Annotated in this window: 49 protein-coding genes, 1 other RNA gene and 1 pseudogene (1 of these 51 cut by a window edge); 9 read left to right on the forward strand and 42 right to left on the reverse strand. The window is 59.8% G+C overall.

Features of this window, described 5'->3' with window-relative positions; translation table 11 throughout:
- The 13 genes from HGHM_RS13070 to rnpB all read right to left on the reverse strand — a co-directional run.
- Positions 1 to 786: the 5' portion of a D-alanine--D-alanine ligase gene (locus HGHM_RS13070; protein ID WP_019141986.1), read on the reverse strand. Its footprint begins 201 nt before the window's first position; the window shows 786 of its 987 coding nt (coding positions 1-786); its start codon is at positions 784 to 786; its stop codon lies beyond the left edge, outside the window.
- A gap of 2 nt (positions 787 to 788) precedes the next feature.
- A complete protein-coding gene (gene murC / locus HGHM_RS13075) occupies positions 789 to 2,183 on the reverse strand; it encodes a UDP-N-acetylmuramate--L-alanine ligase (RefSeq protein WP_019141987.1) in 1,395 nt (464 codons plus the stop codon).
- Entirely contained in the window at positions 2,180 to 3,256 is a 1,077-nt protein-coding gene (murG, locus tag HGHM_RS13080) for an undecaprenyldiphospho-muramoylpentapeptide beta-N-acetylglucosaminyltransferase (RefSeq protein WP_019141988.1), read from the reverse strand. The genes murC and murG overlap by 4 nt, the downstream gene beginning before the upstream one ends.
- Positions 3,253 to 4,461, reverse strand: coding sequence for a putative lipid II flippase FtsW (ftsW, locus tag HGHM_RS13085; RefSeq protein ID WP_019141989.1), 1,209 nt, complete (start codon positions 4,459 to 4,461; stop codon positions 3,253 to 3,255). The genes murG and ftsW overlap by 4 nt, the downstream gene beginning before the upstream one ends.
- Positions 4,458 to 5,948: a UDP-N-acetylmuramoyl-L-alanine--D-glutamate ligase gene (murD, locus tag HGHM_RS13090; RefSeq protein ID WP_019141990.1), complete on the reverse strand. Its 1,491-nt coding sequence runs from the start codon at positions 5,946 to 5,948 to the stop codon at positions 4,458 to 4,460. The genes ftsW and murD overlap by 4 nt, the downstream gene beginning before the upstream one ends.
- Positions 5,948 to 7,117, reverse strand: coding sequence for a phospho-N-acetylmuramoyl-pentapeptide-transferase (mraY, locus tag HGHM_RS13095; RefSeq protein ID WP_019141991.1), 1,170 nt, complete (start codon positions 7,115 to 7,117; stop codon positions 5,948 to 5,950). Before mraY ends, murD begins: the two co-directional genes overlap by 1 nt.
- A 1-nt stretch (position 7,118) precedes the next feature.
- A complete protein-coding gene (locus HGHM_RS13100) occupies positions 7,119 to 8,513 on the reverse strand; it encodes a UDP-N-acetylmuramoyl-tripeptide--D-alanyl-D-alanine ligase (RefSeq protein ID WP_019141992.1) in 1,395 nt (464 codons plus the stop codon).
- Positions 8,510 to 10,048 carry a UDP-N-acetylmuramoyl-L-alanyl-D-glutamate--2,6-diaminopimelate ligase gene (locus HGHM_RS13105; protein ID WP_019141993.1) on the reverse strand — a complete coding sequence of 513 codons (1,539 nt, stop codon included), beginning with the start codon at positions 10,046 to 10,048 and terminating at the stop codon, positions 8,510 to 8,512. Before HGHM_RS13105 ends, HGHM_RS13100 begins: the two co-directional genes overlap by 4 nt.
- Positions 10,048 to 11,805: a peptidoglycan D,D-transpeptidase FtsI family protein gene (locus tag HGHM_RS13110; protein ID WP_026075995.1), complete on the reverse strand. Its 1,758-nt coding sequence runs from the start codon at positions 11,803 to 11,805 to the stop codon at positions 10,048 to 10,050. Before HGHM_RS13110 ends, HGHM_RS13105 begins: the two co-directional genes overlap by 1 nt.
- Positions 11,802 to 12,074 (reverse strand): cell division protein FtsL, encoded by a 273-nt coding sequence (ftsL, locus tag HGHM_RS13115; protein WP_019141995.1) that lies wholly within the window; start codon positions 12,072 to 12,074, stop codon positions 11,802 to 11,804. The genes HGHM_RS13110 and ftsL overlap by 4 nt, the downstream gene beginning before the upstream one ends.
- A complete protein-coding gene (gene rsmH, locus HGHM_RS13120; RefSeq protein ID WP_019141996.1) occupies positions 12,071 to 13,045 on the reverse strand; it encodes a 16S rRNA (cytosine(1402)-N(4))-methyltransferase RsmH in 975 nt (324 codons plus the stop codon). The genes ftsL and rsmH overlap by 4 nt, the downstream gene beginning before the upstream one ends.
- Positions 13,046 to 13,054: 9 nt before the next feature.
- On the reverse strand, positions 13,055 to 13,483 hold the full coding sequence (gene mraZ, locus HGHM_RS13125) for a division/cell wall cluster transcriptional repressor MraZ (RefSeq protein WP_026075996.1): 429 nt from the start codon (positions 13,481 to 13,483) through the stop codon (positions 13,055 to 13,057).
- Positions 13,484 to 14,351: 868 nt separating this feature from the next.
- Positions 14,352 to 14,708: RNase P RNA component class A (gene rnpB, locus HGHM_RS22360), an RNA gene on the reverse strand.
- Positions 14,709 to 14,800: 92 nt separating this feature from the next.
- Between rnpB and HGHM_RS13130 the strand changes: the two genes are divergently transcribed.
- Positions 14,801 to 16,510, forward strand: a complete 1,710-nt coding sequence (locus HGHM_RS13130) for a thiamine pyrophosphate-binding protein (RefSeq protein ID WP_245549215.1) — start codon at positions 14,801 to 14,803, stop codon at positions 16,508 to 16,510.
- A gap of 41 nt (positions 16,511 to 16,551) precedes the next feature.
- Here the strand turns inward: HGHM_RS13130 and HGHM_RS13135 are convergent, their stop codons facing one another.
- The 27 genes and pseudogenes from HGHM_RS13135 to HGHM_RS13270 all read right to left on the reverse strand — a co-directional run bounded on the left by HGHM_RS13135 (position 16,552) and on the right by HGHM_RS13270 (position 46,528).
- Positions 16,552 to 17,061 (reverse strand): outer membrane protein assembly factor BamE, encoded by a 510-nt coding sequence (locus HGHM_RS13135; RefSeq protein ID WP_019141999.1) that lies wholly within the window; start codon positions 17,059 to 17,061, stop codon positions 16,552 to 16,554.
- Between the two features lie 60 nt (positions 17,062 to 17,121).
- Positions 17,122 to 17,886, reverse strand: coding sequence for an enoyl-CoA hydratase (locus tag HGHM_RS13140; protein ID WP_019142000.1), 765 nt, complete (start codon positions 17,884 to 17,886; stop codon positions 17,122 to 17,124).
- A 148-nt stretch (positions 17,887 to 18,034) separates the two neighbouring features.
- A complete protein-coding gene (locus HGHM_RS13145; RefSeq protein WP_019142001.1) occupies positions 18,035 to 19,231 on the reverse strand; it encodes an acetyl-CoA C-acyltransferase in 1,197 nt (398 codons plus the stop codon).
- 18 nt (positions 19,232 to 19,249) lie between these two features.
- Positions 19,250 to 21,637: a 3-hydroxyacyl-CoA dehydrogenase/enoyl-CoA hydratase family protein gene (locus HGHM_RS13150; protein WP_019142002.1), complete on the reverse strand. Its 2,388-nt coding sequence runs from the start codon at positions 21,635 to 21,637 to the stop codon at positions 19,250 to 19,252.
- Positions 21,638 to 21,733: 96 nt separating this feature from the next.
- Positions 21,734 to 23,524, reverse strand: a complete 1,791-nt coding sequence (locus HGHM_RS13155; RefSeq protein WP_019142003.1) for an acyl-CoA dehydrogenase C-terminal domain-containing protein — start codon at positions 23,522 to 23,524, stop codon at positions 21,734 to 21,736.
- A 23-nt stretch (positions 23,525 to 23,547) separates the two neighbouring features.
- The gene (locus HGHM_RS13160; RefSeq protein WP_019142004.1) at positions 23,548 to 24,204 is read right to left on the reverse strand and encodes a TetR/AcrR family transcriptional regulator; all 657 of its coding nucleotides are present in this window, start codon (positions 24,202 to 24,204) and stop codon (positions 23,548 to 23,550) included.
- Positions 24,205 to 24,405: 201 nt separating this feature from the next.
- Positions 24,406 to 24,783, reverse strand: a complete 378-nt coding sequence (locus tag HGHM_RS13165; protein WP_026075998.1) for an RNA-binding S4 domain-containing protein — start codon at positions 24,781 to 24,783, stop codon at positions 24,406 to 24,408.
- Positions 24,784 to 25,002: 219 nt separating this feature from the next.
- Positions 25,003 to 25,776 carry a ferritin-like domain-containing protein gene (locus tag HGHM_RS13170; protein WP_075111722.1) on the reverse strand — a complete coding sequence of 258 codons (774 nt, stop codon included), beginning with the start codon at positions 25,774 to 25,776 and terminating at the stop codon, positions 25,003 to 25,005.
- Between the two features lie 34 nt (positions 25,777 to 25,810).
- Entirely contained in the window at positions 25,811 to 26,983 is a 1,173-nt protein-coding gene (locus tag HGHM_RS13175) for a hypothetical protein (protein WP_019142007.1), read from the reverse strand.
- A gap of 109 nt (positions 26,984 to 27,092) precedes the next feature.
- The gene (locus tag HGHM_RS13180) at positions 27,093 to 27,593 is read right to left on the reverse strand and encodes a pyridoxamine 5'-phosphate oxidase family protein (RefSeq protein ID WP_019142008.1); all 501 of its coding nucleotides are present in this window, start codon (positions 27,591 to 27,593) and stop codon (positions 27,093 to 27,095) included.
- A gap of 325 nt (positions 27,594 to 27,918) precedes the next feature.
- Complete coding sequence (locus HGHM_RS13190) at positions 27,919 to 28,800, reverse strand: DMT family transporter (protein ID WP_019142010.1); 882 nt, start codon at positions 28,798 to 28,800, stop codon at positions 27,919 to 27,921.
- A gap of 95 nt (positions 28,801 to 28,895) precedes the next feature.
- On the reverse strand, positions 28,896 to 30,062 hold the full coding sequence (locus tag HGHM_RS13195; protein WP_019142011.1) for a phospholipase D-like domain-containing protein: 1,167 nt from the start codon (positions 30,060 to 30,062) through the stop codon (positions 28,896 to 28,898).
- A 59-nt stretch (positions 30,063 to 30,121) separates the two neighbouring features.
- A complete protein-coding gene (locus tag HGHM_RS13200) occupies positions 30,122 to 30,916 on the reverse strand; it encodes an endonuclease/exonuclease/phosphatase family protein (protein ID WP_019142012.1) in 795 nt (264 codons plus the stop codon).
- Positions 30,917 to 31,006: 90 nt separating this feature from the next.
- Positions 31,007 to 31,498, reverse strand: coding sequence for a dihydroneopterin triphosphate diphosphatase (nudB, locus tag HGHM_RS13205; RefSeq protein WP_019142013.1), 492 nt, complete (start codon positions 31,496 to 31,498; stop codon positions 31,007 to 31,009).
- Between the two features lie 70 nt (positions 31,499 to 31,568).
- On the reverse strand, positions 31,569 to 33,374 hold the full coding sequence (gene aspS, locus HGHM_RS13210; protein ID WP_026075999.1) for an aspartate--tRNA ligase: 1,806 nt from the start codon (positions 33,372 to 33,374) through the stop codon (positions 31,569 to 31,571).
- A gap of 83 nt (positions 33,375 to 33,457) precedes the next feature.
- On the reverse strand, positions 33,458 to 34,093 hold the full coding sequence (locus HGHM_RS13215) for a DUF502 domain-containing protein (protein ID WP_026076000.1): 636 nt from the start codon (positions 34,091 to 34,093) through the stop codon (positions 33,458 to 33,460).
- Positions 34,094 to 34,140: 47 nt separating this feature from the next.
- Positions 34,141 to 34,425 carry an FmdB family zinc ribbon protein gene (locus HGHM_RS13220; protein WP_019142016.1) on the reverse strand — a complete coding sequence of 95 codons (285 nt, stop codon included), beginning with the start codon at positions 34,423 to 34,425 and terminating at the stop codon, positions 34,141 to 34,143.
- 226 nt (positions 34,426 to 34,651) lie between these two features.
- Positions 34,652 to 36,115 carry a sodium:solute symporter family protein gene (locus tag HGHM_RS13225; protein ID WP_019142017.1) on the reverse strand — a complete coding sequence of 488 codons (1,464 nt, stop codon included), beginning with the start codon at positions 36,113 to 36,115 and terminating at the stop codon, positions 34,652 to 34,654.
- Between the two features lie 238 nt (positions 36,116 to 36,353).
- A pseudogene (locus HGHM_RS21300) lies at positions 36,354 to 36,958 on the reverse strand (methyltransferase).
- 6 nt (positions 36,959 to 36,964) lie between these two features.
- Positions 36,965 to 38,539, reverse strand: a complete 1,575-nt coding sequence (ubiB, locus tag HGHM_RS13235; RefSeq protein ID WP_019142019.1) for a ubiquinone biosynthesis regulatory protein kinase UbiB — start codon at positions 38,537 to 38,539, stop codon at positions 36,965 to 36,967.
- The gene (locus HGHM_RS13240; protein WP_019142020.1) at positions 38,539 to 39,114 is read right to left on the reverse strand and encodes a ubiquinone biosynthesis accessory factor UbiJ; all 576 of its coding nucleotides are present in this window, start codon (positions 39,112 to 39,114) and stop codon (positions 38,539 to 38,541) included. The genes ubiB and HGHM_RS13240 overlap by 1 nt, the downstream gene beginning before the upstream one ends.
- 70 nt (positions 39,115 to 39,184) lie before the next feature.
- Entirely contained in the window at positions 39,185 to 40,108 is a 924-nt protein-coding gene (locus tag HGHM_RS13245) for a Tim44 domain-containing protein (RefSeq protein ID WP_026076001.1), read from the reverse strand.
- 23 nt (positions 40,109 to 40,131) lie between these two features.
- Positions 40,132 to 40,866: a bifunctional demethylmenaquinone methyltransferase/2-methoxy-6-polyprenyl-1,4-benzoquinol methylase UbiE gene (ubiE, locus tag HGHM_RS13250; protein ID WP_026076002.1), complete on the reverse strand. Its 735-nt coding sequence runs from the start codon at positions 40,864 to 40,866 to the stop codon at positions 40,132 to 40,134.
- 182 nt (positions 40,867 to 41,048) lie between these two features.
- On the reverse strand, positions 41,049 to 41,474 hold the full coding sequence (locus HGHM_RS13255; protein WP_019142023.1) for a gamma-butyrobetaine hydroxylase-like domain-containing protein: 426 nt from the start codon (positions 41,472 to 41,474) through the stop codon (positions 41,049 to 41,051).
- A gap of 34 nt (positions 41,475 to 41,508) precedes the next feature.
- Complete coding sequence (locus HGHM_RS13260) at positions 41,509 to 41,946, reverse strand: HIT family protein (RefSeq protein WP_019142024.1); 438 nt, start codon at positions 41,944 to 41,946, stop codon at positions 41,509 to 41,511.
- 6 nt (positions 41,947 to 41,952) lie between these two features.
- Positions 41,953 to 45,951, reverse strand: a complete 3,999-nt coding sequence (locus HGHM_RS13265; RefSeq protein ID WP_026076003.1) for a DUF3683 domain-containing protein — start codon at positions 45,949 to 45,951, stop codon at positions 41,953 to 41,955.
- An 88-nt stretch (positions 45,952 to 46,039) separates the two neighbouring features.
- Complete coding sequence (locus tag HGHM_RS13270) at positions 46,040 to 46,528, reverse strand: YqaA family protein (RefSeq protein ID WP_026076004.1); 489 nt, start codon at positions 46,526 to 46,528, stop codon at positions 46,040 to 46,042.
- 141 nt (positions 46,529 to 46,669) lie between these two features.
- Here HGHM_RS13270 and ilvA point away from each other — a divergent pair, with 141 nt between their 5' ends.
- The 8 genes from ilvA to HGHM_RS13310 all read left to right on the forward strand — a co-directional run bounded on the left by ilvA (position 46,670) and on the right by HGHM_RS13310 (position 54,524).
- Positions 46,670 to 48,193: a threonine ammonia-lyase, biosynthetic gene (gene ilvA / locus HGHM_RS13275; protein ID WP_019142027.1), complete on the forward strand. Its 1,524-nt coding sequence runs from the start codon at positions 46,670 to 46,672 to the stop codon at positions 48,191 to 48,193.
- Between the two features lie 60 nt (positions 48,194 to 48,253).
- Positions 48,254 to 48,976 (forward strand): queuosine precursor transporter, encoded by a 723-nt coding sequence (locus tag HGHM_RS13280; protein WP_026076005.1) that lies wholly within the window; start codon positions 48,254 to 48,256, stop codon positions 48,974 to 48,976.
- A gap of 99 nt (positions 48,977 to 49,075) precedes the next feature.
- Positions 49,076 to 49,915, forward strand: a complete 840-nt coding sequence (queF, locus tag HGHM_RS13285; RefSeq protein WP_019142029.1) for an NADPH-dependent 7-cyano-7-deazaguanine reductase QueF — start codon at positions 49,076 to 49,078, stop codon at positions 49,913 to 49,915.
- Positions 49,916 to 50,158: 243 nt separating this feature from the next.
- Positions 50,159 to 50,626 carry a PTS sugar transporter subunit IIA gene (locus HGHM_RS13290; RefSeq protein ID WP_019142030.1) on the forward strand — a complete coding sequence of 156 codons (468 nt, stop codon included), beginning with the start codon at positions 50,159 to 50,161 and terminating at the stop codon, positions 50,624 to 50,626.
- A 37-nt stretch (positions 50,627 to 50,663) separates the two neighbouring features.
- Entirely contained in the window at positions 50,664 to 51,602 is a 939-nt protein-coding gene (gene hprK / locus HGHM_RS13295) for an HPr(Ser) kinase/phosphatase (protein WP_019142031.1), read from the forward strand.
- Between the two features lie 104 nt (positions 51,603 to 51,706).
- On the forward strand, positions 51,707 to 52,570 hold the full coding sequence (gene rapZ / locus HGHM_RS13300; protein ID WP_019142032.1) for an RNase adapter RapZ: 864 nt from the start codon (positions 51,707 to 51,709) through the stop codon (positions 52,568 to 52,570).
- A gap of 53 nt (positions 52,571 to 52,623) precedes the next feature.
- Positions 52,624 to 53,250: an LON peptidase substrate-binding domain-containing protein gene (locus tag HGHM_RS13305; RefSeq protein WP_019142033.1), complete on the forward strand. Its 627-nt coding sequence runs from the start codon at positions 52,624 to 52,626 to the stop codon at positions 53,248 to 53,250.
- 137 nt (positions 53,251 to 53,387) lie between these two features.
- Entirely contained in the window at positions 53,388 to 54,524 is a 1,137-nt protein-coding gene (locus HGHM_RS13310) for a GGDEF domain-containing protein (protein ID WP_019142034.1), read from the forward strand.
- A 67-nt stretch (positions 54,525 to 54,591) separates the two neighbouring features.
- On the opposite strand, the gene mutY is transcribed toward HGHM_RS13310, so the two are convergent.
- Both mutY and HGHM_RS13320 read right to left on the reverse strand, forming a co-directional pair.
- The gene (mutY, locus tag HGHM_RS13315) at positions 54,592 to 55,710 is read right to left on the reverse strand and encodes an A/G-specific adenine glycosylase (protein WP_019142035.1); all 1,119 of its coding nucleotides are present in this window, start codon (positions 55,708 to 55,710) and stop codon (positions 54,592 to 54,594) included.
- Positions 55,711 to 55,717: 7 nt separating this feature from the next.
- The gene (locus HGHM_RS13320) at positions 55,718 to 57,655 is read right to left on the reverse strand and encodes a dynamin family protein (RefSeq protein WP_019142036.1); all 1,938 of its coding nucleotides are present in this window, start codon (positions 57,653 to 57,655) and stop codon (positions 55,718 to 55,720) included.
- Positions 57,656 to 57,671 lie beyond the last annotated feature (16 nt).

Consider the following 57,671-nt stretch of genomic DNA (forward strand, 5'->3'; position numbering starts at 1 on the left):
CCAGCCTGCACTGCCGAGTGCATTGAAAGCCCGTACGGCGAGGGACTGGATCTTCTGCGTCAGAGCCGCATCCAGCGGCGCCGGACAGAGATACTGCGTGTCGTCGCTGAAATATTTGTGCTCATAGTCGTAATTGCCCTGCGGCGCACGGATCTCGACGATGGGCAAGGCACGCGCCGTACGCCCGCTGCCGATCACCGGCACCGTCAGTTCACGGCCGGTGATGAAGGCCTCGGCCAGCACGAACTCGTCGTATTTCGCGCAGTAATCGAAGCTCGTGCGCATTTCCTCATGTGCGGAAACCTTGCGGATGCCGATGGTCGAGCCTTCATGCGGCGCCTTGAGCATCAGGGGCAGCCCGAAATCATTCGCCACCTTGCGCAATTCTTCGTCGCTTGCCGTCTTCCCATCAAGGACGGCGAACGCCGGCGTCGGCAAGCCGTGGCTCATCCAGATGCGCTTGGTCATGACTTTGTCCATCGCAATCGCCGATGCCATCACACCCGATCCGGTGTACGGAATGCCGAGCTGCTCCAGCGCGCCCTGCAGGCTTCCGTCTTCGCCATAGCGGCCGTGCAATGCAATGAACACCCGATCGAATTTTTCCGCCGCCAAGTCCGACAGACTGCGTTTCGCCGTGTCAAAGCCATGCGCGTCGACACCTTTGCTTTGCAGTGCCTTCAGCACGCCGGCGCCGGACATCAGGGACACTTCGCGTTCGGCCGAGCGCCCGCCATACAGCACACCAACCTTGCCCAATTCCTTAGCCAATTCTTTCGCATTCATAGTCAACCTTGCACTCCCAACTGGACGAGCTTTGCAGGCACGCTGCTGATCGAACCGGCACCCATGGTGATCACCACGTCACCGCTCCTTGCCATGTTCATGATCGTCGCGGGCATTTCCGCCACGTCTTTTACAAATACTGGCTCCACCTTGCCGACCACGCGAAGGGCATGGGCCAGCGCCCTTCCGTCTGCAGCAACGATCGGCTGTTCGCCGGCGGCGTACACTTCCGACAGGACCAGCGCATCCACCGTTGACAGCACCTTTACGAAATCTTCGAACAGATCGCGGGTGCGGGTGTAGCGATGCGGCTGGAAGGCCAGCACCAGGCGCCGCCCCGGATAGGCGCCGCGTGCCGCTGCAAGCGTTGCCGCCATCTCGACCGGGTGGTGCCCGTAGTCATCTACCAGAGTGAAGCTGCCGCCACCGGGCAGGCTGATATCGCCGTAGCGCGTGAAGCGGCGACCCACACCGTGGAATTCGCTCAATGCCTTCTGCGTTGCGCTGTCGGCTACGCCGAGTTCACGCGCGATCGCAATTGCGGCGCAGGCGTTCTGCACATTGTGCATGCCGGGCTGGTTCAGCCGAACCGTAAGCGGCGCATAGCCTTTCTGCAGCACGGTGAATTCCATGTGGCTGTTGACTGCCCTGGCGTCGACCGCGCGTACGTCCGCCTCCGGGTGAAAACCATAGGTCAGCACCGGTTTGGAAATGGCAGGCATGATCTCGCGCACGCTGGGGTCATCGAGGCACAGCACGGCGACGCCGTAGAACGGCAGCCGCTGCGTGAATTCGACGAAGGCCTGCTTCAGCTTGGCGAAGCTGTGGTCATACGTCTCCATGTGATCGGCGTCGATGTTGGTGATGACCTCGATTACCGGCGACAAATTGAGGAAAGAGGCGTCCGATTCATCCGCTTCGGCCACGATGAAATCGCCTTCTCCCAGCTTCGCATTGGCACCGGCGCTGTTGAGACGCCCGCCGATCACGAAAGTCGGGTCCAGTCCGCCCTGAGCAAGAATGCTCGCCACCAGACTGGTGGTTGTAGTTTTTCCATGCGTGCCCGCAATGGCGATGCCTCGCTTCAGGCGCATCAGCTCGGCCAGCATGATTGCGCGCGGCACGATGGGAATGTGGCGGGCCCGTCCGGCCACCACCTCCGGGTTGTCTTCCTTGACGGCAGTGGAAACGACGATTGCATCCGCGTTTTCAATGTTCTTCGCGTCGTGACCCTGGGCGACTTTGGCACCCAGTTCGCGCAGGCGCTGCGTGGCGGCATTGCTGCCGAGATCGGAACCGGACACGGTATAGCCGAGGTTGAGCAGCACCTCAGCGATGCCGCTCATGCCGGCGCCGCCGATGCCTACGAAGTGAATGTTTTTTACCTTGTGTTTCATCCCTGATTTGCCAATTCTTCCAATACTTGCGCAATAGCTTCGTTCGCCTGGCGCTGCCCGATCGCATATGCGGCCTGCGCCATGGCACGACACTCGTCGCGCGTCATTCCTGTCAATAGATTCGCCAGACGTTCCGGCGTCAATTCCTTTTGCGGCAGATGGATTGCCGCCTTTTGCTGCGCCATCCATTGCGCATTGTCACGCTGGTGCGAAGTGGTCGAGGCCACCAGCGGCACCAGCACACTTGCCACGCCGGCTGCTGTCAGCTCGGATACGGTGATCGCACCCGCACGGCAGATCACAAGGTCTGCCTCCGCATAGCGGCGCGGCATGTCATCGATAAAGTCCACCACTTCAGCCTGCACTTGGGCATTTGCATACGCAGTGCGCAGGACATCGATATGCTGCTTGCCGGATTGGTGCGTGACGATCGGCCGCGTATCGGCGGGAATGCGTGCCAGTGCCGCAGGCAGGCATTCGTTCAAAGCCTTTGCGCCGAGGCTGCCGCCCACCACCAGCAGGCGCAGCGGTCCGCTGCGTGCCAAATAGCGCTGGTCTGGCGCCGGCAGCGCCAGGATTTCCTTGCGCACCGGATTGCCGGTCACCAGCGCCTTGGAGGCGGCATTGCCGAAATCGGCCGGAAAGCCAAACAGCACGCGCCTGGCCAGCGGTGCCAATGTCTTGTTCGACAGCAGCAGAGCCGCATCCGCATTCACCAGCGCCAGAGGCAGGCCGCGCAGTTTCGCCGCCACGCCTCCAGGCACCGTCACGTAACCGCCCATGCCGAGCACCACATCCGGCTTGCGGCTACCGAGGATGCGCAGGCATGCCAGCAGGCCGGCGGCAAGCTTGAATACGCCGCGGGCAGTATGCATCGCGCCCTTGCCGCGCACGCCGGCAAAGTCGATGACGTCCATTTCCACCCGGTGCTTCGGTACGATGTCGCGCTCCATGCCGTGCGCAGTGCCGAGCCAAGTCACCTGCCAGCCGCGCGCCTGCATGGTCTGCGCGATGGCGAGTCCGGGGAAGATGTGGCCGCCAGTGCCGGCTGCCATGATCAACAGTTTCTTCACAGGTGTCCTCCCCGCATCAGGATGCGATTCTCGTAATCGATGCGCAGCAGGATCGCCAGGCCGATGCAATTGATCATCACGCCCGAGCCGCCGTAGCTCATCAGCGGCAGGGTCAGCCCCTTGGTCGGCAGCAGTCCGAGATTGACGCCCATGTTAATGAATGCCTGCACGCCGATCCAGATGCCGATGCCCTTCGCCGCCAGTCCTGCGAAGGTCCTGTCGATCGCAATAGCCTGACGGCCGATTTCGAAGGCGCGCTTGACGATCCAGTAAAACAGGACCACCACCACCAGCACGCCGGCAAAGCCGAGTTCTTCGCCGATCACCGCCAGCAGGAAATCGGTATGGGCTTCGGGCAGGTAATGCAACTTCTCCACGCTGCCGCCGAGCCCGACGCCGAACAATTCGCCGCGTCCAAAGGCGATCAGCGAATGCGACAACTGATAGGCCTTGCCCAATGCGTTTTCCTCGTCCCACGGATTGAGATAGGCGAAGATGCGCTCGCGCCGCCACGGCGACAGGATGATGACCAGGCTGAAGATGCCCACCAGGATGGCGCCGATGCCGCCGAACCAGATGCCATTGATGCCGCCCAGGAACAGAATGCCCATCGCGATGCAGACGATCACACCGAAGGCGCCGAGGTCCGGCTCCAGCAGCAGCAGCAGGCCGACGAAGCCGATCGCCACCGCCATCGGCAGGAATCCCTTGGTGAGCTTGTGCATGACTTGCTGCTTGCGCACCGTATAGTCGGCGGCATACAGCACGGCAAACAGCTTCATCAATTCTGATGGCTGCAGGTTGAAGACCTTGAACGATAACCAGCGCTTGGCGCCGTTGACGCCCTTTCCGATGCCAGGCACCAGCACCAGTAGCAGCAAGGCCAGCGTCGCCACGAAGAGATAAGGCGCAAGGCGTTGCCAGGTCTCCACCTTGACCCGGAATGCGAAGAAGCCGCACAGCAGCGACAACGCGATGAAGCCGGCTTGTCGCATCAGGAAGTGATAATTCTTGTAGCTGGCGTATTTCGGCGAATCCGGCAAGGCGATCGATGCGGAATACACCATGACCATTCCAAACAGCATCAGCAACACGACAACCCAGACCAGGGGCTGGTCGTATTCCATCAGCCTGGACCGCTGCTCCAGGCCGCTGACCGGCTTGGGACTGGATGCGGATGCAAGGAATGGCAAGGCGAATCTCATGCAAGCACCTCGCCGCGTGCCAGTGCGACCTCGCGCACTGTGTCAATGAATACCTGCGCCCGATGGGCGTAATTCCGGAACATGTCGAGGCTGGCGCAGGCGGGCGACAGCAGGACTGCATCGCCCGCTTGGGCGACCTCGGCCGCGCGCTGCACCGCCTCTTCAAGGCTGGCGCAATCGATCAACTCGATGCCGGACTGCGCAAGCGCGGCGCGAATCGCACTTGCGTCTCGACCGATCAGCAACACGGCACGCACATATTTGGCAACCGGCTCCGCCAGCGGCGAGAAGTCCTGTCCCTTGCCGTCGCCGCCGGCAATCAGGACCAGGCGCGCGCCGCCACGCTCCAGGCCAAGCCCGTTCAATGCCGCCACGGTGGCGCCGACATTGGTGCCCTTGCTGTCATCGTAATACTCGACATCGCCGATGGTCGCGACCACCTCGACCCGATGCGGCTCGCCGCGGTAGTCGCGCAAGCCATGCAGAAGCGGCGCCATCGGCAACCCGACCGCCCGGCACAAGGCCAGGGCTGCAAGCGCATTGACGGCATTGTGCTGGCCGCGGATCTTCAGTGCATCGGCCGGCATCAGGCGGTTGACCATGACCGAGACCTCGGCGTTGTCCTTTTTCCTCCGCCTTTTTTCGCCGTCTTCGGAGGCAACCGCGACGGCCAGCCATTGCATGCCATTGTCGTCGAGCAGCCCGAAGCTGTCCGATTGATCGGGTTCGTCGGCGCCAAAGGTGGCGAGCGGCGCCAGAGGTGACGCCATCTGCATGACGCGCGGATCATCGCGGTTCAGGACACGCACGGTATGGGTGCCGAAGATGCGTGCCTTGGCGGCGCCATACGCCTCCATGTCGCCATGCCAGTCGAGGTGATCCTGCGTGATATTGAGCACGGTCGCCGCGTCGGCTTGCAGGCTGTAGGTGGCATGCAACTGGAAGCTCGACAATTCCAGCACCCAGGCCTGCGGCAACGCATCGCTGTCGAGCGCGCTGCGCAGCACGTCGAGCGCTGCCGGGCTGATGTTGCCGGCGATCTTCACGTCGAGACCGGCACGCTGACACAGCAGACCGGTCAGGCTGGTCACGGTGGTTTTGCCATTGGTGCCGGTGATCGCAATCAGCTTCGGCCGGTAATCGCGCTCGGCGCGCAGGGCCGCGAGTGCCTGAGCGAACAACTCGATCTCGCCCCAGAGCGGGATATTCTTCTCTTCCGCCGCCGGGATGAGGTCGGCAAGTTCGCGGTTCGGCGCGAGGCCCGGGCTGAGCGCGACGAAATTGATTCCTTCGAGCAGGGCGGGCGCGAACGGTCCGCCGATGAATTCAACTTGCGGCACCGCGGCCTGCAGGGTAGCCAGGCGCTCGGGCGCGCTGCGGGTATCGGCGACACGCAGCGTGGCGCCGCAGCGCGCCAGCCACTGTGCCATCGCCAGGCCCGACTCGCCGAGCCCGAGAACCAGAACGTTTTTGCCTTGGTAGTTCATCAACGCAGCTTCAGGGTAGACAATCCAAACAACACCAGCATCATGGTGATGATCCAGAACCGGACCACCACCTGGGTTTCCTTCCAGCCTTTTTGCTCATAATGATGATGCAACGGCGCCATCAGCAGGATGCGGCGGCCGACACCGAAACGCTTCTTGGTGTACTTGAAGTACATCACCTGCAGCATCACTGACAGGGTTTCCACGACGAAGATGCCGCCCATGATGAACAGCACGATTTCCTGGCGCACGATCACCGCGATCGTGCCAAGCGCGCCACCCAGTGCCAATGCACCGACATCGCCCATGAATACCTGGGCCGGATGCGCGTTGAACCAGAGGAAGGCCAGGCCGGCACCTGCCATGGCGCCGCAGAAGATCAGCAGTTCTGCCGCGCCCGGAATGTACGGAATGAACAGGTACTTGGCGTAGACGGTGCTGCCGGTGAGATAGGCGATCAGGCCGAGCGCCGAGCCCACCATCACGGTCGGCATGATCGCCAGTCCGTCCAGACCATCGGTCAGGTTGACCGCGTTGCTGGTGCCGACGATGACGAAATAGGTCAGTGCAATGAAACCCCATACCCCCAGCGGATAGCTGATGGTCTTGAAGAAAGGCACGATCAGGTCGGCTTTCGGCGGCAGGTCGAGATTGAAGCCCGACTGCACCCACTCCAGGAACAGATGCAGGACTTTGGTATTGGTGGGTGCCGACACGGAAAAGGCGAGATAGAGTGCAGCCACGATGCCGATCAGCGATTGCCAGAAATATTTTTCCCTGGACGACATGCCGTTCGGATCCTTGTAAACGACCTTGCGGTAATCGTCGACCCAGCCTACGGCACCGAAGCCGAGCGTCACCATCAGCACCACCCAGATGAAGCGGTTGCTCCAGTCAGCCCAGAGGATGGTGGAAATACCGATGGCGATCAGGATCAGGGCGCCGCCCATGGTAGGGGTGCCGGATTTGACCAGGTGAGTTTGCGGGCCGTTGGTGCGTACGGCCTGTCCGACCTTCAGGCGGGTCAGCATGCGAATCACTGCCGGTCCCGACAGCAGGCCGATGGCGAGCGCGGTCAGAGTGGCAAACACCGCCCGGAAGGTGATGAAATTGAATACCCGAAGGAACCCGTAATCTTGTTGAAAATAATTTGCCAGCAACAGCAGCATGTTAGTGGGCTTCCTGTACTTGTTTTTGCAGATGCATTTGCGGATTTACCAGGTGATTCACCACCCGTTCCATTTTCATGAAGCGCGACCCCTTGACCAGCACCGTCGCATTCGGTGTCGCCAGGCGTTCGGCTGTGCGGTTCAGGCTGTCGATGTCTTCGAAATGCGCGCCAGCCGGACCGAAGGCGGCAATCGCATGGCGCGCCAAGTCGCCCATGGCTAGCAGTTGGTCGATACCCCGGCTGCGCGCATAGGCGCCGATTTCCTCATGAAACCGACGTCCTTCGCTGCCGACTTCGCCCATGTCGCCCAGGATCAGCACGCGCGGCGCGGTCACAGCAGCGAGCACGTCGATCGCGGCCCGTACTGAATCCGGATTGGCGTTATAGGTGTCATCGATCACCAGCGCGCCCGTGGTCGCAGTCTTGCGTTGCAAGCGTCCGTTCACCGGCGCAAAGGCTTCCAGCCCGCGCACGATGGCATCGACGGGAACCCCGATCGCCAGTGTGCAGGCTGTCGCGGCGAGTGCATTGCGAACATTGTGCTCACCGGCCGCGGCAAGCTTCACATTGAAGCGTTCCTGCCCGGCCGTGACAGACAAGTCGCTGCCGAAGTCGTTCGCGCGATATTTGCCCTTCACGTCGGCATCGGCAGTCAGACCGAAGGTCAGTACCTTGCGTCCTGCAGTACCGAGCGCATATCCGCGCCACAGCGGGGTATAGGTATCGTCCGCCGGGAACACCGCGGTGCCGCCGGCAGGCAGTGACTGGATCACTGCCCCGTTTTCCTGGGCGACCGCTTCCACGCTTTCCATGAATTCCTGATGCTCGCGCTGGGCGTTGTTCACCAGCCCGACCGTCGGTTGGGCGACCGCTGACAGGACGGCAATTTCTCCCGGGTGATTCATCCCGAGCTCGACTACCGCTGCCTTGAGGCCGGCATGCAGCCGGAACACGGTGAGCGGCACGCCAATATCATTGTTCAGGTTGCCGCGCGTCGCGAGATACTGCTCCTTGCCAAAGGCTGCATCGAGGATCGATGCGATCATTTCCTTGACCGTCGTCTTGCCGTTGCTACCGGTGACTCCGATCACCGGCAAGGCAAACTGCCGGCGCCACTGAGTTGCCATTTCACGCAGGACCACCCGGGTATCCGGCACCACCAATGCGGGAAGCTTCCACTCTTCCGGAAGCCGTTCCACGACCACCGCGGCGACACCCTTGGCCGCCACTTCATGCAAGAAGTCATGCGCGTCGAAACGTTCGCCGCGCAATGCCACAAACAGATTGCCTGCGCCAACGCTGCGGCTGTCGGTGGACACGCCATCGAAAGCAGCATCCGCTGTCAGCGCGGCTTGCGAAATCCATGGCTGCAAGTCAGCCAGTGATGATTTCATTGATTCATTCCCTTCATTGTTGCTCGTGCGGCCAGCGCCAGAGCTGCATGGTCCGCATCCAAAAACGGCAATTTCTTGCCCTTGATTTCCTGATAGGTCTCATGGCCCTTGCCGGCCAGGAGAACCACATCCTGCTTTGCCGCGTGCCTGATTGCCCACAAAATGGCGGCAGCGCGGTCCTCGATCACATGCGGGGCGGACGCGGCGCGTCGCGCAGAGCTGATGCCGGCCAGGACCTGAGCGATGATCGCTGCCGGCTCTTCGCTGCGCGGATTGTCACTGGTGAGAACGATCTGGTCGGCGGCTTCGGCAACCGCGCCCATTTGCGGCCGCTTGCCTGGATCGCGATCGCCGCCACAGCCGAACAGGCACCAGAGTTCGCCGCCGCGCTGATCGGCTACCTGGCGCAGCGCGGCCAAGGTTTTGTCCAACGCATCCGGCGTGTGTGCGTAGTCGATCACGACCAGCGGTGCATCCTGTCCTCCGAATTGCTGCATGCGTCCCGGTACGGCGGACAGGGATTCGATTGCCTCGATCGCTGCGCTCAGCGACACACCCTTGGCAAGCAGCACGCCAAGAATGCCGAGGACATTGCTGACGTTGAACAAGCCGACCAATTGGGTTTTTACCTGCGCCGTACCCAGCGGGGAGTCCAGATGGAACACCGTGCCGCCATGGCTGCAGCGGATCTCTTTCGCATTCAGTGCGACCATGCCGGGCAGCGTCCGCCCGCTCACGCTATAACCGGTGATGGACAGAGACGGCTTTGTCTTCCTGATATGCTCCACCAGACGCCAGCCCATGGCGTCATCCAGGTTGACGACGGCATGTTGCAAGCCGTGCCAGCCGAACAGCCGGGTCTTTGCCGCTTCATAGGCCGCCATGTCGCTGTGATAATCCAGGTGGTCGCGGGTGAAATTGGTGAACAGGGCGACATCGAAATGCATGCCGTTCAGGCGCCCCTGGTCGAGGCCGATCGAGGATGCCTCGATCGCCATGCTCTTCGCTCCCCGTGAGCGCAATTCCGCAAGTTGCCTTTGGAGCAGAACCGCATCGGGCGTGGTGTAGCCGTTTGCCTGGAAGCCGCCATGTTCGCCGTGTTCATACAATCCGATGCCCAGCGTCCCGATCACTGCGGTCGGCGTGCCCAGCTGCGACAAAGCCTTGCCCAGCCACTGGGTGCAGGAAGTCTTGCCATTGGTGCCAGTGACCCCGATGGAAAACATGCTGGCGTCGGGCTGATCGTAATAGGCGTTTGCGATTGGACCGGCCAGCTGCTTCAGGCCGGGAACCGGAAGATGGGGCAGCGACCACGTACTGTTCCAGTCAAAACCGCCGGCTTCATGAACCACTGCCTTGGCCCCGTTTGCAATCGCCTGCGCAATGTAATTGCGGCCATCGGCCGTATCGCCCGGATAGGCGAAGAAGATGTCGCCCTTTTCAACCGTGCGGGAATCGGACGACAGGTGCGCGGACGGCGCCGCTGCATGCATCCATGCCACGATGTCGGCCGGGCTGAGCGTCTTGCTGTCCATCACAGGCTTTCCTTTACGGCATCCGCCGGAATGATGATGTTGGTCACGGTGGAATCCGGGGCCACGTTCATCGTGCGCAATACATTGGCCGCCACCGAGGCAAATACCGGCGCGGCGACGTCACCGCCGTAATGGCCAATGGAGGGCTCGTCGACCATCACCGCGATGATGACGCGCGGATCGGAAACCGGGGCGAAACCGACGAAGGATGCGACGTACTTGTTCACATAACGTCCGCCTGCGAGCTTGTAGGCGGTTCCGGTCTTGCCCGCCACACGATATCCCGGCACCTGCGCTTTCGGTGCGGTGCCGCTCGGGCTCGCCACGGTCTCCAGCATGGCGCGCATGTCGCGCGCAGTTTTCGTGCTGATGACCCGACGCCCCACGGGGGCGTCGTCCACCTTCTGGAAGGAAAGCGGAATCAGGTCACCGTCACGCGCGAAGATCATGTAGGAATGGGCCAACTGGATCAGCGAGACGGAAATGCCATGCCCATAACTCATGGTCGCCTGCTCGATCGGTCGCCAGGATTTGTAGGGGCGCACGCGGCCGGCAACGGCACCGGGAAAACCGAGCTTCGGCTGCTGGCCGAAACCGACGGTCGTGAACAAATCCCACATCTCCTGCGGTTCCATCTGCAGTGCAAGCTTGGCCGTGCCGATATTGGAAGACTTTTCGATGACCTGCGCCACACTCAGAAGACCATGCGGATGAGCATCCCCGATGGTCGCAGTGCCGATCGTCATCTTGCCGGGCGCAGTCTCTATCATGGTGGAAGGCGTGACGCGCCGGGTCTCGAGTGCCAGTGCCACGGTGAAAGGCTTGAGCGTCGACCCCGGTTCAAAGGTGTCGGTCAGCACGCGGTTGCGCAACTGGCCGCCATTCAGCTGTGAACGGTTGTTGGGGTTGTAGGTCGGCAAATTGGCAAGCGCCAGCACTTCGCCAGTCCTGACATCGAGCACCACGATGCCTGCCGCCCTGGCCTTGTGCTTTTCCACCGCTTCCTTCAGGTGGGAAAACGCGATGTACTGGATCTTGCGGTCGATCGACAGCGCCAGATTCTTGCCGTCATGGGGCTCGCGAACGGATCCGATGTCTTCGACGATGCGGCCGAGGCGGTCCTTGATCACGCGGCGGCTGCCGTTCATGCCTGCCAAGGTTTTCTGGAAGGCCAGTTCCATCCCTTCCTGGCCTGCATCCTCGACATTGGTGAAGCCGACGACATGCGCCATGACCTCGCCTTCGGGGTAATAGCGCTTGTACTCCTTGCGGGTGCCGATGCCGTCAATGCCAAGCTTGACAATCTTGTCGGTGACGTCCTGTTCGACCTGGCGCTTGAGGTAGACGAAGCTGCGATCGGAATCCAGCTTCTTGCGCAGATCGCGATCGCTCAATTCGAGCAGCTGCGCAAGCTGATGCAACTTATCCGCCGGCGCCACCTGCACATCTTCCGGGATTGCCCAGATGGCTTTCACGGGAATCGAAGACGCCAGCACCTGGCCGTTGCGATCAGTGATCTTTCCGCGGATCGCAGGCAGTTCCAGCGTGCGCGCATAGCGCGACTCGCCCTGCTTCTGCAGGAAATCCGTGGACATGCCCTGCAGCCAGAGCGCGCGGCCGATCAGTGCGGCGAATGCGCAAAACAGGACGAACAGCACGAGCCGTGATCGCCAGGCCGGCAGTTTCAATGCCAGTACCGGGCTTGCCGAAAACGGTCGGCCCTTGGCTGCCGCAGTACGATGCGTAGCGCGACTCATTTCTGGCCCCGCGTCAGGTACTGCGTACGTGCCGGCGTCGGCGCCACCATGTTCAGGTCGCGCCGGGCATTGGCTTCGATGCGGGCATGCTTGCCGAAGGTCGACTGATCCAACTGCAGCTGCGCCCATTCAAGATCCAACTGACGGGACGCAGCCTGGGCGCGCTCGAGCTCGATGAACAGCCGCCGCGCCTGGTATTGCGCATTCACCAGCGACAGCGCGCACAACACCAGCGCGACGGTCAGGAGCAGGTTGGCGCGCATGCTCATTGCCCGGCTCCTCCTTTTTGCAGGGGAACCATACGCTCGGCAACGCGCATGATGGCAGAGCGCGCGCGCGGATTGTCGGATACTTCCGAAGGCGTCGGCTTCAGTTTCGACAAGAGTTTGATTTCGGGTTGCGGCAACTCGGCGGCACGGATCGGCAGGCGGCGGTCAGGCTGCGGCGCGTTGGCTTTGGAAGCCATGAAGCGCTTGACGATGCGATCTTCCAATGAATGAAAGCTGATCACAGCCAATCTCCCATGCGGGGCCAGTTTTTCTAATGCCGCGTTGAGGCCTATTTCGAGTTCTTCAAGCTCTTGATTGATGTAAATCCGGATAGCCTGAAAGGTACGAGTGGCCGGGTCTTTGCCCTTCTCGCGGGTTTTGACGGCGTGTGCCACGATCTCGGCAAGCTGTCGTGTGCCTGAAATTGGCTCGACTGCCCGGCGAGCTGCAATCGCCTTTGCAATCTGAATAGCAAACCGTTCTTCCCCATAATCCCTGATCACCTTTGCTATGTTCTGCTCGGATTCCGTCGCCAGCCACTCGGCGGCCGATACGCCGCGTGTGGTATCCATGCGCATGTCGAGCGGGCCGTCGAAACGAAAACTGAAACCGCGCGCCGCATCGTCCACTTGCGGCGACGAAATTCCCAAATCCAGCAATACACCGTCCACCTGCGAGATCCCGCGTGCAGCGAGCGCCTCGCCCATCGTCGCAAAACTGCCATGCACGATCTCGAAGCGTTGGTCCGCGATGGCGCGCGCCACCTCAACCGCCTGCAGATCCTTGTCAAAGGCAATCAGCCGGCCGGCCGCGCCCAGACGCTCCAGGATCAGGCGGCTGTGACCACCCCGGCCGAAGGTGCCATCGACATACACGCCGCCGGCGCGCGCGCCTTCAATCGCAAGCGCTTCAACCGCCTGTTCCAGCAGCACCGTACGGTGCTGCGATCCTGGCACCGCTTGTTCAGTCATCACGGGCCGTCAGAACGAAAAATTGTTCAACACGTCAGGCATGCCTGCCGCAATCGCCTGCTCTTCGCTTTCGGCGAGCTTGGCCGCATCCCAGATTTCAAAGTGGCTACCCATGCCCAGCAGCATCACGTCGCGCGTCAATCCCGCTGCATTTCGCAGCTCGGGCGCGATCAGGATGCGGCCGGCCGAATCCATTTCCACGTCGGAGGCATTGCCAAGGAAAATGCGCTGCCAGGCGCGCGCCGACATCGGCCACGCGGCGATCTGTTCACGATGCACTTCCCATACCGGGCGCGGAAAGAACAGGAGGCAGCCGTGTGGATGCTTGGTCAGCGTGACCCGGCCTTCGCACTGAAGCAGCAAGGCGTCACGATGCTTGGCCGGAATTGACATCCGCCCTTTCGCATCGAGATTCAGTGCTGAGGCTCCTTGGAACACCCTGAAGATCCTTTTGGTTTTCGGTTTTTGAGCTTGGGTTACAGGTGGTTTTTAGTTGGCAAAAGCCAAATTTTTATCCCACAAAAATACACTTTTTCACACTGCCACCCACTTTAGAGGATGCTCTTTTTGCGGTCAAGTAATATTCAGGGGACGAAAATTGATTTTTTTCAATGAAGTCAACGACTTAGCGCATCTTCCAAACAAATGTCAAAATATTAAATTCCTTGAAAATTAAGGGCTTAAGAGAAAAACTCAAAGCTTCTCATGAGGTAAATACATGTGTTTGGCCTGTTGCGAGAGCGTGGCTAAGATGCCTTACGCCAACTTAAGTTCGCCAAAACCCAGGGATTTCGCCTTGATTGCTTATGCAGAAGCAATTTTCTGAGCAATGAAGAAAGAAAAATGCAATCGTTGAGATCGACGAGTCTCGATTTTGTCTCGTATGCAAGCTCTTTCAGTCGACGACTGCTGACTTGCAAAAGGGGGAGCAGGAGAGAATTGGCCTGCACAAAAAAGAGAGGTGACAGAGGAGCGAAGCGCTTTCTTGGACGGCGTGCGGAAATGGAAGAGCAGGCACGAAATGCATGTCTGGTCCAGAACCCGGTGGTCGTGGAATGGATTTCCGAAAGCGGAAAAGCGGATCCATCGTCGCCACTGCTGAGATGCTAAGCGGCCGCTGATTCGTGGTGCGCTGGCCCGCCCTCCTGCCCTGCTTCGCACTCCCCATCCCACGGCCACCGGATTCTGGAAACAGACTGTACCGACATCGATGACGCCCACGTTGAGCCAGCTCAATTTGCGAAATGTCTGGGGCAGCCAAGGAAAAGCGAGAGTGCCTGCAATGATTGCAAGACAGCTGAAAGACAAAAGAAGCAAGCCGATAGGCCGGATTCTGTTACGGCGAGTCGCCCCGCTATGACAGCCATTCCTCTAGGCCGTGAATTGCTCCACGGCTCAAGCTTCCTACCCGCACGCTCCGCGAGCAGCATCAATGCGTGCCTATTTGGAATTGCTCCGGGTGGAGGTTACCGCGTTTCACCCTTTGTGACCCCGCTTTAGGCTTGCGCCTTCCGCAGATCCCAAAGACTCGTCTCTGTGGCCCTGTTCCTCGCCTTATACCTTGCGGCTTTCAGCGTACGGCCGTTAGCCGTCACCCCGCTCTGTGGAGTCCGGACCTTCCTCCCGCCACCTGACGATGGCCAGCGGCTGTCTGGCTTGCTTCAGGTGGCATTGTAACTGAGTGCCCGCATCCAATCCTGCCGCCGGCCATTTTCTGCTACGTTATGCCTTTTTGCTCAGCTTATGTCCACGACCATGCCCACAATCAGAACCGGCGGCCAGATCCTGGTCGATGCCTTGCAAACCCATGGTACCGACATCGTCTTCGGCGTGCCCGGAGAAAGCTATCTCGCCGTGCTGGATGCGCTGCATGATGCGCCGATCCGTTTCATCGTCAATCGTCAGGAAGGCGGAGCGGCGTTCATGGCCGAAGCCTTTGGCAAGCTGACCGGCCGCCCCGGCATCTGCTTCGTCACGCGCGGCCCCGGCGCCACCAATGCCTCCATAGGCGTGCACACGGCATTCCAGGATTCCACGCCGATGATTCTGTTCATCGGTCAGGTCGGCAATGATTTCGTCGAGCGGGAAGCCTTTCAGGAAATCGACTACCGGCGCATGTTCGGGGTGATGGCGAAATGGGTCGCGCAGATCGACCGGGCCGACCGCATTCCCGAATACGTGGCGCGCGCATTCCAGGTCGCGACCAGCGGCCGCCCGGGGCCGGTGGTGCTTGCACTGCCGGAAGACATGCTTGCATCGACGGCACGCATTGCCGATGCCCTGCGCTACCAGCCGGTACAGGCAGCACCCTCCCCTGCGCAGATCGGACAGTTGCGGGAGCTGCTGACACATGCCAAGCGTCCGGTCGTGCTGCTCGGCGGCGGTGGGTGGAATGTAACTGCCTGCGAAGACATCCGCCGCTTCGCGGAAGACAACCATCTGCCGGTCGCATGCGCCTTCCGCTTCCAGGACTTGCTCGACAATCGCCATCCCAATTATATCGGCGACGTCGGCATCGGCATCAATCCGAAACTCGCGGCGCGCATCAAGTCATCCGATCTGGTCATCGCGATCGGTCCGCGCCTGGGCGAGATGACGACCGGCGGCTATACGCTGATCGAAGCACCCGTGCCGAAACAGCAGCTCATCCATATCCACAGCGATGCGGAAGAGGTGGGCCGTGTCTACCAGGCAAACATGATGATCAACAGCGGCATGCCGCAAGTTGCGGCAGCCTTGGCGAACATGGCACCGGTCGATGCTTCTGCCTGGCAGCATACAGTCGCGGAAGCCCGTGCCGAGCTGCAGGCGTGGCAGGCCGAACCGCCCGTCTTCAAAGATGCCAGCGCAAAACTCAACCTCTGGCAAGTCGTGCAAAGCCTGCAGGCAGCGCTTCCTGCCGATACGGTAGTCACCAACGGCGCGGGCAATTTCGCCACCTGGGCGCATCGCTTCTGGCGCTATGGCGGATTCCGCACTCAGCTTGCACCGACTTCCGGCGCAATGGGCTATGGCGTGCCGGCGGCCGTTGCGGCGAAGATCATCGGACAGCAAGAAGGCAAGCCGCGCAGCGTGGTGAACTTCGCGGGCGACGGCGACTTTCTGATGACCGGGCAGGAATTGGCAACTGCCGTGCAATACCGGGCAGGCGTTCTGTTCATCGTCTTCAACAACGGCAGCTACGGGACGATACGCATGCACCAGGAACGGGAGTATCCGTCACGGGTATCCGGCACGGAATTGCGCAATCCCGATTTCGCAGCGCTGGCCCGCGCCTATGGCGCGCATGGCGAAATCGTCGAAGCGACTGCCGATTTTGCTCCCGCGCTGCAGCGTTCGCTGGCGCACATCGAAGCCAGCGGCTTGCCGGCATTGATCGAACTGCGCTATGACGCCAACCTGATCACGCCGAACGCCACGCTGGAAACGATCCGGCAGACGGCACAAGCCGCCGGAAAGCAATGAGAAAACGTACGGAAAAGATGGCGTAAAACCAGGGGGGCCGCTCAGCCTCCCTTGATCTCCTCGGAACTTGAAGTGCGGGTCACCTTGCCGGTTCCCATGTCGAAGTGCACATTGAAAAGCCGCGGCTCGAAACCCGGCGAAGGCAGGTAGCGCCAGTCCCAGACTTCCTCGTTCTTCAGCCGGTATTGCGCGATGCTGCGCGGCTTGCCCAGCATGCGGCGCACCTCGTCTCTGCTCATGCCAGGCTGAACGCGGGCGAAGTTTTCTTCCGTGAGTATCTGCCGGTAATCCTTGAGCTTGCCTTGCGGATCGATGACAAACACCCAGGTACGCGCACCTTCGGGCCCTTTCGGATATTGCAGCATGCGCGTGCCGTCGTCTTCTTCCCAGACCATTTCCGGCTTGCCCATCACCGTGCGCACGTCGCCTTCGGAAGATACGCCTTTGGCCAGCTTGTCCAGGCCGAATTCCTCGATGGGACGCCCCTGCTTGTCGCAGCCGAAGCTCAGCAAGGCCGATCCCAGCAAGACAAGGTAACGCGTCCATCGCATGTTTGCCGCTCCTGATGCAGGCCCATGCAGCCGGGTCGTCCCCGGCCGCTTGGAAAGGAATCATCCGAACTTGGTGAAGTCAGGCTTGCGCTTTTCGAAAAAGGCAGTAAACGCTTCCTTTGCTTCCGGGGCACCGAGCATCTGCCCGAAATGCCGGTTTTCTTCCACCATGCGGGCTTCGACAGCGCCGCCGTGATTTGATTTCATCAGGCGCTTGGTAACCCGCAGGGAAGCAGCGGGCAACGCCGCCAGTTTCGCCGCCTGGCCTTGCGCAAATGCCGCAAGTTCCGCCACCGGCAGCACCTTGCTGACCAGCCCCATTTCATAGGCTTCCCGAGCGGAAAACGCTTCGCCAAGCAGCAGCTTTTCCGCTGCACGCTGATAACCGGCCACTTGCGGCAACAGCAGGCTGGAGGCGAACTCGGGGCAGAGTCCGAGCTGGGTGAACGGCATGGAAAACTTCGCGTTCTCGGCCGCATAAACCAGGTCGCAGTGCATCAGCATCGTAGTACCGATACCGACTGCCGCACCTGCGACTGCTGCCATGACCGGCTTGGTCGCCGTGCTCAAGGCGCGCATGAATTGCGCAACCGGCCGGTCGGATGATATCGAGGTGTTTTTCAGAAAATCTTCAAGGTCGTTTCCGGCGGTGAAAATCTCCGGCTTGCCGGTGATCAGGATTACGCGTACTGAGGAATCCTTTTCTCCATCGTTCAAGGCATCGGCCATCATCTGGTACATGGCCGCGGTAATTGCATTCTTCTTTTCCGGCCGGTTGAATTCGATGGTGAGGATGCCGTTTGCCTTGCTAGTCAAAATATCCATGAGGTCTCCTGTCGGATACGGTTCTTGGCCGAATCTATGACTCGGTGTTCTGCGGACTGCCTGTCATCTTGCAGCAGTCAACGGGTCTTTAGCAAAAAAGCCGCACAGCTTGCAACTGTACGGCTTTTTGCGATTCGGGCGAGGTTTCTTACATGCGCTCGAAAATTCCCGCGGCGCCCATGCCTGTACCGACGCACATGGTCACCATGCCGTATTTCAGGTTCCGGCGACGCATTGCATGAATCACCGTCGCTGAACGGATCGCGCCTGTCGCGCCGAGCGGGTGGCCCAATGCAATCGCGCCGCCGAACGGGTTGACCTTGGCCGGGTCGAGCTTAAGATCCTGCATGACTGCCAGCGCTTGCGCTGCGAAGGCTTCGTTCAGCTCGATCCAGTCCAGCTGGTCTTGCGTGATGCCGGCAGCGCGGCAGGCGGCAGGAATCGCTTCCTTCGGCCCGATACCCATGATTTCCGGCGGCACGCCGCGCACTGCGAATGATACGAAGCGCGCCAGCGGGGTCAGGTTGAACTGCTTCAGGATCTTTTCGCTGACCAGGATCAGGGCACCCGCGCCGTCCGAAGTCTGCGAGCTGTTACCCGCCGTGACCGAACCCTTGGCCGCGAACACCGGCTTCAGCTTGGCCAATGCTTCCAGGCTGGTATCGGCACGCGCGCCTTCATCCTGGTTGACCGTGCGGGTCTTGATCTCGATCTGGCCGGTAGCCAGGTTCGGGAACTTCTCGACGATTTCGACCGGAATAATTTCGCCCTCGCGTTCGCCGGATTTCTGTGCAGCGACCGCCTTCATGTGCGATTCGAGCGAGAACTGGTCCTGGGCTTCGCGCGAAATTTTCCATTGCTGGGCGACTTTTTCCGCGGTCAGGCCCATGCCATAGGCCATGCCGATGTTTTCATCCTTGAACACGCCCATGTTGATGGAGGGGTGATGCCCCATCATCGGCACCATCGACATCGACTCGGCACCGCCGGCGATCATCACATCAGCCTCACCGACGCGGATGCGGTCGGCGGCCATCGCGACCGCAGTGATGCCGGACGCGCAGTAACGGTTGATGGTCACGCCGCCGATGGTGTTCGGCAGGCCGGCCAGCAGCACCGCGTTGCGGGCCATGTTCATGCCCTGCTCGGCTTCCGGGAAGGAGCAGCCGATGATCGCATCCTCGATCAGCTTCGGATCGAGGTTGGGCACCTGGGCAACTGCGGACTGAATGGCACGAACCAGCAGGTCATCCGGGCGGACATTCTTGAACATGCCGCGCGGTGCTTTGCCGATCGGCGTGCGGGTGGCGGCAACGATATACGCTTCTTGAATTTGTTTGCTCATTTTATGCTCCTGATCCGGTTAGTTGCGCACCGGCTTGCCGGTCTGCATCATGCCCATGATGCGTTCCTGGGTCTTGGGATGGTTCAGCAATTCCATGAATGCCTTGCGTTCCAGATCCAGCACCCATTGCTCGCTGACGAGGCTGCCCGGCTCGATATCGCCGCCGCTCACGATTTCCGCGATCATCGATCCCAGCTTGAAGTCGTGCGCGGAGATGAAGCCGCCATCGCGCATGTTGACGAGCTGCGCCATGATGGTTGCCATGCCATAGCGCCCGGTCACCGGGAATTGCGCCTTCAACGGTGGACGGTAGCCGGCATCGAACATTGCGCGCGCCTGTACCTTGGCGACGTGCAGCAGTTCATAAGGATTGAACACGATCACGTCGTCGGACTTGAGGTAACCCATCTTCTGGGCTTCCAGCGCCGACTTGGACACGTTAGCGGTGGCTGCATTCGTGAACGTGGACTTCAGGAATTGCAGGATATCGTTGCCCTTGGCATCCGCAGCCGCACGCAGTGCGATTTCCTTCAGGCCGCCGCCGGCCGGCACCAGGCCCACGCCGACTTCAACCAGGCCGATGTACGACTCGATCGATGCGACACGCTTGGAAGCGTGCATCATCAGTTCGCAGCCACCACCAAGCGCAAGACCTGCAACCGCGGCAACTACCGGCACGTTCGCATATTTCAATGCCTGGTGCGCCTGCTGCAACCTCGCCACTTCCGGCTCGATCGCCTTGACGCCGCCCGACATGAATACCGGCAGCATCGACTGCAGGTCGGCACCAGCTGAGAATGCGCCGCCTTCGGCCGCGTCAGTGCCCCAGATTACCAGCCCCTTGTAATTCTTTTCTGCTTCATTGACCGCTTTTGCGAGGCCGTTGATAACGCCCTGTCCGATCACGTGCATCTTGGTCTTGAGCGACAGGATCAGCACATCGTCGTTCTGGTGCCAGATACGTACCGATTCATCCTCGAACACGGTCGTGCCCGCCTTAGTGGCATCGACGGTGTTTTCACCGATCAGGGGTGCGCGGAATGCCTGACGCTGATACACGGGGAGGCTGGAACGCGGCACATAGGTTTTCTTCGCCGGTGACCAGGAACCTTCCGGCGTATGCACGCCGTTGCGGCCGTCGAACACCCATGCGGGCAGCGGCACATTGCACAAGGCCTTGCCGGCATCGATGTCTTCCTTCACCCACTGGGCGATCTGCTGCCAGCCGGCAGCCTGCCAGTTCTCGAACGGGCCGGTTTTCCAGCCGAAGCCCCAGCGCAGCGCGAAATCCACATCGCGCGCGTTGTCGGCGATGGTGTCGAGATGGACGGCGATGTAATGGAATGCGTCACGGAAGATGGCCCACAGGAACTGGGCTTGCGGGTTGGTGGATTCACGCAATGCCTTCATGCGCTTGGCCGGATCCTTTTCCTTCAGGATGCGGGCCACCAGGTCGTCGGCCTTCTTGCCGGCCGGGACATAATTGCCAGTGGCCGGATCGAAGCGCTGGATATCCTTCCCAACTTTCTTGTAGAAGCCGGCGCCGCTCTTCTGGCCAAGCGCGCCTGCGCCAACCAGCTTGGAAAGCGCATCCGGCGTCTTGTAGACCGGGAAGAAGGGATCGTCCTGCAGGTTGTCCTGCATGGTCTTGATCACATGGCCCATGGTGTCGAGGCCGACCACGTCTGCGGTACGGAAAGTGCCGGACTTGGCGCGGCCGAGTTTCGAACCGGTCAGGTCGTCGACCACATCGTAGGAAAGGCCGAACTGTTCGGCTTCATGGATGGTGGCAAGCATGCCGAAGATGCCCACGCGGTTGGCGATGAAGTTCGGCGTGTCCTTGGCACGCACCACGCCCTTGCCGAGCGTCGTCGTCAGGAAGCCTTCCAGCTGGTCCAGGATTTCCGGGCGGGTAGTAACGGTCGGGATCAGTTCGACCAGGTGCATGTAGCGCGGCGGGTTGAAAAAGTGCACGCCGCAGAAACGTGCCTTCAGCTCGGAGCTGAAGCCTTCCGACAATGCCGTGATCGACAGGCCGGACGTGTTGGAGGCGAAGATCGCATTCGGTGCGATATAAGGTGCGACTTTCTTGTACAGGTCGTGCTTCCAGTCCATGCGCTCTGCGATGGCTTCGATGATCAGGTCGCAACCCTTCAGCACATCGAGGTTGTCTTCGTAATTCGCGACTTCGATCAGTGCAGCATCATCCTTGTTGCCGAGAGGCGCTGGGCTGAGCTTCTTCAGGTTCTCAATTGCACGCAGCACGATGCCGTTCTTCGGACCTTCCTTTGCCGGCAGGTCGAACAGCACGACGGGCACCTTGGCATTCACGCAATGGGCAGCGATCTGCGCACCCATCACGCCTGCGCCGAGCACGGCGACTTTTTTGACGGTGAAATTAGACATGGGATCTATCCTTTAAATTCGGCCACGAAGGAGGCGTATGTGTGATTGCGGACCGGTCTTTTGATCAGTAACCCGGTCCGCAAAAACGGCGACTACTTAAAACAGGTCGGCTTCGAGCGCCATCAGACTGGACGCGCCGGCGCGGGCCTGACGGATCAGCATGGCGGTTTCCGGCAGCAGGCGTGCGAAATAGAAGCGCGCAGTCGCCAGCTTCGCCTTGTAGAAGTCGTCGCCGGAATCCCGCTTCTCCAGCGCGATCTTCGCCATTTGCGCGAAGAAGTACGCAAACACGAGGTGACCAGCAACGCGCAGGTAAGGTACGGCAGCGGCACCCACCTCATCCTGATTCTGGAAAGCCTTCATGCCGACTTCCATCGTCAGCTTGGTGACCTTCTCGCCGAGGTCGGCCAGAGGCGTAACGAATTCCGACATCGCTTCATTCGTGCCGTTCTCTTCCACGAAGGCCTGGACCTTGGCGCCGAACTTGCGCAGCTTCGAACCGTTGTCCATCAGGATCTTTCGACCGAGCAGGTCGAGCGACTGCACGGTGTTAGTGCCTTCGTAAATCATGTTGATGCGCGCATCGCGCACGAACTGTTCCATGCCCCACTCGGCGATGTAGCCGTGGCCGCCGAACACCTGCATCGCTTCGGAGGTAGCGATCCAGCCGTTATCGGTCAGGAAGGCCTTTATGATCGGGGTCAGCAGCGCAACTTCGTCAGCGGCTTCCTTACGCACTTCCTCGTCAGGGTGGTTCAGTTCACGGTCGATCTGCAGAGCGACGTAGGAGGTGAATGCACGGCCGCCTTCGGCATAGGCACGTGCGGTCAGCAGCATGCGGCGCACGTCCGGATGAACGATGATCGGATCAGCCGGCTTGTCCGGGGCCTTGACGCCGGACAAGCTGCGCATCTGCAGGCGGTCCTTCGCATAGGCCACTGCGTTCTGGTAGGCGACTTCGGTCAGGCCGAGCGACTGCATGCCAACGCCCAGGCGCGCAGCATTCATCATCACGAACATGGCGTTCAGGCCCTTGTTCGGCTCGCCGATCATCCAGCCGATCGCGCCGTCCAGATTCATCTGGCAGGTCGAGTTGCCGTGGATACCCATCTTCTCTTCAATCGCGCCGCAGAAGATCTTGTTGCGCTCGCCCAGCGTACCGTCCGCATTCGGAATGTATTTCGGCACCAGGAACAGGGAAATGCCCTTGGTTCCCGACGGCGCATCCGGCAGGCGGGCCAGCACCAGGTGAACGATGTTGTCCGACATTTCGTGCTCGCCGGCGGAGATGAAGATCTTGCCGCCGGTGATCTTGTGGGAACCATCGGCCTGAGGCTCGGCCTTGGTGCGCAGCAGGCCGAGGTCGGTCCCGCAATGCGGCTCAGTCAGACACATAGTGCCGGTCCACTCGCCCGACACCAGCTTGGGCAGGTAAAGCGATTTCAGTTCCGGTGTGCCATGTGCATGCAGGGCCTCATAGGCGCCATGCGACAAGCCGGGATACATGGTCCAGGCCTGGTTCGCCGAGTTCAACATTTCATAGAGCGAATTGTTCAGCGTAACCGGCAAGCCCTGGCCGCCGAACTCGGGGTCGCAGGACAAGGCGGGCCAACCAGCTTCAACGTACTGCTGGTATGCCTCCCTGAAGCCTTTCGGGGTCTGCACGACATGGGTTTCCTTGTCGAGCTTGCAGCCCTCACGGTCGCCCGAATGATTCAGCGGAAACACAACCTCCGAGGCAAACTTGCCGCCCTCTTCGAGCACCTGGTTGATGATGGCGGCATCGATTTCGGCATGCTTGGGGAGCTGCTTGAATTCTTCTTCGACACGCAGCAGTTCGTGCAAAACAAATTGCATGTCACGCAAGGGGGCATTGTATTGACCCATGATTTCTCCTGACGACTAAAGGATTAAGCTGTTTTCTTAACAGCGGATTTTTGATTATTCATATCGGCCAGCATCTCGTCCCCGGCTGGCTGCGGCGCCCTGTACATCGAGATCAGGCGCTCGAATCCCACTTCTGCCCGGTTAACGCTGCCCGGCACTTTCAGGAACCGGGCGTCGTGATGCAGGGCTAAAACCAGGCCATACATCTCGTACACCAACTGCTGCGGGTCGGTGTCCGCGCGCAAGTGCCCCATGGTGATCGCCTGCTCGACGCAGCGGCGCAGCGCTGCTTGCCAGGTACGGACCATGGCAGCCAGTTCTTCCCGTATGGCGCCGGGGCGATCGTCATACTCGACTGCGCCGCTGATATAGATGCAGCCGGATGCAATCTCGACCGACACCCGCTTGATCCAGCGTGCAAACATAGCCTGCAGGCGAGGCAGGCCGCGCGGCTCCTTCAGGCTCGGATAGAACACCTCCTGCTCGAAGTGCTGGTGATAAAGCTTCACCACTTCGATCTGCAGGTCTTCGCGCGAACCGAAATGTGCGAACACGCCGGACTTGCTCATGTTCATCCTGTCCGCGAGCACGCCTATAGTCAGCCCTTCGAGCCCGTCACGGCTGGCAAGATCCAATGCCACGTCCAGAATCGCAGCCCGGGTCAGTTCTCCTTTACGCATGGATTTCGCTGTAAGCCCAGTAGGATTGATAGCCACAAAATACCTGATTAAAAAAAATTCAAAACAGCACGGGCGGCTGTTGCGAACGCTCGTACTATTATCTACCCAAGTATAAAAGTCAAACGGGAACTTAGAGTGGGAATTCTATTTATTTACTGCCGGAAGGAGGCAGTCCGAAACCGGCTTTGGGGGATATCGGCATCAGGAATTCGTCTTGTCCAGCTGGCGCCTGTCGCGCTTGGTCGGACGCCCCTTGATTGCCTCGCTTGGCTCCCGGAAAAACCGTCTTTTCTCGGCTTTTTCCTGCCGGAGAGCAATACTCTTTTCGGTTTCTTCATACAGGGTCTGCGCCGCGGATGCCGGGCCGCGTACATCGGACAGGCCGCGCACGACGACTTCCCATTCGGTTGAGCCGTTATCGATGTCCAGGATGTCTCCGGGCTTGATGCTGCGCGCAGGTTTTATCCGGTCGCCATTCAGGCGCACCTTGCCTCCGTCCACGGCATCGGTCGCCAACGAACGGGTTTTGAAAAATCGGGCTGCCCACAGCCATTTATCGATACGTACAGATTCAGTCATGCTCGGCTCGCAAGTCCACCCCTCATTGTATTCGCCGGCTACGCTTTTTTCAGCTTGACGCAGGAAGGGATGATCCGAATCCAGGCTTGCTGGGAGAACGCGGCTGCGGGTCGTGGAGCCATGACAGCGCCCTGCCCTGCCTGCCGCTTGAAAGGATCAGGCAGGTGAAGCCGGCCTGACGGGTGGATCGCTTTGGCCGGGAGGGCGCCACGAACCGGGTCAGTGCAGCGGAGCGGGCGTCCCCACTTCGTCGATTGTTCCAGCTGTGACGGACGTGCCCAAGATTGCTTCCTCAAACCACTTGCGCACACGCATCAGATGGGAGCGCTCTTCGTTCAAGGCGGCAGTGAAATCGCTGACCATCGCATGCCGGCCATTGTCTTCTGCAAGCGTGATCAGCAATTCCCAGCCAGCATTGTCCGTCATCTCGGCAATCAGGATTGCATGCAGGGACTGCGCCAGCGAGGTGCGAGGATCTGTCACCACTTGCACCAGCCCCATGGATTCGACGCCGGTCACATCGGCGCACGGCGTTTGCGCTGTCGGGTCGCCGCCGATCGACTCGATCGCACTCTTCACGATGGAGAAATGCCTTGCCTCGTCGTCCCTGATCTGCTCCAGATCTTCCCTCGTCATGCTCGACGCACTCTCCTGCAAGCCGTCCAATTTTGCAATCAGGGCGTCATACAGGCGGGCACCGGTGCGCTCGAACGCGAGACGCTCACCCAGCTTGTCGATCAGCAGTTGCGGGTTGTTCCCGGTCACCATTGATACACCGGTCGTAACGGCACCTTTTACAGTGCCAGGCACTGGCACCGATCCGACCGGGTCCGCATCTGCGGTATATGCACTGCGGATCCGGGTCAGGGCCGAATCATCTCCGGGCGTCCTCGGCGCGGAGGGAGTTGCGGTGGCATCTGTCATTTCATCGGTGTCGAAGGGCGACATATGACTGCCCGTGCGATTCATACCGATCGATGTTGAATCTTTCATTGCTGTTCCTTTTTTCAATCGCAATCGAACGAACTCAGGCGTTGGCCGCAACCCGACGATTGATCTCCGTGCCGGGCACCCATATGTAGCCGGCAGCCACCGATTCGCTCGGCGATCCATCAGAGTTCAAGTGATCACGATAGTCGATCGAAGCCTGGCTTTCCTGCGACTTGTCGACGAATTGGGTTCCCTTCGAGCGCAGGTCGACTTCGCGCGCCAGGGTTTGCCGGACAAAATCGCGCTGGCTGGCGAAGCTGATGGGCTCGGGCAAGTCTCCCGGAACGACTTCCATCGGGTCACGCCTTTCATGCTTCTTGAACAGCTCGACGACATGATGGAAATGCCCCAGCTCGTAATCCAGGAAACGTTCCCAGATCGCCTTGATGCGAGGATTCGTTTCCTGCTGCACGCAGCTGTAGTAGTTGTAGACCTCGGCTGCCTCATGCAGCAGCCATTTCTCCATCAGCGATTCCCTCGGGTCGAGCAGGGATTCGTACTGGGTCACATGCTGCTCTTCGATGGATGCGATTTCCGCATACAACTGCCGCGCGACCGGGTCCGCGAACAGCGGGCCGATATTCAAGTAATAGTTTTGAGTCTGCTGTTCGGAGGCGGTAAGAGTTAATGCGTGCAGCTTCGTCAGCGGAGCTGCAGCGGCGGCATCGTAGGGTTCGCGCAGGTCATCCTCGGGCGCGCGATGCTCGATGATGGTAGGCCGCCCGGGCAGGATGTCGGTATAGCTTTGCAGGATGTTGTTGGCATCCTTGCCTTCCAGCCGGTCCAGCAGCGCGGCATACCGGTACATGTGATCGAAGTCTTCGAGCAAGCCGTAACGGTAAACCTGAGCGAGATAGGGGTCGGGCTCGCGCTGCGCAACGGCTGCCGTTACCTCGATGGCCACCTGTTCATAGGCGATCGTGGTTTCAAGCGGAGAGTGGTCGGCACCCAGCAGCCAGTTCACCATGGTCGCCTGATGATTTTCCACACGCCTGATCTGCGCAAGCGCCGGGCGCAGTGCGCTGCTCATTCTCGCCGCCGCATGCTGAAAGCGCAGCGCCTCCTGCTCAATGCCATTCATCAGAATGACGCGCACCCGGGTGAATGCATCGTCATCGAGCTTGCTGATCGGCTTGCCGGCAATGTCCTGCCACGTGAAGCGCTGCTGCTCGAGCGCATATCCTTTTGAGCTGTACAGATTGAAAGCCATGACTCTTCCTTTACTGAAACACTGTCAGCAATATCCGCCGGCAAATGACCGGAAGGGAACCGCACGCGCAGGTTCAGACTGACCGAACGCCGTGTGCCAACACGAGGTCTTAGATTTGCACGTTCCGATGCTCGCCCAAGGCATCGGTGTTGCCGGTGGCAATCCCCTTGGCCAACCCGTACAGCCGCTTGGCCATGCTGCCGGGCGCATCCCAGTATTCAGCGTCGTCGATCCTGATCCTCATCAGGATCAGATCCGGGTCGTCGAGGCCATTCGGAAACCACGGTTTGACCCACGGGCTCCACAATTCCTTCATCTTGTCCTTGTCGCGCACAATTTCAGCCGATCCCGAAATGGACAGGTAGTCCTGCTTGTCTGGGCGCGAGTAGCTGAGGTTGATTTCATGGTGCCGCTCCGCCTCCTCGACCTTGAGCGAAGAAAGTCTGGTGAAGAACCACAGGCAGCCAGCCGCATCCATCTGCATGGTTGCCATCGGACGGCTGCGCAAAGTGCCATCCATTCCTTCTGTGGTCATCATCGCGAACTTGATGTCCTTCACCATCTCTGCCACTTTCTCCAGTCCTTCATGGCGCTGCTCTTGCACATCCACGGCGAACTCCTTTTCGTAAAAGATGGTCCTGCAACAGGACCCATTCCTGGCCGGGGCGGGCGCTGAGCGCGTCGCACCGGTCACGGACTGACGCGTTCAAAAATGTAAAGTTCCTTCGCCTCGGGAAAGCCGGTTGCGGGGTGATTGGCTGGATGCAATTGACACAATGTCCTGCCGGGTATTCCTGTACTTGTGCAAAGACCGGCAGATGGACAGCCTCGGCACGCCTGGCATCACCAGGCATGCCGGAATGCATGATCAGGGGTGCGATATTGATGAGGAGATGAGAAGCCGGCTGTGATCGGAGCGCATATGCGCTTCGCAGTTACTGCACTGTCTCGGCAATGGCCGCCTGCTCCGGCCGCCGGGCAATCAGAACGACGGCGGCAAGGACGAGCATGCCGCCTAACAGCTGGGTTGCACTGACCGATTCGCCCAGCAATGCCACTCCCAGGCACAGGGTAATGACCGGCTCCAGCGTGGAAATGATCGATGCCTGGGCCGCACCGATGTGCTTTATGCCAATCAGAAAGGCGGCAATGGCGATCACGGTCGAAAACAATGCAATCGCAACGATGGCCATCCATGCGGAAGCGCTGGCGGGCAAGCTTGTGCCCTCGGCAACGGCAAACAGGCCGTTGAACGTCGCCGCTGCCGCCAGCACGACCAGCGTCGCCGCCAGGGGGTCGGTATTCCGGGAGAAGCGTCCGCCGATGAGGATATAGACTGCATAAATCGCCGCTGCCAGCAAGCCGAGCGCGATGCCGAAAGGCTGTCCCTGGAGATCTCCGCCCAAGGTAATCGCCATTCCCAGGATGGCTAGGGCAAGCAGCAGAAAGGTGCGCCGGTCCAGTCTTTCCCATCCAAGCAGGACGGCAAGTATGGTGACCAGTATGGGATAGACATACAACAGCAGGCCGACCAGGCCGCTGCTCGCATGCAGCAATGCGGTGAAATAGCTTTGCGACTGTGCCGTGTACAAAGCGCCCATGACAATGAATCCGGCGAGGGCCGATCCGCGCGGGAGGCGCAGACGCTTCACCCATACCACCGGTGCCAGCAGCAGGGCTGCCAGCAGAAAACGCAAGGCAAGCAGTAGCGTGGGCGTCACGCCTGCCGAGTAGGCAAGCTTGGCAAACATCGCCATGCTGCCAAAGCCGAGCGCGGACAACAGGACGAAGAATATCGCGAGCTGGCGGGACATCATTTTCCTTTGCATGGATGCGGACGAGGCCGACATGTTAGCGCCAAATCGGCCGGCCGCATGGTGCCGGGGAGGCTTTTATGAAACGCCGGAGCGAATCAGTCGATATATTCCCCGAGCGTCATGATGCGCAGCACGCCCTTGTAGAACAGATAGGCGCCGCCATACCAGGCGCGCTTGTACCACGGGATGTTTGCGAAATCCTCCAGCCGGACCGGCACGCCTTCCCGGATCGCCTGTTCGATATGCAGGCGCAGGTTGCGGGAAAAATCGGCATCACGGACGATGATGTTCGCTTCCTGGTTGACGAACAGGCTCAGTCCGTCGAGGTTGCTGGAGCCGACGGTTGCCCATTCGTCGTCGACCACCGCCACCTTCGCATGCATCTGCGTCTTGCGGTATTCGACGACCTTCACCCCGCTCTTGAGCAGCTTCGGATAAAAGGAATGCGCGACCGCATCCTGGATCCGGAACTGCCCTACCCCCAGCAGCAGGGTAACATCGACGCCGCGCGCGGCAGCGGACGCCAGACCATCCCTCAGCTTGCGGCCGGGAGCGAAATACGGATTGGCCAGCAGCATGCTCTTGCGGGCCGTCCCGAGGGCTTTCAGATGGGCTTTCTGGATCGTGCGCCGATTGCGCAGGTTGTCGCGCACCACCAGGGCCGCCAGCGCCGGTCCGTCAGGCGCCGCAAATCCGTGGGAATGCCGGCCGAGCAGCCTGTCCCAGCGGTAGCGCAGATTCAGCCCGCCCAGTCGCATCCATTGCGATTCCACTTCCGCATGGATGGCCATCACCAGCGGCCCCGTGATGCTGACTGCAAAATCCCAGCGCGGTGCCGGCAGGATGATGTGGTGGTCATGATCGGCGCGCATGTCGTCGTTGATGTTCAAGCCGCCGATGAAGGCCAGTTGCTTGTCGACGACGACGATCTTCCGGTGCGTGCGCGATACCCCGCGCTTGAACCAGGCATTGAAAATGCGGTGGTTGACGCGCGCTTCGCGGAATTCACGGTTGAGTTCCAGGCTTTGACGATGTCCGGTGCCCAGCCAGTCGGTGATGACATTCACCACTACACCGCGGCTTGCCGCACGCTTGAGCGCAGCCTTCACCTCTTCGCCGGTCTCGTCTGCGGCAAAAATATACGTCTCCAGGCAAATCTCGAAGCGGGCGGCGTCGCATGCCGCGATCAGAGCCGGAAAAAACTCGGCGCCGCAGTAGAGAAGCTTGACATGGTTATGGGCAGCAAAGCTTACCGAACGCATGGAACTGAATAGGCAGCATGAAAAAGGTCACATATTGTATAGCGACCAGGCTCATGCCTTTATTTCAATTCCAGCGAAGCAACGATGGGCGCGTGATCGGAAAGCTTGGCCCACATTGCGCCATGCAACACTTGGGCCGAATGGATCGCAAAGCCGCGCACGTAGATGCGGTCAAGGCGCAGCCATGGAAGCGCGGCGGGAAAGGTTCGGGCTGGCTTGAGTTTCGGACCGCGGCCGCTGAGCTGCCGCAGATAGGCTCCGAACCCGCGCGAGGGGAGATTCTCGTCGAAGACTTCAGTCAGTCCCAGGCTTGTGCGCAGCGAATCGCTCAACTGGTTGGTCCAGTCATTGAAGTCGCCGGCAATGATCACCGGTGCATCCGGCGGCGCTGAATCCTGCACCACCTCGATCAAGGCTTCCGTCTGCCGCTTCCTGCTTTTGGCGAAGAGGCCGAGATGGACAACGTAGCAATGGATCATCGCTTCCTGCACCTGCACCACGCAGTGCAGGATGCCGCGTGACTCGAAGGCATGATCGGACACGTCCTGGTTGCTAGCCGAGGCGATGGAAAACCGGCTCAGCAAGGCATTCCCATGATGCCCATGGTCATACACGGCATTCATGCCATAGACTGCGTAATGCGAATTGCCGGCCAGGAATTTATGCTGCTCCATAGTGGGCCAATATGCGGCATGGCGCGCCGCACGTTTGTCATGCCGGCCCTGGACTTCCTGCAGGAACAGGATGTCGGCTTCCACGGAAGCAAGTGCCTGCTTGAGTGCATGAATACGGGGCATGCCGCGGAAGCTGGATACGCCTTTGTGAATGTTGTACGTGGCAATGCGAAGTTTCATGCGGTTATTTTAGACGCACTGTGGCTTGCATGTAAGGCGCAATGAATACGAGCGCCTTTTCATGCATAGCATTGTCATAAAACAAGTGCTTCAACGCATGGCCGCAAATTCGGGAAGGTGCAATATTGCTTCCGCATTCGATGGTGAAAAGCACATGTCTGCTGCCTGACGATAAGGCAGCCAGAGATGATTTAAGTGCTCGCGCGGCGCAAGCTTCACTGGAATGTTCCGCGGCACGCACAGGCCGAACACATGCTCGGTGTTCTTCGTCACGCCCGGAGCATAACGATGCCGCCACACCGGATAGATTTCGTAGACATTGGAGAGCCGCCAGTCCTGCAATTGGCTGATGGAAACCTCGTTCTTTTCCGGAATGCCTTGCGACGCGTCATCCACAATCCTGATGCCGGTCTCTTCAAACACTTCCCGGATCGCAGTCGTCATCAGCGGCTCGTCTGGCGTGTCCTTCGAACCGGTGACGGATTGCCAATAACCGGCCTTGTCGGCGCGCTCGATCAGCAGCACCTCGAGTTCAGGCGTATGAATGACGACCAGGACGGATTCGGGAATTTTGTAGGTCATCGGGATTCGCTTCAAGGCAAAGAAAAAAGGCGCGGTAAAAACCGCGCCTTCGATTATGCATGAAGCGGCCTTACGCCTTCACCACCGGCTCCACATTGCGCAGGCGGATATGCAGCTCGCGCAACTGCTTCTCGTCGACCTCGGATGGCGCCTGGGTCAGCAAGTCCTGCGCACGCTGGGTCTTCGGGAAAGCGATCACGTCGCGGATGGACTCGGCGCCGGTCATCATCGTGACGATGCGGTCGAGGCCGAATGCGAGACCGCCATGCGGCGGCGCGCCGTACTGCAATGCGTCGAGCAGGAAGCCGAATTTCAACTGGGCCTCTTCGGCACCGATCTTGAGCGCGCGGAACACCTTGCTCTGCACGTCGGCGCGATGGATACGCACCGATCCGCCACCGAGCTCCCAGCCGTTCAGCACCATGTCGTAGGCCTTGGCCAGCGCCTTGCCCGGATCGGTTTCCAGCAGGTCTTCATGGCCGTCCTTGGGCGAAGTGAACGGATGATGGGCGGCAACGTAGCGCTGATCTTCCTCGTCGTATTCGAACATCGGGAAGTCGATCACCCACAAAGGTTTCCAGGTGTCTTCGAACAGGCCGTTCTTCTTGCCGAAATCGCTGTGGCCGATCTTCACGCGCAGCGCGCCGATCGCGTCGTTGACGATCTTCGCCTTATCGGCACCGAAGAAGATCAGGTCGCCATCCTGCGCGCCGGTCTTCTCGATGATCGCGCTCAGTGCCGCGTCGTGCAGGTTCTTGACGATTGGCGACTGCAAGCCGTCGCGGCCCTTGGCCTTTTCATTGACCTTGATGTAAGCCAGGCCCTTGGCGCCATAGATGGCGACGAACTGGGTATAGGCATCGATCTCGGAGCGCGGCATCGCACCGCCGCCCGGCACGCGCAGGCCGACTACGCGGCCACCTTCCATGTTGGCTGCGCCGGAAAACACCTTGAACTCGACATCCTTCATCACATCGGTCAGTTCGGTGAACTGCAGCTTGACGCGCATGTCCGGCTTGTCCGAACCGTACAGGCCCATGGCTTCGGAATACGGCATGACCGGGAACGGGTTCGGCAGATTGATGTCGAGCGTCTTCTTGAATACGAGGCGGATCATGTTTTCGAACAGGTCGCGGATTTCCTGTTCGTTCATGAAGGAAGTTTCACAGTCGATCTGCGTGAATTCCGGCTGGCGGTCGGCCCGCAGGTCTTCATCCCGGAAGCACTTGGTGATCTGGTAGTAGCGGTCGAAACCGGACACCATCAGCAACTGCTTGAACAGCTGCGGCGACTGCGGCAATGCGAAGAAATGGCCCGGGTTCACCCGCGATGGCACCAGATAGTCGCGCGCGCCTTCCGGCGTGGACTTGGTCAGCATCGGTGTCTCGATATCGATGAAACCGTTTTCATCGAGGAACTTGCGCACTTCCATCGTGACCTTGTAGCGCAGGCGCAGGTTGTTCTGCATCTGCGGGCGGCGCAGATCGAGCACGCGATGTGTCAGGCGGGTGGTCTCGGACAGGTTGTCGTCGTCGAGCTGGAACGGCGGCGTGACGGAAGGATTGAGGACTTCGACCTGCTGGCACAGTACTTCGACCTTGCCGGATTTCAGGTTGGGGTTGGTGGTGCCTTCCGGACGGTTGCGCACCACGCCAGTGATGCGCAGGCAATATTCATTGCGCACCGCCTCCGCAATCTTGAACACCTCGGGACGATCCGGGTCGCAGACCACCTGCACCAGGCCTTCGCGGTCGCGCAAGTCGATGAAGATGACGCCGCCATGGTCGCGCCGGCGGTGCACCCAGCCGCACAGGCTGACGGTTTGACCGAGAAGCGCCTCGGTGACGAGGCCGCAGTATTGAGTTCGCATAGACATGATTGATTTCCGTTTTCAGTTCTTTGTGAAGGTCCGCCTTCCGTCACGCTACCGGCCGGGGTCCCGGTGAAACAGTGCCGGCGTCAGATTTTGGGAGGAACAGCTTGCAAATTCTTCGAAGCGGCAACAACATACTCGGGCGAAACAACACCCATCGATACGATGTACTTCAAGGCTTCATCGACGCTCATGTCGAGTTCGATCGCTTCCGCGCGAGGCATCATGAGGAAGAAGCCGGATGTCGGATTCGGAGTGGTCGGCACGTACACGCTGATGTAATCGCCTGTAAGGTGATTCCTGACATCGCCCCCGGGAACGCCGGTCAGGAAGGCAATGGTCCACGATCCCTGACGCGGATACTGGATCAGCATGGCCTTGCGGAAGGCATTGCCGGACGAAGAAAACAGCGTGTCCGACACCTGTTTCACGCTCGAGTAAATCGTGCTGACCACGGGAATGCGCGTCAGCAGCATCTCCCACAAGGTAACCACTTGCTTGCCGATGAAATTGCGCGTCAGCAAACCGGTCAGGAAGACGAACAACAATGTCAGTATCGTCCCCAGACCGGGAATGTTAAAGCCGATGACGGCCTTCGGCTGCCAGCGCTCGGGCAACAGCAGAAGCGACTGGTCCATGGTGCCGATGATCAGGTTCAGCACCCACAGGGTAATAGCCAGGGGAACCAGGATCAGCAGGCCGGTGACGAAATATTTACGCATGAGAATCGTTAGCATGGGCACGCTTTACGCGTGCCGCTTGAGTGGTTTCAGGCAGCAGTAGTCGGAGCGCTGGCGGAATCGGACGAGGTGCTCCCGCTGTCGGAGCTCGACGTCGTGCTGGTAGTGGCAGGCTTCGAGGTGCCGCCGCTACCGTTACGAAAATCAGTCACATACCAGCCTGTTCCCTTGAGCTGAAAGCCGGCGGCGGTCAGCTGCTTCTTGAACGTGCTCTTTGCGCAGGACGGGCAATCCGTCAGGGGCGCATCAGACACTTTTTGCAATACATCCTTGGTGAAACCGCAGGCTTCGCAGCGATAAGCATAAATTGGCATAGGTTACCCCCGCAAAAATCATCCAAAACCCTGAATTATAAAGTTTTTTCTCTGAATTTTGCGGGAATGCACGATGACTTCGGGCGCAAATGCGAAGAGGAAGCTGCTGGCGCCGGGGCAAGCGGGCCCGGCACTGGCAAAATCGGCAAGGAATCTGGCGGCGGACTTTGCGCCAAAACGCCCCCTCCTGGCAACCGGCAGTACGCTCGCCGGTACCCAGGCGCCCTTAAACGCTCACGCTCTTGATGCTGTGCCGCGGCTCATGACGATTTTTCAGGATTTGCGGCATGAGCGATCCCAGGATCATGCCGCCGAATGCGGCGATCAAGCCCGCAAGCTGGCCGGGAAACTGCTCGCCCAGACTTGTGATCTGGGGGAAAAACAGGATCCAGGTGCCAATGCCGGCCGCGAGCGAAAGTATCGCGCCCTGAGTCGTCGCATGCCGCCAGTACAAGCCCATCACGAGCGGCACAAAGGCGCCGACCAGTGTTACTTGATAAGCCGCCGACACGAGATCATAGATGGAGGTGCCCCGCATTGCGATTGCATACGCCAGCACCAGCGCCGCGAACACGACGATGGTGCAACGCATCGCAAACAGCTGCTGCCTGTCGTTCATGTGAGGCCGCATGTTCTTGAGAATGTTTTCGACAAAGCTGGTCGATGGCGCCAGCAGCGTGGCCGACGAAGTGCTCTTGATCGCGGAAAGGAGTGCGCCGAAAAAGAAGATCTGCATCACCAGCGGCATCTTGGTCATGATGAAGGTGGGCAGCAGGCGCTGATAGTCTTCCTTCGCGATCGCCAGCGCCGAGTCACCCATGACCACGACCGCGCTTGCGACAATGAACATCGGCACAAAAGCAAACAGGATATAGCTCGCTCCACCGATGATCGCTCCGGTGCGGGCGGTCGGGGCATCCTTGGCCGACATGACGCGCTGGAACACGTCCTGCTGGGGAATGCTGCCGAGCATCATCGTCAGGCCCGCGCCGATGAAGAATGCAATATCGGTGAACGTGGGAGGCGGCAGGAAATTCCACAGATCGGCATTGGCAGCCATCGCAAACACCTTGTCGGCCCCGCCGGCAAGGTCGGCTGCGAAGAATGCGATGACACTCAAGCCCACCACGAGCACGATCATCTGAATGAAGTCGGTCCAGGCCACGGCGAGGAAGCCGCCGACCACGACATAGATAAGCACGGCCAGCGTACCGACGATCATGCCCGCCGTCTGCGACATAACGCCGTTTGTCAGCACCGAGAATACGAGGCCAAGCGCGGTGATCTGCGCCGCCACCCAGCCCAGGTAACTCAGGATGATCGCGGCGGAGCAGAATACTTCCACGCCTTTGCCGTAGCGGTTGCGGTAAAAGTCACCTATCGTCAGCAGATTCTGCTTGTACAGCTTCGCGGCGAAGAACATGCCCACCAGGATGAGGCAGGTGCCGGCGCCGAACGGATCTTCCACGATTGCGTTCAATCCGCCCTGCACGAACTTGGCGGGAATGCCCATGACGGTTTCGGCGCCGAACCAGGTCGCGAAGGTGGTGGTCACCACCATGATCAATGGCAGGCTGCGTCCGGCAACTGCGAAGTCGCTGGTGTTCTTGATGCGCGTACCGGCCCACATGCCGAGCGCAAGCGTGCCCAGCAAATACAGCACCACAAAGGAAATCAATGTGTAGTTCATGGCCGCTTCCTTTCCTCCGCACGCGAAAAATCGGCTAATTATAATGAAGATTGCCTGCCGAACAGTTGCTTATAGGACAAACATGGCAGCGGGATACAGAATCGGGCTGCATTCTTCGAATAAAGACGTCGCGATCCAAAAACGTTCAGGCCATCGCCACACTTGGCCTGGCGGTCATCATGACCATCATAGGGCATGAAAGGTCCACGGCAAGAAGTCCTTCCTGCCTGAAAGGCAATCAACCTAGCCGCTCCCAGACCTGCCAGCGCTCTTTTCCGGCAAATACAGGGATGGAATCGCTCACCGACTGGTCTTCGATACGCGTAAAAAAAGGTGCGAGCAAGGCGTCCAGTTCGGCGGGTTGGATACCGAATGGCGGCCCCTTGGGGTTGTCGTTGAAGTAAAAGAATCCGGCGAGCACGCAACCCGGGCGCAGCAATTCCGCCCAGCGCCGGACCACCTCAGGCCACATCCGGCGCGGCAAGGCGCACAGGAAAGCGCGTTCGTAGATGACATCCACCGGCCTTGGCGGCATGAAGGAGAAAAAATCGGCCTGCTCGACGCGCCCGGCCCAAGTCCCGAGATGGGCTCGCGCCGCAGCAACTGCAGCAGGGAAAAATCGATGGCGGTGACATCCCATCCCGCCTCGCTCAGATAAGCCACTTCGTGGCCAGTGCCGCAACCCGGGATCAGGGCTACTCGCGGCTGCGGGAAACGTGCCGCGAAATCGCGCAATGTCGCCGGCACCCCGCCCTTGTCCCAAGGCGTGAATTTCTGCTCGAACCGTTCCGACCAGAATTCCGGACCGGCGGGATCTCGGTGCTGGAAGGACGGATCCGCCATGTCCGCCTACCAGTAGAAAGGCAGCCAGCGCAGCAGAAGCTGAGCGATCACGATGCCGCCTGCCAGTCCGGCACCGAAATAGACGGCCACGCTCAACAGCATGTTGGTGCGCCTCATTTCAACCACCAGCTGCCGCAAGGCTTCATTGTCCCGTTCCGACGGCTCGGCGACCTTGTGCAGCAGGGCCTGGTGCACAAGACGTGGCAGTTGCGGAATGATGTGGTTGTAATGCGGTGCCTCTTCCCTGAACTTGGCGACCAGGCCACGCCATCCGACCTGCTCCTCCATCCAGCGCTCGAGGTGCGGCTTGGCGGTTTTCCAGAGGTCGAGGTCGGGGTCGAGCTGGCGTCCCAGGCCTTCGATGTTGAGCAAGGTTTTTTGCAGGAGCACCAGTTGCGGCTGCACTTCCACGTTGAAGCGACGCGACGTCTGGAACAGGCGCAGCAGTACCTGGCCGAAGGAGATGTCGCGCAATGGCCGGTCGAAGATCGGTTCGCAGCAGGCGCGCACTGCGGATTCCAGCTCGTCGACGCGGGTATTCCGCGGCGCCCATCCGGATTCTATATGCGCTTCCGCAACACGCTTGTAGTCGCGCCGGAAAAAGGCGAGGAAGTTCTGCGACAGATAATCCTTGTCGAAATCGGTCAGCGTGCCGACGATGCCGAAATCCAGCGCGATATAGCGGCCGAAAGTTGCCGGCTCAATCGATACCAGGATATTCCCGGGATGCATGTCCGCATGAAAGAAGCCGTCACGGAAAACCTGGGTGAAGAAAATCTCGACGCCGTCGCGCGACAGTTTCTTCAGATCGACGCCGGCTTCCACCAGGCGGGCCGTCTGCGAAATCGGGATGCCGTGCATCCGCTCCATCACGATCACCGAGGTCGAGCAATAGTCCCAGAACATTTCGGGGACCATCAGCAGGTCCGAACCGAGGAAATTGCGCCGCAGCTGGCTGGCATTGGCCGCCTCGCGCATCAAGTCCAGTTCGTCGTGCAGGTACTTGTCGAATTCACCGACCACTTCCTTCGGCTTCAGGCGCCGCCCGTCGGCCCACAGCTTTTCGACCCAGTCGGCGGCGATGCGCATGAGGGCGATATCCTGTTCGATCGATTTCTTCACGCCCGGACGCAGCACCTTCACCGCGACTTCGGTGCCATCCTTCAGCATGGCGAAATGGACCTGGGCGATCGATGCGGAAGCGACCGGTTCCCGCTCGAACTTCGCGAACAGGCGATCGGGGTGCGCGCCGAGCGCACGCGTGATCTGCGCAATCGCCACATCCGACGGGAAAGGCGGGACGCGGTCCTGCAATCTCGCCAGCTCGTCGGCTATATCCGGCGGCAACAGATCGCGCCGGGTGGACAGCAGCTGGCCGAACTTCACGAAGATCGGGCCGAGTTCTTCCAGCGCCAGGCGCAGGCGCACGCCGCGCGGGGTGGAAATGTCTCGCCAGAAAAAGATGGAGTCGATCAGTGCCGCGATGCGCGGACTGGCCAATCCCGACACGGCGATATTGTCGAGGCCGTAGCGCAGCGCCACGCGCGCGATTTTGAAGAGCCGCAAGAGCCTGAATATCATTAGCGGCTTCCCTGCAATTTTTCGATCCGCTTGCCGAGCCGCTCGACATCATCGCGCAGTCTGGCGACCTCGCTCGCAAAATCCTCGACTGCATTCGGGCGTATGAGCATCGGTTGTTCTTCAATAAAATATTCGGCAAGGTTTTCCGCCAGCCTGCGCTGGGTCGACTGTGCGGCATCGAATGCCGAGCGTGCACCCTGCACCATGCGGGCCGCGGCAATGTCGCCCACCCATCTGGCGAAGTCTTCTTCCGCTTCCCAATGCAATCCCTGGCTGAGCTGGGAAATCGTATTGGCGAAATCGGCATCGCCTTCCACCCGGGCATAGGAAAACGCACGCTCGCGGTTTTGCATGATCAGCGGCAGGTCGGCCAACCGGACACGAATGGTCACATTCGGCGGCTCGTCCCCACTCACCGCCTGCAGCAGGCCGTCCGCGGCGACTTTCACCTTGGCCGCTGCTACACCGGCATCGAAACAGGCGATCTTGCCCGCATGTGCGGCAAGTTTGGTCCTTGCCCAGGATTCCCGGGCAAGCAGGTGGTTGACTGCGAGTGAAAAGGAAGTGGAAATCATCTTTGCAATAAAAAACCGCCCGTGAGAGCCACGGGCGGCTTCAAGTTTACCAGTTTGACCAAGCTTGTTTTCAGGCTTGCGACAATTGCTGGATGCCTGCCAGGACCCAGCCGCCCGGTCCGGACACCGGCTTGACCAGGTTCCAGACTTCAGTAAACGGCTCCGCCGGCGCATTCTCGTCTTCCCGGATCATCCCGGAGAAGCGAACGCTGGCGAAATATTCATCCGCCACGGTTTCCACGCCGAGCAATTCCGCGTCCAGCGACACCACATCCGTATGGCTGCCCGATGGGCCGCGCTCCTGCAGCTGCATGCGCAGTTCGGCAAACATCTCGGTCGTGGTGAATTCGCGGATGTCATTGATGTCCGCCCTGTCCCAGGCAGCCTGAAGACGGATGAAATACGTCTTGGCATTGCGCAGGAATGCAGGCACATCGAGGTCCGCCGGCAAGCCCCACGGCTGGCTGCCGGCGCCTGGCTCGCCCTGGAAAGCCGCCGGCCTGCCCTGTTCCAGCCGCGAACCGATTTCCGGCGCCCTTGCAGCCGGGGACGAATAGGCGCCACCGTATGCCGGCCTTGCCTGCTGCTCGCCACCCTTGCGGCGGAACATGCGCAGGATAAACATCGCGGCCAGGGCCAGCAGGGCGATCATCAGGATCGTGCTGATCACACCGGCCAGCGCGCCGCCTATGCCCAGATGCGACAGCAAGGCGCCGAGACCGAGGCCAAGCAGCGCGCCGCCCAGAATATTGCGCCATGGCGTGGCCGGCCTCGGCTGGGCCGGTGCGCCCGGGGCTGCGGCAGACCTGTTCTGATTCTGGTTGTTCATCTGGTTTTGGGAAGGCTGTGCCGGAGCGGGGGCCCTGCGACTCAAATTCTGCGACTGGCGACCGATCGAGCTTCCGCCGCCCAGCCGCCGTGCGGCATCCGCATCGCTCACCACCATCGTCAGTGCGCCTGCTGCAAGCATGAAAGCTAGGAAGAATTTTTTCATGGGACCTCCTGGAGTCACGAGATCTAGAGCTTTATTCCGGTATGCAGCGCAGCCACGCCGGCCGTCAGGTTGAAATACTCGACCCGTTCGAGTCCGGCGTCCTGCATCATGTTCTTCAGCGTTTCCTGGTCCGGATGCATGCGGATGGATTCGGCCAGATAGCGATAACTCTCCGCATCGTTGGCAATCCGCTTGCCAAGCACGGGCAGGACATTGAAGGAATACATGTCATAAGGCTTTTGCAGCGGTTCCCAGACCTTGGAAAATTCCAGAACCAGCAGCTTGCCACCCGGCTTCAGCACCCGCCGCATTTCAGCCAGCGCATCTTCCTTGTGGGTCATGTTGCGCAGGCCGAAAGCCACCGTTACGCGGTCGAAGTAATTGTCCGGAAAAGGCAGCTTCTCCGCATCGCAGAGCAAGGTAGGGCTCGTGAACCCCTTGTTCAACAGCCGGTCGCGCCCCACGCGCAGCATCGATTCGTTGATGTCGGTCAGCCAGACTTCGCCCGACGGCCCCGCTTGTTTCGCGAATGCCTTGGCCAGATCGCCGGTGCCGCCTGCGATATCAAGCACCTTGAAGCCGGGACGCACACCGGCCTGCGCAATGGTGAACGTTTTCCAGATACGGTGTAGCCCGCCGGACATCAGGTCATTCATCACGTCGTACTTTGCAGCAACGGAATGAAAGACCTCGGCGACCTTGTGCACCTTCTCTTCTTCAGCAACGGTTTGATAACCGAAATGGGTGGTATTCGTCATGGTGGCGGCATTATCAATGGAAGCCGCATTATACAAGTGCAGACCACGCGGGCGGCCAAGCGTTCCATTGCACAGGATTGCCGGGCGTATCGAGGGGAAAACCGGATTGCGATCCGGGAATGACAATGATGGCGTGCGGCGGCTGGACGCGCGCAAGTGGCGGGAGGATTACCGGATCTTTCCTAATGATGCCCGCAACTGCCGCCCTTGCCAGACTGCATCGGCGCATCGCGCCCCGTTTCACGCGTAAAGCCCGCTGCCTCCAGCCGTGCCAGATAGTCTTCCCAGAGCTGCTGCTGGTTGGCGCCCAGCCAGTACAGGTATTCCCAGGTATAAATGCCGGTATTGTGGCCGTCCGAGAAATGCGGCTGGATCGCGTAATTGCCTACGGGATCAAGGGCGGTGATCAGCACATCACGCTTGCCGGTCTGCAAAATTTCTTGCCCTGCCCCGTGGCCGCGCACTTCGGCGGAGGGCGAGTACACGCGCAGGAATTCGAAAGGCAGGGAAAAGCTTGCGCCGTCTTCAAATGCGATTTCGATGATCCTCGACTGCGTGCGGACGGTCAGCGCGGTCGGGGCGGGAACTGCTTTCCTTGATTCAGTCATGGCAAATTCCTGTCGGGAGAAATGGCGTCCTGCTTCAGGCTTGCTTGCCGGCGCGCGCCGGAATTGCCTGCCGCAATTCCGGCAGCAGCGCCTTGCGCCGAGCCAGCACCGACGACTCCGTGCTGCGCTTCGCTTCCGCCCATATCGGGCTCGGGAAATGCGCATCATCTGCGTAGCGCGGAATCACGTGCCAGTGGAGGTGCGGCACCATGTTGCCCAGGCTGGCGATGTTCACCTTGTCCGGCCGCATCACGTTCCGCACCGCTTGCTCGACCTGCCACACTGCTTCCATCATGAGCGTGCGGTCGGCGGGCGCAAGGTCGGTCATTTCCGCCGCATGCGCGTTCCAGATGACCCGGCAAAACCCGGGATAGGCAGCATCGTCGACCAGCACGACGCGATACTTCTCGTGCCGATAGACGATGTCACCGCCCGGCTGATCGCATAACTCACAATGTGCTTGTGTATTCATCGATCTTTAAACCAGCACGCGTTCGATGCCGCCGTCGTTGGCCCGCGCCACATACTCCGGCAGCCAGTTTGCGCCCAGCAAATGCTTCGCCATTTCCACCACGATGTAATCCGCATTGGTTCCGGCATCATCGTTGTAGCGTGACAAGCCCTGCAGGCAGGACGGGCAGGAAGTCAAGATCTTCACGTCGCCATTGAAGCCGTCGGCGCGCAGCTTGGCCGATCCCTTCAGCATCTCCTCTTCCTTGCGGAAACGGATTTGCGTCGACACATCGGGGCGCGACACTGCCAGCGTGCCGGATTCACCGCAGCAGCGGTCGTTCTTTTCCACCTTTTGACCGTCGGCTGTCGTGATGAGTGCGTTTACCGTCTTCAGCGGATCCTGCATCTTCATCGGCGTGTGGCAAGGATCGTGGTACATGTAGCGCACGCCATTCACGCCCTCGAGCTTGACGCCCTTCTCCATCAGGTATTCATGGATGTCGATGATCCGGCAGCCCGGGAAGATCTTCTCGAATTCATAGGTCGCGAGCTGGTCGTAGCAGGTGCCGCAGGAAACCACCACGGTCTTGATGTCGAGATAGTTCAGCGTATTGGCCACGCGATGGAACAGCACGCGGTTATCCGTCATCATCTTTTCCGCCTTGTCGAACTGGCCGGAGCCGCGCTGCGGATAGCCGCAGCACAGGTAACCCGGCGGCAGCACCGTCTGCACGCCGACATGCCAGAGCATCGCCTGGGTTGCCAGGCCGACCTGGGAGAACAGGCGCTCGGAACCGCAGCCCGGGAAATAGAACACGGCTTCGGTATCGGCCGTGGTCGTTTTCGGATCGCGGATGATGGGTACGATCTTGTCGTCCTCGATATCCAGCAGGGCGCGCGCCGTCTTCTTCGGCAGGTTGCCCGGCATCTTCTTGTTGATGAAGTGGATCACCTGTTCCTTGACCTGCGGCTTGCCATGTGTCGATGGCGGCGCCTTGGTCTGCTTCTTCGCGAACTTCTTCAGAATGTCATGCCCCAGGCGCTGAGCCTTGTAGCCCCAGCCGATCATCACCTCGCGGGTGGCATTGATGGTCGCTGGATCGGTCGCGTTCAGGAAGAACATGGATGCCGCGGTGCCGGGATTGAAGGACTTCTTATCCATCTTGCGCAGCAGGTTGCGCATGTTCATCGACACATCGCCGAAATCGATGTCCACCGGGCAGGGCGTAAAGCACTTGTGGCAGACCGTGCAATGGTCGGCCACATCCTCGAACTCTTCCCAGTGCTTGATCGAGACGCCCCGCCGGGTCTGTTCTTCGTACAGGAAGGCTTCCACCAGGAGCGAAGTCGCCAGGATCTTGTTGCGCGGCGAATAAAGCAGGTTCGCGCGCGGCACATGGGTGGCGCACACCGGCTTGCACTTGCCGCAGCGCAGGCAATCCTTCACGCTGTTGGCGATTGCGCCGATATCGCTTTGCTGCATGATCAGCGACTCATGTCCCATCAGGCCGAAGGAAGGCGTGTAGGCATTGCGCAGGTCCGCGTGCACGTCAGGCAGATTCAGCAGCTTGCCCTTGTTGAAGCGGCCTTCCGGATCGATGCGCTGCTTGTAGGCGCGGAATGCGCCGATTTCCTCTTCGGTCAGGAATTCCAGCTTGGTGATCCCGATACCATGCTCGCCCGAGATCACGCCGTTGAGCGAGCGTGCCAGCACCATGATGCGCGCCACGGCCGCATGCGCGTCCTGCAGCATCTCATAGTGGTCAGAGTTGACCGGAATGTTGGTGTGCACATTGCCGTCGCCCGCATGCATGTGCAGGGCGACGAAAACCCGGCCGCGCAGCACGCGCTTGTGGATGGCATTGCATTCATCCAGGATGGGCTTGAATGCGCCGCCGTTGAAAATCTGGCGCAATGCGGCGCGCAGCTCGGCCTTCCACGATACGCGGATCGTGCGGTCCTGCAGGACGTTGAAGATCGTGGCATCCGGCTGGCGCTCGATACGCGCCTCGACCCAGGTCATCGGCACCTGCAGTGCCGCCAGATCATCGTGCGCTTCGCGCAGCGGCGTATCGAGATGGGTCAGCAGGTAAGTCCAGCGCTGCTGCGTCAGATCCAGCAACTGCTCGGCCTGCGCGACGCGGTCGCCCAGCAACTCCGCCGGCGGTATGTCGTGCGCATCGGCGTCATCGCTCTTGCCGAGCGGCAGATTGTCGGCGGTGAAAAACCGGTGCAGCTCGCCCACCAGCTGCAATTTGTTCTTGATCGACAGCTCGATATTGATGCGCTCGATGCCATCGGTGTATTCGCCCATGCGGTCGAGCGGAATCACCACGTCTTCATTGATCTTGAAGGCATTGGTGTGCTTGGCGATCGCTGCCGTGCGAGCGCGGTCGAGCCAGAATTTCTTGCGCGCTTCCGGGCTGACTGCGACAAAGCCTTCGCCGACGCGGGTGTTGGCCAGACGGATCACTTCGGAAGCCGCCTGGGCCACCGCGTTTTCATCGTCGCCGACGATGTCGCCGAACAAGGCCATCTTGGGCAGCACGCCGCGCTTGGACTTGGTCGCATAGCCGACCGCGCGCAGGTAGCGCTCGTCCAAGTGCTCGAGGCCGGCGAGAATCGCCCCGCCCTTCTTCGCTTCGGCATCGAGGTAATTCTTGATCTCGACGATCGACGGGATCGCGTCGCGGGCCTGGCCGAAAAATTCCAGGCAGACGGTGCGCGTATGCTTCGGCATCTTGTGCAGAATCCAGCGCGCCGAGGTAATCAGGCCGTCGCAGCCTTCCTTCTGGATGCCCGGCAGTCCGGCGAGGAACTTGTCGGTGACGTCCTTGCCCAGCCCTTCCTTGCGGAAGCGGCGACCTTCGATTTCCAGGATCTCGGTCTTGAACGGTGCATTCGCCTTGCCGCCCTTTTCGGCGGGATGCGTCCATTCCAGCTTGAATTTCGCCAACGGCGCATCGTGGATCTTGCCGAGGTTGTGCTCGAGCCGCGTCACTTCCAGCCAGTCACCGTTCGGATCGACCATGCGCCAGCTGGCAAGGTTGTCGAGCGCCGTGCCCCACAACACGGCCTTCTTGCCGCCCGCATTCATTGCGATGTTGCCGCCGATGCAGGACGCCTCGGCCGAAGTGGGGTCGACCGCAAATACGAAGCCCGCCTTTTCCGCCGCATCCGACACGCGCTTGGTGACCACGCCCGCGCCGGTATGGATCGTGGCATAAGGCCGGTCGACGCCAGGCAGCGTGGTCATTTCGACGCCGCCCAAGTGTTCCAGTTTTTCGGTATTGATCACGGCCGACATCGGCGTCAGCGGAATCGCGCCGCCGGTATAGCCGGTGCCGCCTCCGCGCGGAATGATCGTCAGGCCGAGTTCAATGCAAGCCTTGACCAGCCCGGCCATTTCATCTTCGCTGTCCGGCGTCAGCACGACGAAGGGGTATTCCACGCGCCAGTCGGTGGCATCGGTCACGTGCGACACGCGCGACAGGCCATCGAACTTGATGTTGTCTTTTGCGGTATAGCGGCCGAGCACCTTGACGGCGCGCTTTCGCAAGTCATAGATCTGGCGGAATTCTTCGCCAAAGTCGGCAACCGCCTTCCTTGCCGCACGCAGCAAGGCTTCGACGTTCGCGCTGCGCCGCATCGCTTCCCGGTCACCGACATCAGCCAGATCAGTGGTGATGCGACGCTTTTCGACTTCCGCCAGGCGATGGTTCAGCGCATCGATCAGGGCTTGCCGGCGCTGCGGATTGGCCAGCATGTCATCCTGCAAATAGGGATTGCGCCGCACCACCCAGATGTCGCCCAGCACCTCGTACAGCATGCGGGCGGATCGGCCGGTCTGGCGGGCGCCGCGCAACTCGGCCAGCCAGTGCCAGGCTTCTTCGCCGAGCAGGCGGATCACGATTTCGCGGTCCGAGAACGAGGTGTAGTTATAGGGAATCTCGCGCAGGCGCGCGGGAGCGGCGCCTTCAGGCGCGTCGGAAAGGAGAGCTTGGATTTTTGCGGGGGCGTTCATCGGAATAGTCAGACTGACCCAAAGCGGCATTTTAGCTTATTGCATTGCACAAGCGTGAGCAGCCTTACTTGTGGCAGGGCCAAGGCACTCAAAACAATTGGCCCAGGTGCCGCCAGAACCCGTCCGGCACATACAGCAGGATACCTGTCATGGTCACATAGCGTGCAAATTTGCCAATCGCCATATAAAGCACGCATGGCAGGAATGGCAATCTGAGCCAGCCTCCCAGCGCGCACAAGGGATCACCGATCCCGGGCAGCCAGGACAGCAGCATGGTTTTTGCACCGAACTTCTGCAACCAGCCGAACCACCGGGTCTTCTGTTCCTTCGCAAACGCCTGCTTGGCGCCGTATCCCATCCAGTAATCGATCGCCCCGCCCAGGGTATTGCCAAGCGTGGCCAGCAGGATCGCCGGCCAGTACAGCGCGCCATTGGCCTTGATCACCGCGAATACCGCAGGCTCGGAACCGAGCGGCAGCAGCGTGGCCGAGATGAGACTGATGATGAATACCGATGTCAACCCGACATCGGGCACGGCAAGGACGCGTAACAACCACAGGGTTGCGGATTCGATCATGAATGGGGAAAAGGACGAACTGCCGGATTTGGATTCCGCATGCCGAATCCTTGACGGCATGCGGGCTTCATCAAGGGCGTCCATTATAATGGCCCGTTGCCTTTTGCAAGCTACGATGGCTGTGCCCCGAAAAACAGACTTATGACTACCGCCTATCTGCAGAAAATCCTCACCGCCCGGGTCTACGACGTCGCTGTCGAATCACCGCTGGAACTCGCCCCAACCCTGTCCCAACGCATGGGCAACCGCATTTACCTCAAGCGCGAAGACATCCAGAGCGTGTTCAGCTTCAAGCTGCGCGGCGCCTACAACAAAATGGCGAACCTGACACCGGCGCAGTTGAAGCATGGCGTGATTTGCGCCTCGGCCGGCAACCATGCGCAAGGCGTCGCCCTCTCGGCCGCCAGACTGGGATGCCGCGCCGTCATCGTGATGCCGACCACCACGCCGCCGGTCAAGATCGAGGCAGTCAAGGCGCGGGGCGGCGAAGTCGTGCTGTTCGGGGACTCCTACACGGACGCCTACAACCATGCACTGACGCTGGAGAAGAAGCACAAGCTGACCTTCGTCCATCCCTTCGACGACCCCGATGTCATCGCCGGACAAGGCACGATTGCCATGGAAATCCTGCGCCAGCACCAAGGGCCCATCCACGCGATATTCGTACCCATCGGCGGCGGCGGCCTGATTGCCGGCGTCGCGGCCTTCGTCAAGGCAGTGCGCCCCGACATCAAGGTCATCGGTGTGCAAACCTCAGATTCGGATGCGATGGCGCGCAGCCTCAAGGCCGGCCGGCGGATCACTATGCCGGACGTCGGCCTGTTTTCCGACGGCACCGCGGTCAAGCTGGTGGGCGAGGAAACCTTCCGCCTTGCCAGGAAATACGTGGACGATGTCATCGTGGTCGATACCGATGCGGTGTGCGCAGCCATCAAGGATGTATTCCAGGACACGCGCAGCATCCTGGAGCCGGCTGGCGCGCTGGCCGTGGCCGGTGTAAAGGAATACATCGAGCGCGCAAAAGCGAATAAGAAGCCAATCCTGAACGAAACGCTGATCACCATTCCTTCCGGCGCCAACATGAATTTCGACCGCCTGCGCTTCGTCAGCGAGCGTGCGGAAGTCGGCGAAGCGCGCGAAGCCGTGTTCGCCGTCACGATCCCGGAAGAGCGCGGCAGTTTCAAGCGCTTCTGCGAACTCGTCGGCCCGCGTAATGTCACGGAATTCAATTACCGCATCAGCGATGCGAAGGAAGCGCATGTCTTCGTCGGACTGCAGATTTCCAACCGGGAGGAGCCCGGGAAGGTCCAGAAGAATTTCGAAAAGCATGGATTCAGGACGCTCGACCTGACGCATGACGAACTGGCCAAGCTGCATATCCGGCACTTGGTTGGCGGCAAGAGCGCGCTTGCGCATAACGAATTGCTGTATCGCTTCGAATTCCCGGAACGCCCGGGCGCACTGATGCGCTTCCTGGACAGCATGGCGCCGAACTGGAACATCAGCCTGTTCCACTATCGCAACCAAGGTGGCGACGTGGGCCGCATCCTGGTCGGCCTGCAAGTGCCGAAGAAGGAAATGAAAGCCTTCCGTGAATTCCTGTCGACCCTGGGCTACCGACACTGGGACGAAAGCGAGAACCCGGCTTACAAACTGTTTTTATGAGAATGGTTCGTGCCTGCTCCAGTGGATTCCCTGGAACAGGCCGGCCAAGCCAAAGCGCACATGATGAGCAAGGGTACCCGTCCGATCGGGCAATACAAGTATTACGACTTCGTGATGGCGGCGTTCGTCACCATCCTGCTGTGTTCCGACCTGATCGGCGCGGCGAAAGTCGCCCAGGCAAACCTCCCCGTCCTCGGCACCGTCACCTTCGGCGCCGGCGTGCTGTTCTTTCCGGTTTCCTATATTTTTGGCGATGTCCTGACGGAGGTGTACGGCTACGGGCGCGACCGCCGCGTGATCTGGGCGGGATTTTGCGCGTTGCTGTTTGCTTCGCTCATGTCGACCGTGGTGCTGGCTTTGCAGCCGGCTGCGGGTCCGGCCAATGCCAGCTATCAGACGCATCTGGAAGCGGTGTTTGGCAATACGCCAAGAATCGTGTTCGGCTCCATTCTTGCCTTCTGGTGCGGCAGCTTCACCAACAGTTATGTGATGGCAAAAATGAAGGTGGCGATGCAGGGTCGCCACTTGTGGATGCGCACCATCGGTTCAACGCTGTGTGGCGAGCTGGTCGATTCCAGCCTGTTCTATGTGATCGCGTTTTACGGAATCTGGCCGAACGAGCAATTGATTTCCGTGATAGTGGCGCAATATGTGCTGAAAAGCGGATGGGAAGTAGTGATGACCCCTGTTACCTACAAAGTGATCAACTTCCTCAAGCGCAAGGAGAATGAGGACTATTACGACCGGGACACGAATTTCAATCCCTTCAAGCTGAGGGCGTAATACAAAGCCGATTTGACAGGAGCCCCAGGCGCGCTCCCCTCATCCCGGCAATCATTCTCGCAGTAACCTGGTTTCATTTCGAATCGTTTCGTTTTCCCTATGTCTACTTCGAACATTCCGGAAGCTTCGCCCCTCGGCAAGCCGGCGGCTTATCAAGCCCAATACACGCCATCGCTGCTGTTTCCGATTGCGCGCCAGACCAAGCGCGATGAAATCGGCGTCACCGGCACCCTACCCTTTTTCGGCATCGACATCTGGAACGCCTATGAGGTCTCGTGGCTGAACCTGCGCGGCAAGCCCCAGATCGCAATTGTTACTGTCATGGTGCCGGCTGATTCGCCGAACATCATCGAATCGAAATCCTTCAAGCTGTATCTCAATTCCTTCAACCAGACCCGGCTGGCGGGACCGGATGCCTTGCTGGAATTGCTGCGTGCCGATCTGTCGGCAGGCTTCGGCACACCGGTGCAGGTGAAGCTGACGATGCCCGATGCATTTTCAAGCCTGCAGATGGGGGAACTCGACGGCCTCTTGCTCGACCGACTCGATATTGAAGTCGACAATTACACGCCGAACGTCTCGCTCCTGACCGCAAGGCACGATGAGCCGGCGGTCGAAGAAACCCTGGTCTCGCACCTGCTGAAGTCGAACTGCCTCGTCACGGGCCAGCCCGATTGGGGGAGCGTCCAGATCAATTATGTCGGCCCGCAGATCGACCAGGAAGGCCTGCTGAAATACCTGATTGGTTTTCGCGACCACAACGAATTCCATGAGCAATGCGTGGAGCGGATTTTCATGGACATCCTGCGCCAGTGCAAACCGCAGAAATTATCTGTCTACGCACGCTACACGCGCCGCGGCGGACTGGATATCAATCCATGGCGCAGTAATTTCACCACGGGCCGGCGCCCCTCTAACTTGCGCAGCGCGAGACAGTAACTCCTGAAGGCAAGCAGGAATCCGCGTCCGGGCGGAAGAAAGAGACTTAAATTAGTGTCTTCAGGAAACTTTTTCCTCTTCGATGCTTCTAACGCTGCGCCATATGCAAACGCAGGCGCTTCATTCATCGCATTTCATTCGTTTCCTGATATCCATCATGTCCGGCGCCATTGCACAAGTTGAAAAGAAGCCTATAATTCGCTCGACGGCTTGCCTTGTGCAGCGCACCATACCTTTTGCATCATGACTAATCTCGCAAAAATCCTGCCGCGTGAGAATGTCGTGCTCGATCTGGAGGTCTCCAGCAAGAAGCGCGCATTCGAGCAGGCAGGATTAATTTTTGAAAATAATTGCGGTATTGCCCGCTCCGTCGTTTCAGACAATCTGTTCGCGCGTGAGCGTCTGGGCTCGACCGGCCTTGGCCATGGCGTGGCCGTGCCGCACGGCCGCATCAAGGGATTGAAAGCGCCGCTGGCTGCCTTCGTACGGCTGAAGGACCCGATTCCCTTCGAGTCGCCTGACGGCCAACCGGTCAAGCTTCTGGTGTTTCTGCTGATTCCCGATCAGGTCACCCAACAGCATCTCGAAATCTTGTCAGAAATCGCGGAAATGTTTTCCGATCAAGCGTTCCGCACTTCGCTCGCAGTCGACAGCGATCCGGCATCGGTCCATGCGCATATCCTTGCATGGCAGCCGAGCGTGCACGCCTGAACACTGAAATAGAGTCCGGCAGCGCCACGCCATCACCATGCCCAGCACTACCACGCTCACGATCCAGCAACTTTTCGACGATACCCGCGAGGCGCTGCAGCTGGGCTGGTTTGCTGGTTTTCCAGGTGGCGAAAAAAAGATTTCCGGGGATGCGACCTCCGCCGCCGACCAGGTCGGCCACCTGAACCTGATTCACCCAGGGCGCATACAAGTCTTCGGCCATCAGGAAATCGAATACTACAACCGGCTTTCTCCGGCATCACGCAAGCACCAGACGGAAGAAATGGTGGCCGGCAATCCGCCAGCCTTCATCATTGCTCAGGGACTGGAAACGCCGCCCTATATCCTGTCGGTCTGCGACGAGAAAAACATCCCGCTGTTTTCCACACCGCTTCCCGCAGCGCAGGTAATCGATTACCTGCGGGTCTATCTTTCGAAAGAACTGGCTCAGCGCGTGACCATGCACGGCGTGTTCATGGACGTGCTCGGGGTCGGAGTACTGATCACCGGGGAATCCGGCCTCGGCAAGAGCGAACTCGGGCTGGAACTCATCTCGCGCAACCATGGCCTGGTCGCCGATGATGCAGTCGAATTCGCACGCATTGCGCCCAACATGGTCGAAGGCCGTTGCCCGCCGCTGCTGCGCAATCTGCTGGAAGTGCGGGGCCTCGGGCTGCTCGACATCAAGGCGATTTTTGGAGAAACCGCAGTACGCCGCAAGATGCGGCTGAAACTGATCGTGCACCTCGTGCGGCGCAGTACGCTGGAAGAAAATTACGAGCGTCTGCCGCTGAATTCGCAGACGGAAGACGTGCTCGGCGTGCCGATTCGCAAGGTAGTCATTCCGGTTGCCGCCGGCCGCAACCTCGCGGTACTGCTGGAAGCCGCGGTGCGCAATACCATTCTGCAGTTGCGCGGCATCGACACGCTGAAGGAATTCATGGAGCGGCAGCAAAAAGCAATGAATGGCGAGTGAGGCGAGCGAGGCCGGCCGTTCTCGCCTTGCCTGTGTCTTGTTTGCATCTTCTTCATTGCCGGTTTGGAACCATCCGCAGAGTGCTTCGGGTATGATACTCACCTATGCGCATCATCCTCATCACAGGCATATCCGGATCGGGCAAATCAGTCGGCCTGAATGCACTCGAAGACGCCGGATATTTTTGTGTCGATAACCTGCCGCCGACGTTGTTGCGTCAACTGGTTGCCACCCGCCTCGAAGAAGGTGAACAGACGCTGGCAGTCGCGATGGATGCGCGCAGCGCCGCTTCCCTAGCCGGACTTCCCGCCGACATCCAGATCCTCAGGAATGAAGGCCATGACGTCAAGGTCCTGTTCTTGACCGCCAAGACGGAATCCCTCATCACCCGCTTTTCCGAAACACGTCGCAGCCATCCGCTATCGCACAGGGGCAATGCCAGTACCGCATCGACTGACCAGATGACGCTGACCGAGTGCATCTTGCGCGAGCGCGAAATGCTGTCCCCGATCGAAAGTATTGGGCATGTGATCGACACCTCCGGACTGAGCGCGAACAAATTGCGCAGCTGGATCAAGGATCTGGTGGAGATGGAGCGTGCACCGCTGACCCTGCTGTTCGAGTCTTTCGCATTCAAGTTCGGCGTTCCGCTGGATGCGGACCTGGTCTTCGATGTGCGCGTCCTGCCGAATCCCTATTACGACCTCAAGCTGAGGCCGTTTACCGGCAGGGATGAACCGGTGATCGCCTTCCTCGACTCGCAGGCCCACGTGGCCGAACTGCTCAATGACATTCGCAACTTTGTTGAAAAGTGGCTGCCTGCCTTCAAGAATGACAATCGCAGCTATCTGACGGTTGCTATCGGCTGCACCGGCGGCCAGCACCGCTCGGTATATATCGCGGAACAGCTGGCCCGGCATTTCCGCCAGACGGAGCGCGTACTGCTGCGGCATCGGGAGCTTTCCTGATTCTGGCGTTCGCAGCCAAGCACTGCCATCAATTCTCTCTAATCGCATTCCTCATGACCGACAATCAAACCTGGATCCCGCTTTTTCCGCTCAAGACCGTGCTTTTCCCGGGCGGGATATTGCCCTTGAAGGTCATCGAGGCCCGCTACATCGAGATGGTGCGCAATTGCCTGAAAGATGAAGTCCCTTTCGGCGTTGCGCTGGTCAAGCAGGGGCAGGACGCAGGGGTTTCTGCCGAGCCGGAAGCGGTCGGCTGCCTTGCCCACATCGAGCAGGACAAAATGGCGGAATCCGGCACAATCTCGCTGCGCACGCGCGGGGGCAGGCGCTTCCGGATTCTCGAAACCCGCCTGCTCGCGGACCAGCGGCTGGAAGCCAGGATCGAGTCACTCGCGGAAGATGTTCCAGTCCCGGCCAGCACGATCCATGTGAATTGCGCAAAAGCGCTGAAAGCCATCATCGACAACATTACAGCCAAGGGACGTGCAGAGCAGGGCCAGGCGTTCGTCAGCCCGTTCGCCGAACCGTTCCGGTTTGACAGCGCAGGCTGGGTGGCCAATCGCTGGTGTGAAATCCTTCCGATTCCATTGAAGGCACGCCAGAAACTGCTGGAACTCGACGACGCAGGCACCCGCTTGTCGATCATTCACCAGTATCTGCAGCAGCACAAAATCCTGTAATTACCACCCGAAACATCTCTGTTTCGGGCACCCCGCCTCATGCCGTACGGTCGGAACTTGTTACCGTACGGCATTTTTTTAACCGTTTCTTGTTGTGGCGCAAGTTGGGAGCAGGTGTTTCATAGGATAAATGCAAGATGATCCTGGACACCAATACCCTTATGCTCGTGGACGAGACAAGCGACGCCGTGCGGACTCCGCCGCTCAACCGGCGCTTGAGCGCACTGAAAACGCGTACAACTCAGTTTTCCCCGCTCAGTCTGATTTCCCTGCTGTATGCGCTGAACCTGTTTATTTTTTACCAACAGGAATTCATTTCGGATGCCAGCTTTCTTTGTGGTTCGGCATTCGTCCTGTGCACCGTGATCTTCTTTTACGGCCTGTTCAAGCTGGGCGCCAACAAGCGTTTCGAGGACCCGACGCTGATGCTGCCGCAATTATGCGCGACCGTATCGATCATGCTGCTGATGGCCTATATCGACCGCGCCACCCAGCCGGCCCTGGTGCCCTTCATCCTGATTGCCTTCTCGTTCGGCATTTTCCGGCTTTCGACGCGTTCCCTGGTCCTGATGTCGGCTGCATGCGTCAGCGCTTATCTCGGCATCATCCTCATGCATGCGGACCAGGCGGAACAGATCTCCCTGCTTCGCCATGACTTCATGCAGTGGTGTGTACTCGCTCTTACCCTGCCCGGCATGATCGTGGTCGGCAAGCAGATCCAGAATCTGCGCCAGTTGCTCAGGCTGACCCGCTACCAGCTGGCACACTTCGAAGAAAAGGCGACGCGTGACGAATTGACCGGCCTGTATAACCGCCGCCAGTTGCAGGATGAGCTCGAGCGGGCCAGGGCGCATGCGCGTGCATCGTCGACGCCGTTCTGCATCTGCCTGATCGACATCGACCACTTCAAGAAAATCAACGATGGAAGCGGGCATCTGACAGGGGACACGATGCTGCGCGAATTCGCCAGAGTGGCGCGCAACAGCATTCGCGATACCGACATTCTCGGGCGCTATGGCGGCGATGAATTCATGCAGATCCTGCCGGACACGGATTTGAAAGGCGCCGTCATGCATGCGGAACGCTTGCGGGTGCAGGCGCATTTTCTGGATTTCCAGGCGCTCCTGCCGCAAAAGCATATTTCATTGTCGATCGGGATAGCGCAGTACCGCGACGGGGAAAGCCTCCTGGATTTGATCGCACGCGCCGATGCAGCGCTGTATCGGGCCAAGCAACTGGGGCGCAATCGGGTGGAGTGGGCGGAAGCCGCTTGAGCCCGTCCGCAATTCCACGGCATTTGCTGGTTTTGGGAGCGTAGTGGCCGACGCACCGTTCAACCTGTCATTGGCTCAGCAGATCGGGTTCGGCGAATAGCGCCAGCAACAGTTTCTTGACCGGTGCCGGCAAAGGCGCATCGGCAAGCCTGGCGACCGGATACCAGACATGGCTGCTCTGCGCTGCCATCTGCAGGCGCTTTGCAAGCCTGATCTGGTAAGGCGTCACATGCAGCTTGAAGTGGGTGAAGCCATGCGAGAACGGCAACAGGCGTTCATGCATTGCCATCTCGCCAAAAGGCGCCACTGCATGTGCCAGATCCGCTTCCTCAGGACTCGTGTGATCCATTTCCGGCAAGGACAACAATCCGCCCCAGATGCCGCTACCAGGACGCTGCTGCAGCAGCACCTCGTCGCGATCGGTAACGACCAGCATGGCCACATGTTTTTCCGGCACCGGCTTTTTCGGCTTGCGTACTGGCAGCTGATGCACGCGTTCGGTCGCAAGCGCGATGCAGCGCTGCGCCAGCGGGCATGAGGGGCACGCCGGCTTGCTGCGGGTGCAGAGTGTCGCGCCGAGGTCCATCAAACCTTGCGTATATGCTTCGATATCGTTTTGCGGCAGCAAGGCCACTGCGCGTTGCCAAAGCCTGTCTTCCACTGGCTTCGCTCCAGGATACGCGTCGATGCCGAACACCCGGCAAAACACGCGTTTCACATTTCCATCGAGGATGGCAGTACGCGCGCCGTAGGCAAAGGCGGCAATTGCGGCAGCGGTCGAGCGTCCGATACCCGGCAGGTCCGTCAGCAATTCCGGATCCTTCGGAAACACGCCGTCATATTCGGCAACCACGCGTTGTGCACAACGGTGCAGGTTGCGCGCGCGGCTGTAATAACCCAGCCCGCTCCAGTGCGCCATCACTTCTTCGATGCTTGCAGCAGCCAGCGAGGCAACATCGGGAAAGCGCGCAAGAAATCGCTGGTAATACGGAATGACGGCGGCGACCTGGGTTTGCTGCAGCATGATTTCGGAGAGCCAGATCCGGTAGGCATCGCGCGTGTTTTGCCAAGGCAGGGTGTGGCGGCCGTGCTGCTTTTGCCAGCGAATGACCTCTCCCGAAAAGCCGGGGTCGCTATCGGCGCGCTGAGCTGCCCCAGCCGCCGCTTCATTGGCAATTCTTTTCATGCGGGTATTATGCGGCGGCTTTCAGGAAGGCGAGTTCCGCAGCAATCGCCCGCTTCAGTTCCCCCTCCAACGCAAGCAATGAGCGTTTTTGCTCCTCGAGATCGGCCTGCATTTTTTCAAACTGCTGGATACGCTCTTCCAGGCTCTCGCTGGCCGAATTGATGCGCTCGATCGATTGCCTGCGCCGCTTCAATTGTGCCTTGTGCTCCCCGATTTGCGCTTCCAGTGGCGCCATCACGACTTTCAGCCAGGCTTCGACATCGCGATTGGCCTGCAGGAAGCTGTGCTTGACGCGCGAAGCGATCGAGTCGAAGAACTTTTGCATCAGCACCAGTTGCGGCGTGGTCAGAATTGCAGTGGGGCCGAACTGTTTCTGGTAAATGCCCTCGATCATTTCGATCTCTTTCTGATACCGATCGAGCGAAAAAGGCATGGGCGTGGACAAGGCGAGGCCGTGTTCGGTCGAGAACTTCCGATACATGACCGTCATCATTTCAGTGATTTCACCGGTCTTCTGTTCCGACGCGGCGAGGTTGGCGCGGGCCTGGTCAAAGAAATCCTTCACCGCCTGACGCAGTCCCGCCGAGAACTTGCTCTTTTCCATGGCGTCGCGGGTTTTGCGAATTTCCCTCTTCAGCATGTCCATGCCGAGGCTGGTGAACACCTCTGACGACAGACGGGTGAACACGGAACGCGTGCCTTGCAGCTTGAGCAGGCTGGCATCGAATTCCCTTCTCTCCAGCTCCACCCGCTTCATCATGTGTTCGATGATGTTCTGGTTCTTGCCGCGCAAGCTTTTCAGTTCGACGAGCTGTTCCACCACGTTCCGTACGCGCGCAGCAAGCAACGCCTGCCGCGATGCAGCCAGTTCATCGATGTCCGATGCCAGTTGGGCGCGGATGATGTCCTGTTTGCCCGGAATCAGTTCATGGGACAGCGCGTTTTCCAAAAGCGGCAGGCGGCTTCTCTTCAGCAGCTCCGCATCCTGCGTGACCTTGCCGACCAGGCCCTTTTGGGCGGACACTGGAAATACCTGACGCTCGGCCAGATTCAGGGTCTGGGCCACCTGCGCTGCCTGGCGACCGATCAGTTCATCGACTTCCGCCGGCGTGCGCAATTCATCCCACATGCTGTCGATCTTGTTCAGCACGACCATGCGACCGGGGCTGGTACCGATATGCTGGCGCCAGACCTCGATATCGCTCTTGGTCACGCCGGTGTCGGCAGCCAGAATGAACAGCACTGCGTGCGCATTCGGAATCAGGTTCAGCGTCAATTCCGGCTCGGTGCCGATTGCATTCAAGCCCGGCGTGTCGATAATCACCAACCCCTGCTTCAGCAAGGGATGCGGAAAATTCACGATGGCATGGCGCCATTGCGAAACCTCCACTGTGCCGTCAGGACCGACAGCCAGTGCGGTATCCGGGTCGGCCTCGTCGTATAGCCCATACCGCTTCGCCTCCTCGACCGGCACGCGCTTGGTCAGGCTGACCTGCTTGAATGCTTCGAGCATGCCTTCGCCGGAGGAAATATCGAGCGGCAGCACTGTCCAGAGCTGCGGACTTTCCTTGAAGTCACTGGTGGATTGCGCCTCGGCGCGCGTCTCGATCGGCAGCAGGCGGATCGAGGGCGGGAAGGTTTCGTCGTACAGCAATTCGGTCGGGCACATGGTCGTGCGTCCCGCCGAGGAAGGCAGTATGCGCTGGCCGTAATCGGCGAAAAAAATCGCGTTGATCAATTCCGATTTGCCGCGCGAAAATTCGGCGACGAAAGCAATCGACAGCTTGTCGTCGGTCAGCCGGGCCAATACGCGCGAAAAACGCTGATCGCTTGCTGCATCCGCCAGTTCGGCGGTTTCGATCCATGCGCGATAGCGCTTGAGCGCCTTAGCGACGTTGCCGCGCCATTCGCTGTATTCCTGGAACTTTTCGACCAGATTGCTCACATTTTCCTCAATTCAT

The organism is Noviherbaspirillum massiliense JC206 (assembly GCF_000312045.1).
Lineage (GTDB): Bacteria > Pseudomonadota > Gammaproteobacteria > Burkholderiales > Burkholderiaceae_D > Noviherbaspirillum > Noviherbaspirillum massiliense.

Coding starts and splice junctions, on each gene's coding strand:
- murC (WP_019141987.1), bottom strand. CDS start 2,183: ATGAAACACAAGGTAAAAAACATTCACTTCGTAGGCATCGGCGGCGCC.
- ftsW (WP_019141989.1), bottom strand. CDS start 4,461: ATGAGATTCGCCTTGCCATTCCTTGCATCCGCATCCAGTCCCAAGCCG.
- murD (WP_019141990.1), bottom strand. CDS start 5,948: ATGAACTACCAAGGCAAAAACGTTCTGGTTCTCGGGCTCGGCGAGTCG.
- mraY (WP_019141991.1), bottom strand. CDS start 7,117: ATGCTGCTGTTGCTGGCAAATTATTTTCAACAAGATTACGGGTTCCTT.
- HGHM_RS13100 (WP_019141992.1), bottom strand. CDS start 8,513: ATGAAATCATCACTGGCTGACTTGCAGCCATGGATTTCGCAAGCCGCG.
- HGHM_RS13105 (WP_019141993.1), bottom strand. CDS start 10,048: ATGGACAGCAAGACGCTCAGCCCGGCCGACATCGTGGCATGGATGCAT.
- HGHM_RS13110 (WP_026075995.1), bottom strand. CDS start 11,805: ATGAGTCGCGCTACGCATCGTACTGCGGCAGCCAAGGGCCGACCGTTT.
- ftsL (WP_019141995.1), bottom strand. CDS start 12,074: ATGAGCATGCGCGCCAACCTGCTCCTGACCGTCGCGCTGGTGTTGTGC.
- rsmH (WP_019141996.1), bottom strand. CDS start 13,045: ATGACTGAACAAGCGGTGCCAGGATCGCAGCACCGTACGGTGCTGCTG.
- HGHM_RS13130 (WP_245549215.1), top strand. CDS start 14,801: ATGCCCACAATCAGAACCGGCGGCCAGATCCTGGTCGATGCCTTGCAA.
- HGHM_RS13135 (WP_019141999.1), bottom strand. CDS start 17,061: ATGCGATGGACGCGTTACCTTGTCTTGCTGGGATCGGCCTTGCTGAGC.
- HGHM_RS13140 (WP_019142000.1), bottom strand. CDS start 17,886: ATGGATATTTTGACTAGCAAGGCAAACGGCATCCTCACCATCGAATTC.
- HGHM_RS13145 (WP_019142001.1), bottom strand. CDS start 19,231: ATGAGCAAACAAATTCAAGAAGCGTATATCGTTGCCGCCACCCGCACG.
- HGHM_RS13150 (WP_019142002.1), bottom strand. CDS start 21,637: ATGTCTAATTTCACCGTCAAAAAAGTCGCCGTGCTCGGCGCAGGCGTG.
- HGHM_RS13155 (WP_019142003.1), bottom strand. CDS start 23,524: ATGGGTCAATACAATGCCCCCTTGCGTGACATGCAATTTGTTTTGCAC.
- HGHM_RS13160 (WP_019142004.1), bottom strand. CDS start 24,204: ATGCGTAAAGGAGAACTGACCCGGGCTGCGATTCTGGACGTGGCATTG.
- HGHM_RS13165 (WP_026075998.1), bottom strand. CDS start 24,783: ATGACTGAATCTGTACGTATCGATAAATGGCTGTGGGCAGCCCGATTT.
- HGHM_RS13170 (WP_075111722.1), bottom strand. CDS start 25,776: ATGAAAGATTCAACATCGATCGGTATGAATCGCACGGGCAGTCATATG.
- HGHM_RS13175 (WP_019142007.1), bottom strand. CDS start 26,983: ATGGCTTTCAATCTGTACAGCTCAAAAGGATATGCGCTCGAGCAGCAG.
- HGHM_RS13190 (WP_019142010.1), bottom strand. CDS start 28,800: ATGATGTCCCGCCAGCTCGCGATATTCTTCGTCCTGTTGTCCGCGCTC.
- HGHM_RS13195 (WP_019142011.1), bottom strand. CDS start 30,062: ATGCGTTCGGTAAGCTTTGCTGCCCATAACCATGTCAAGCTTCTCTAC.
- HGHM_RS13200 (WP_019142012.1), bottom strand. CDS start 30,916: ATGAAACTTCGCATTGCCACGTACAACATTCACAAAGGCGTATCCAGC.
- nudB (WP_019142013.1), bottom strand. CDS start 31,498: ATGACCTACAAAATTCCCGAATCCGTCCTGGTCGTCATTCATACGCCT.
- aspS (WP_026075999.1), bottom strand. CDS start 33,374: ATGTCTATGCGAACTCAATACTGCGGCCTCGTCACCGAGGCGCTTCTC.
- HGHM_RS13215 (WP_026076000.1), bottom strand. CDS start 34,093: ATGCGTAAATATTTCGTCACCGGCCTGCTGATCCTGGTTCCCCTGGCT.
- HGHM_RS13220 (WP_019142016.1), bottom strand. CDS start 34,425: ATGCCAATTTATGCTTATCGCTGCGAAGCCTGCGGTTTCACCAAGGAT.
- HGHM_RS13225 (WP_019142017.1), bottom strand. CDS start 36,115: ATGAACTACACATTGATTTCCTTTGTGGTGCTGTATTTGCTGGGCACG.
- ubiB (WP_019142019.1), bottom strand. CDS start 38,539: ATGATATTCAGGCTCTTGCGGCTCTTCAAAATCGCGCGCGTGGCGCTG.
- HGHM_RS13240 (WP_019142020.1), bottom strand. CDS start 39,114: ATGATTTCCACTTCCTTTTCACTCGCAGTCAACCACCTGCTTGCCCGG.
- HGHM_RS13245 (WP_026076001.1), bottom strand. CDS start 40,108: ATGAAAAAATTCTTCCTAGCTTTCATGCTTGCAGCAGGCGCACTGACG.
- ubiE (WP_026076002.1), bottom strand. CDS start 40,866: ATGACGAATACCACCCATTTCGGTTATCAAACCGTTGCTGAAGAAGAG.
- HGHM_RS13255 (WP_019142023.1), bottom strand. CDS start 41,474: ATGACTGAATCAAGGAAAGCAGTTCCCGCCCCGACCGCGCTGACCGTC.
- HGHM_RS13260 (WP_019142024.1), bottom strand. CDS start 41,946: ATGAATACACAAGCACATTGTGAGTTATGCGATCAGCCGGGCGGTGAC.
- HGHM_RS13265 (WP_026076003.1), bottom strand. CDS start 45,951: ATGAACGCCCCCGCAAAAATCCAAGCTCTCCTTTCCGACGCGCCTGAA.
- HGHM_RS13270 (WP_026076004.1), bottom strand. CDS start 46,528: ATGATCGAATCCGCAACCCTGTGGTTGTTACGCGTCCTTGCCGTGCCC.
- ilvA (WP_019142027.1), top strand. CDS start 46,670: ATGACTACCGCCTATCTGCAGAAAATCCTCACCGCCCGGGTCTACGAC.
- HGHM_RS13280 (WP_026076005.1), top strand. CDS start 48,254: ATGATGAGCAAGGGTACCCGTCCGATCGGGCAATACAAGTATTACGAC.
- queF (WP_019142029.1), top strand. CDS start 49,076: ATGTCTACTTCGAACATTCCGGAAGCTTCGCCCCTCGGCAAGCCGGCG.
- HGHM_RS13290 (WP_019142030.1), top strand. CDS start 50,159: ATGACTAATCTCGCAAAAATCCTGCCGCGTGAGAATGTCGTGCTCGAT.
- hprK (WP_019142031.1), top strand. CDS start 50,664: ATGCCCAGCACTACCACGCTCACGATCCAGCAACTTTTCGACGATACC.
- rapZ (WP_019142032.1), top strand. CDS start 51,707: ATGCGCATCATCCTCATCACAGGCATATCCGGATCGGGCAAATCAGTC.
- HGHM_RS13305 (WP_019142033.1), top strand. CDS start 52,624: ATGACCGACAATCAAACCTGGATCCCGCTTTTTCCGCTCAAGACCGTG.
- HGHM_RS13310 (WP_019142034.1), top strand. CDS start 53,388: ATGATCCTGGACACCAATACCCTTATGCTCGTGGACGAGACAAGCGAC.
- mutY (WP_019142035.1), bottom strand. CDS start 55,710: ATGAAAAGAATTGCCAATGAAGCGGCGGCTGGGGCAGCTCAGCGCGCC.